Source organism: Halolactibacillus sp. JCM 19043, from assembly GCF_001310395.1.
GTDB classification, from domain to species: Bacteria; Bacillota; Bacilli; order Bacillales; family Amphibacillaceae; genus Halolactibacillus; species Halolactibacillus miurensis.
The window spans coordinates 1-57,671 of record NZ_BAXD01000007.1 but is presented as its reverse complement, the minus strand read 5'-3'; the positions used below and the strand labels follow the sequence as shown (position 1 = coordinate 57,671).

The 57,671-nt window shown below is 39.8% G+C and carries 54 protein-coding genes and 7 pseudogenes (1 of these 61 running past the window's edge); 9 read left to right on the top strand and 52 right to left on the bottom strand.

Features of this window, described 5'->3' with window-relative positions; translation table 11 throughout:
* From JCM19043_RS05770 to JCM19043_RS05715, 12 genes are all read right to left on the bottom strand, one after another.
* Positions 1 to 246, bottom strand: the 5' end (the start) of a protein-coding gene (locus JCM19043_RS05770; RefSeq protein ID WP_062320786.1) for an ROK family protein. 636 nt of this gene lie to the left of the window's left edge; only the first 246 of its 882 coding nucleotides appear in the window; the start codon lies at positions 244 to 246; its stop codon lies beyond the left edge, outside the window.
* 126 nt (positions 247 to 372) lie between these two features.
* Entirely contained in the window at positions 373 to 1,713 is a 1,341-nt protein-coding gene (locus JCM19043_RS05765; RefSeq protein ID WP_062320785.1) for an ABC transporter permease, read from the bottom strand.
* A 44-nt stretch (positions 1,714 to 1,757) separates the two neighbouring features.
* A complete protein-coding gene (locus JCM19043_RS05760) occupies positions 1,758 to 1,979 on the bottom strand; it encodes a hypothetical protein (RefSeq protein WP_062320783.1) in 222 nt (73 codons plus the stop codon).
* A gap of 2 nt (positions 1,980 to 1,981) precedes the next feature.
* Complete coding sequence (locus JCM19043_RS05755; RefSeq protein ID WP_231631419.1) at positions 1,982 to 2,806, bottom strand: ABC transporter ATP-binding protein; 825 nt, start codon at positions 2,804 to 2,806, stop codon at positions 1,982 to 1,984.
* An 85-nt stretch (positions 2,807 to 2,891) separates the two neighbouring features.
* Positions 2,892 to 3,524, bottom strand: a complete 633-nt coding sequence (locus JCM19043_RS05750) for a TetR/AcrR family transcriptional regulator (protein ID WP_062320781.1) — start codon at positions 3,522 to 3,524, stop codon at positions 2,892 to 2,894.
* 234 nt (positions 3,525 to 3,758) lie between these two features.
* On the bottom strand, positions 3,759 to 4,331 hold the full coding sequence (locus JCM19043_RS05745; protein WP_062320780.1) for an ABC transporter permease: 573 nt from the start codon (positions 4,329 to 4,331) through the stop codon (positions 3,759 to 3,761).
* Positions 4,328 to 4,822: a hypothetical protein gene (locus JCM19043_RS05740; protein ID WP_062320777.1), complete on the bottom strand. Its 495-nt coding sequence runs from the start codon at positions 4,820 to 4,822 to the stop codon at positions 4,328 to 4,330. The genes JCM19043_RS05745 and JCM19043_RS05740 overlap by 4 nt, the downstream gene beginning before the upstream one ends.
* Entirely contained in the window at positions 4,822 to 6,066 is a 1,245-nt protein-coding gene (locus JCM19043_RS05735; protein ID WP_062320775.1) for an ABC transporter permease, read from the bottom strand. The genes JCM19043_RS05740 and JCM19043_RS05735 overlap by 1 nt, the downstream gene beginning before the upstream one ends.
* Positions 6,067 to 6,076: 10 nt before the next feature.
* Positions 6,077 to 7,009, bottom strand: coding sequence for an ABC transporter ATP-binding protein (locus JCM19043_RS05730; protein WP_062320773.1), 933 nt, complete (start codon positions 7,007 to 7,009; stop codon positions 6,077 to 6,079).
* A gap of 191 nt (positions 7,010 to 7,200) precedes the next feature.
* A complete protein-coding gene (locus tag JCM19043_RS05725) occupies positions 7,201 to 7,491 on the bottom strand; it encodes a hypothetical protein (RefSeq protein ID WP_156321346.1) in 291 nt (96 codons plus the stop codon).
* Positions 7,492 to 7,642: 151 nt separating this feature from the next.
* Complete coding sequence (locus tag JCM19043_RS05720) at positions 7,643 to 8,209, bottom strand: LytTR family DNA-binding domain-containing protein (protein WP_062320769.1); 567 nt, start codon at positions 8,207 to 8,209, stop codon at positions 7,643 to 7,645.
* 310 nt (positions 8,210 to 8,519) lie between these two features.
* The gene (locus JCM19043_RS05715; RefSeq protein ID WP_062320767.1) at positions 8,520 to 9,506 is read right to left on the bottom strand and encodes a ring-cleaving dioxygenase; all 987 of its coding nucleotides are present in this window, start codon (positions 9,504 to 9,506) and stop codon (positions 8,520 to 8,522) included.
* A 234-nt stretch (positions 9,507 to 9,740) separates the two neighbouring features.
* Here JCM19043_RS05715 and JCM19043_RS05710 point away from each other — a divergent pair.
* From JCM19043_RS05710 to JCM19043_RS05690, 4 genes and pseudogenes are all read left to right on the top strand, one after another.
* Positions 9,741 to 11,097: pseudogene (locus tag JCM19043_RS05710) on the top strand (aldehyde dehydrogenase).
* Positions 11,098 to 11,136: 39 nt separating this feature from the next.
* Positions 11,137 to 11,544, top strand: a complete 408-nt coding sequence (locus tag JCM19043_RS05705) for an ion channel (RefSeq protein WP_062320765.1) — start codon at positions 11,137 to 11,139, stop codon at positions 11,542 to 11,544.
* 363 nt (positions 11,545 to 11,907) lie between these two features.
* Complete coding sequence (locus JCM19043_RS05695) at positions 11,908 to 12,102, top strand: hypothetical protein (protein WP_062320761.1); 195 nt, start codon at positions 11,908 to 11,910, stop codon at positions 12,100 to 12,102.
* A gap of 308 nt (positions 12,103 to 12,410) precedes the next feature.
* Positions 12,411 to 13,079 (top strand): MFS transporter, encoded by a 669-nt coding sequence (locus JCM19043_RS05690; RefSeq protein ID WP_062320759.1) that lies wholly within the window; start codon positions 12,411 to 12,413, stop codon positions 13,077 to 13,079.
* A 74-nt stretch (positions 13,080 to 13,153) separates the two neighbouring features.
* Here the strand turns inward: JCM19043_RS05690 and JCM19043_RS05685 are convergent, their stop codons facing one another.
* From JCM19043_RS05685 to JCM19043_RS05595, 22 genes are all read right to left on the bottom strand, one after another.
* Positions 13,154 to 14,146 carry a hypothetical protein gene (locus JCM19043_RS05685; protein WP_062320757.1) on the bottom strand — a complete coding sequence of 331 codons (993 nt, stop codon included), beginning with the start codon at positions 14,144 to 14,146 and terminating at the stop codon, positions 13,154 to 13,156.
* A 64-nt stretch (positions 14,147 to 14,210) separates the two neighbouring features.
* Entirely contained in the window at positions 14,211 to 17,546 is a 3,336-nt protein-coding gene (locus JCM19043_RS05680; RefSeq protein ID WP_062320755.1) for a hypothetical protein, read from the bottom strand.
* Positions 17,524 to 18,273, bottom strand: a complete 750-nt coding sequence (locus JCM19043_RS05675) for a DUF6063 family protein (RefSeq protein WP_062320753.1) — start codon at positions 18,271 to 18,273, stop codon at positions 17,524 to 17,526. Before JCM19043_RS05675 ends, JCM19043_RS05680 begins: the two co-directional genes overlap by 23 nt.
* A complete protein-coding gene (locus JCM19043_RS05670; protein ID WP_062320751.1) occupies positions 18,263 to 19,768 on the bottom strand; it encodes a hypothetical protein in 1,506 nt (501 codons plus the stop codon). Before JCM19043_RS05670 ends, JCM19043_RS05675 begins: the two co-directional genes overlap by 11 nt.
* Complete coding sequence (locus JCM19043_RS05665; RefSeq protein ID WP_062320750.1) at positions 19,750 to 20,772, bottom strand: Wadjet anti-phage system protein JetD domain-containing protein; 1,023 nt, start codon at positions 20,770 to 20,772, stop codon at positions 19,750 to 19,752. The genes JCM19043_RS05670 and JCM19043_RS05665 overlap by 19 nt, the downstream gene beginning before the upstream one ends.
* A 257-nt stretch (positions 20,773 to 21,029) precedes the next feature.
* Positions 21,030 to 21,395 (bottom strand): hypothetical protein, encoded by a 366-nt coding sequence (locus JCM19043_RS05660; RefSeq protein ID WP_146949228.1) that lies wholly within the window; start codon positions 21,393 to 21,395, stop codon positions 21,030 to 21,032.
* 48 nt (positions 21,396 to 21,443) lie between these two features.
* Positions 21,444 to 22,523, bottom strand: a complete 1,080-nt coding sequence (locus JCM19043_RS05655) for a phosphomevalonate kinase (RefSeq protein WP_062320746.1) — start codon at positions 22,521 to 22,523, stop codon at positions 21,444 to 21,446.
* 16 nt (positions 22,524 to 22,539) lie between these two features.
* On the bottom strand, positions 22,540 to 23,517 hold the full coding sequence (gene mvaD, locus JCM19043_RS05650) for a diphosphomevalonate decarboxylase (RefSeq protein WP_062320744.1): 978 nt from the start codon (positions 23,515 to 23,517) through the stop codon (positions 22,540 to 22,542).
* The gene (gene mvk, locus JCM19043_RS05645) at positions 23,474 to 24,472 is read right to left on the bottom strand and encodes a mevalonate kinase (RefSeq protein ID WP_062320742.1); all 999 of its coding nucleotides are present in this window, start codon (positions 24,470 to 24,472) and stop codon (positions 23,474 to 23,476) included. The genes mvaD and mvk overlap by 44 nt, the downstream gene beginning before the upstream one ends.
* 30 nt (positions 24,473 to 24,502) lie before the next feature.
* Positions 24,503 to 25,609 (bottom strand): tripartite tricarboxylate transporter permease, encoded by a 1,107-nt coding sequence (locus JCM19043_RS05640; protein WP_369813782.1) that lies wholly within the window; start codon positions 25,607 to 25,609, stop codon positions 24,503 to 24,505.
* Complete coding sequence (locus tag JCM19043_RS18685; protein ID WP_369813781.1) at positions 25,573 to 25,848, bottom strand: hypothetical protein; 276 nt, start codon at positions 25,846 to 25,848, stop codon at positions 25,573 to 25,575. The genes JCM19043_RS05640 and JCM19043_RS18685 overlap by 37 nt, the downstream gene beginning before the upstream one ends.
* Positions 25,849 to 26,124 (bottom strand): hypothetical protein, encoded by a 276-nt coding sequence (locus tag JCM19043_RS05635; protein WP_062320740.1) that lies wholly within the window; start codon positions 26,122 to 26,124, stop codon positions 25,849 to 25,851.
* Between the two features lie 340 nt (positions 26,125 to 26,464).
* Positions 26,465 to 28,057 (bottom strand): putative ABC exporter domain-containing protein, encoded by a 1,593-nt coding sequence (locus JCM19043_RS05630; RefSeq protein WP_062320738.1) that lies wholly within the window; start codon positions 28,055 to 28,057, stop codon positions 26,465 to 26,467.
* Entirely contained in the window at positions 28,050 to 28,598 is a 549-nt protein-coding gene (locus JCM19043_RS05625; protein WP_231631422.1) for an ABC transporter ATP-binding protein, read from the bottom strand. The genes JCM19043_RS05630 and JCM19043_RS05625 overlap by 8 nt, the downstream gene beginning before the upstream one ends.
* Complete coding sequence (locus JCM19043_RS16750) at positions 28,595 to 28,747, bottom strand: hypothetical protein (protein ID WP_197274751.1); 153 nt, start codon at positions 28,745 to 28,747, stop codon at positions 28,595 to 28,597. Before JCM19043_RS16750 ends, JCM19043_RS05625 begins: the two co-directional genes overlap by 4 nt.
* A 544-nt stretch (positions 28,748 to 29,291) precedes the next feature.
* Positions 29,292 to 29,744, bottom strand: coding sequence for a diguanylate cyclase (locus JCM19043_RS05620; RefSeq protein WP_082394442.1), 453 nt, complete (start codon positions 29,742 to 29,744; stop codon positions 29,292 to 29,294).
* On the bottom strand, positions 29,738 to 29,974 hold the full coding sequence (locus tag JCM19043_RS05615) for a hypothetical protein (RefSeq protein ID WP_062320733.1): 237 nt from the start codon (positions 29,972 to 29,974) through the stop codon (positions 29,738 to 29,740). The genes JCM19043_RS05620 and JCM19043_RS05615 overlap by 7 nt, the downstream gene beginning before the upstream one ends.
* Before the next feature lie 12 nt (positions 29,975 to 29,986).
* Positions 29,987 to 30,214, bottom strand: coding sequence for a hypothetical protein (locus JCM19043_RS05610; RefSeq protein WP_062320731.1), 228 nt, complete (start codon positions 30,212 to 30,214; stop codon positions 29,987 to 29,989).
* On the bottom strand, positions 30,204 to 31,031 hold the full coding sequence (locus tag JCM19043_RS05605; RefSeq protein ID WP_062320729.1) for an EAL domain-containing protein: 828 nt from the start codon (positions 31,029 to 31,031) through the stop codon (positions 30,204 to 30,206). The genes JCM19043_RS05610 and JCM19043_RS05605 overlap by 11 nt, the downstream gene beginning before the upstream one ends.
* A gap of 113 nt (positions 31,032 to 31,144) precedes the next feature.
* Positions 31,145 to 31,645 carry a VanZ family protein gene (locus JCM19043_RS05600; protein ID WP_231631421.1) on the bottom strand — a complete coding sequence of 167 codons (501 nt, stop codon included), beginning with the start codon at positions 31,643 to 31,645 and terminating at the stop codon, positions 31,145 to 31,147.
* Between the two features lie 362 nt (positions 31,646 to 32,007).
* The gene (locus JCM19043_RS16310) at positions 32,008 to 32,172 is read right to left on the bottom strand and encodes a hypothetical protein (RefSeq protein WP_156321345.1); all 165 of its coding nucleotides are present in this window, start codon (positions 32,170 to 32,172) and stop codon (positions 32,008 to 32,010) included.
* 234 nt (positions 32,173 to 32,406) lie between these two features.
* Positions 32,407 to 32,802 (bottom strand): hypothetical protein, encoded by a 396-nt coding sequence (locus tag JCM19043_RS05595; protein ID WP_062320725.1) that lies wholly within the window; start codon positions 32,800 to 32,802, stop codon positions 32,407 to 32,409.
* A gap of 471 nt (positions 32,803 to 33,273) precedes the next feature.
* On the opposite strand from JCM19043_RS05595, the gene JCM19043_RS05590 reads away from it, so the two are divergent.
* The 3 genes from JCM19043_RS05590 to JCM19043_RS05580 all read left to right on the top strand — a co-directional run bounded on the left by JCM19043_RS05590 (position 33,274) and on the right by JCM19043_RS05580 (position 36,820).
* A complete protein-coding gene (locus JCM19043_RS05590; RefSeq protein WP_062320722.1) occupies positions 33,274 to 34,548 on the top strand; it encodes a helix-turn-helix domain-containing protein in 1,275 nt (424 codons plus the stop codon).
* A gap of 822 nt (positions 34,549 to 35,370) precedes the next feature.
* Positions 35,371 to 36,165, top strand: a complete 795-nt coding sequence (gene thiD / locus JCM19043_RS05585; protein WP_062320720.1) for a bifunctional hydroxymethylpyrimidine kinase/phosphomethylpyrimidine kinase — start codon at positions 35,371 to 35,373, stop codon at positions 36,163 to 36,165.
* A 202-nt stretch (positions 36,166 to 36,367) separates the two neighbouring features.
* Positions 36,368 to 36,820, top strand: a complete 453-nt coding sequence (locus tag JCM19043_RS05580) for a DUF2188 domain-containing protein (RefSeq protein ID WP_062320718.1) — start codon at positions 36,368 to 36,370, stop codon at positions 36,818 to 36,820.
* A 97-nt stretch (positions 36,821 to 36,917) separates the two neighbouring features.
* Here JCM19043_RS05580 and JCM19043_RS05575 read toward each other — a convergent pair whose 3' ends face one another.
* The 15 genes and pseudogenes from JCM19043_RS05575 to JCM19043_RS05510 form a co-directional block, all read right to left on the bottom strand.
* Entirely contained in the window at positions 36,918 to 37,898 is a 981-nt protein-coding gene (locus tag JCM19043_RS05575; protein ID WP_062320717.1) for an endo-1,4-beta-xylanase, read from the bottom strand.
* A gap of 16 nt (positions 37,899 to 37,914) precedes the next feature.
* Positions 37,915 to 39,406: pseudogene (gene xylB, locus JCM19043_RS05570) on the bottom strand (xylulokinase).
* A gap of 119 nt (positions 39,407 to 39,525) precedes the next feature.
* Positions 39,526 to 40,839: a xylose isomerase gene (xylA, locus tag JCM19043_RS05565; protein WP_062320715.1), complete on the bottom strand. Its 1,314-nt coding sequence runs from the start codon at positions 40,837 to 40,839 to the stop codon at positions 39,526 to 39,528.
* 157 nt (positions 40,840 to 40,996) lie between these two features.
* Positions 40,997 to 41,842 carry an SDR family oxidoreductase gene (locus tag JCM19043_RS05560; RefSeq protein ID WP_062320713.1) on the bottom strand — a complete coding sequence of 282 codons (846 nt, stop codon included), beginning with the start codon at positions 41,840 to 41,842 and terminating at the stop codon, positions 40,997 to 40,999.
* Positions 41,836 to 42,908, bottom strand: a pseudogene (gene uxuA, locus JCM19043_RS05555) (mannonate dehydratase). Before uxuA ends, JCM19043_RS05560 begins: the two are co-directional and overlap by 7 nt.
* A gap of 12 nt (positions 42,909 to 42,920) precedes the next feature.
* Positions 42,921 to 44,965 (bottom strand): annotated as a pseudogene (locus JCM19043_RS05550) (alpha-glucuronidase family glycosyl hydrolase).
* 68 nt (positions 44,966 to 45,033) lie between these two features.
* Positions 45,034 to 45,962 (bottom strand): annotated as a pseudogene (locus JCM19043_RS05545) (carbohydrate ABC transporter permease).
* A gap of 12 nt (positions 45,963 to 45,974) precedes the next feature.
* Positions 45,975 to 46,957: pseudogene (locus JCM19043_RS05540) on the bottom strand (ABC transporter permease).
* Positions 46,958 to 47,175: 218 nt separating this feature from the next.
* Positions 47,176 to 47,931 carry a hypothetical protein gene (locus JCM19043_RS17405; protein WP_231631418.1) on the bottom strand — a complete coding sequence of 252 codons (756 nt, stop codon included), beginning with the start codon at positions 47,929 to 47,931 and terminating at the stop codon, positions 47,176 to 47,178.
* Positions 47,907 to 48,875 carry an extracellular solute-binding protein gene (locus JCM19043_RS17400; RefSeq protein ID WP_231631417.1) on the bottom strand — a complete coding sequence of 323 codons (969 nt, stop codon included), beginning with the start codon at positions 48,873 to 48,875 and terminating at the stop codon, positions 47,907 to 47,909. The genes JCM19043_RS17405 and JCM19043_RS17400 overlap by 25 nt, the downstream gene beginning before the upstream one ends.
* Before the next feature lie 302 nt (positions 48,876 to 49,177).
* On the bottom strand, positions 49,178 to 50,347 hold the full coding sequence (locus tag JCM19043_RS05530) for a sensor histidine kinase (RefSeq protein WP_062320711.1): 1,170 nt from the start codon (positions 50,345 to 50,347) through the stop codon (positions 49,178 to 49,180).
* Between the two features lie 8 nt (positions 50,348 to 50,355).
* Complete coding sequence (locus tag JCM19043_RS05525) at positions 50,356 to 50,937, bottom strand: hypothetical protein (RefSeq protein ID WP_062320709.1); 582 nt, start codon at positions 50,935 to 50,937, stop codon at positions 50,356 to 50,358.
* A gap of 21 nt (positions 50,938 to 50,958) precedes the next feature.
* Positions 50,959 to 51,666, bottom strand: a complete 708-nt coding sequence (locus tag JCM19043_RS05520; protein ID WP_062320707.1) for a YesL family protein — start codon at positions 51,664 to 51,666, stop codon at positions 50,959 to 50,961.
* A 42-nt stretch (positions 51,667 to 51,708) separates the two neighbouring features.
* A complete protein-coding gene (locus tag JCM19043_RS05515) occupies positions 51,709 to 52,218 on the bottom strand; it encodes a hypothetical protein (protein ID WP_062320705.1) in 510 nt (169 codons plus the stop codon).
* Between the two features lie 57 nt (positions 52,219 to 52,275).
* Positions 52,276 to 52,536 carry a hypothetical protein gene (locus JCM19043_RS05510; RefSeq protein ID WP_062320703.1) on the bottom strand — a complete coding sequence of 87 codons (261 nt, stop codon included), beginning with the start codon at positions 52,534 to 52,536 and terminating at the stop codon, positions 52,276 to 52,278.
* A gap of 223 nt (positions 52,537 to 52,759) precedes the next feature.
* Here JCM19043_RS05510 and JCM19043_RS05505 point away from each other — a divergent pair.
* Positions 52,760 to 53,892: pseudogene (locus JCM19043_RS05505) on the top strand (glycosyl hydrolase family 8).
* 19 nt (positions 53,893 to 53,911) lie between these two features.
* The gene (locus tag JCM19043_RS05500) at positions 53,912 to 55,510 is read left to right on the top strand and encodes a glycoside hydrolase family 43 protein (protein WP_062320701.1); all 1,599 of its coding nucleotides are present in this window, start codon (positions 53,912 to 53,914) and stop codon (positions 55,508 to 55,510) included.
* A gap of 155 nt (positions 55,511 to 55,665) precedes the next feature.
* On the opposite strand, the gene JCM19043_RS05495 is transcribed toward JCM19043_RS05500, so the two are convergent.
* The 3 genes from JCM19043_RS05495 to JCM19043_RS16295 form a co-directional block, all read right to left on the bottom strand.
* Positions 55,666 to 57,054 carry a nucleoside hydrolase-like domain-containing protein gene (locus JCM19043_RS05495; protein WP_062320699.1) on the bottom strand — a complete coding sequence of 463 codons (1,389 nt, stop codon included), beginning with the start codon at positions 57,052 to 57,054 and terminating at the stop codon, positions 55,666 to 55,668.
* A complete protein-coding gene (locus JCM19043_RS16300; protein ID WP_156321344.1) occupies positions 57,021 to 57,191 on the bottom strand; it encodes a nucleoside hydrolase-like domain-containing protein in 171 nt (56 codons plus the stop codon). The genes JCM19043_RS05495 and JCM19043_RS16300 overlap by 34 nt, the downstream gene beginning before the upstream one ends.
* Before the next feature lie 105 nt (positions 57,192 to 57,296).
* A complete protein-coding gene (locus tag JCM19043_RS16295; RefSeq protein ID WP_156321343.1) occupies positions 57,297 to 57,521 on the bottom strand; it encodes a hypothetical protein in 225 nt (74 codons plus the stop codon).
* Positions 57,522 to 57,671: the final 150 nt, after the last annotated feature.

Genomic DNA, 57,671 nt, shown 5'->3' with positions numbered 1-57,671 from the left:
TTCGTGTAGATATGTGAGGGCACCGCCGTGATAAATAATCCCTGAATCAACATCGATTGTACCTGGACAACTAATCGCCACGCCTTTTAGATCACTAAAATCTTTCGCTACGGTCACCATCTTATCAATCAATGTCAAAGCATCGACGTAAGGTGTTTCAAATTTACCTGATGTTTTAACATCACCCGTCTGACTAACAAATGCATACTTGACAAAAGTTCCTCCAATATCATAGACCATATACATCTTTCTTCACTCCAATCCGAGTTAACGTTAACTTCATATAATTGCACATATAGCTTAATATATCCATTAACCTAAGTATAACGTTAACGAGCGAAAAAACAACCAACAAACCACATCTAAAATCACTTAATTTTGACGAATATCTCGTCTCATAAAACCGATTCCACCTATCACTAACAAACCTAAACCAATACCCGTTAAACTCATCAACGGCCACACAGTAAAGTTGTCCATTGGCAATTCTGGAATCCAGTAGAAAGGTGAAACACGCATGAGCCAATCTGGAAATTCTAATAAATCCCCTAAATAAATCAACACAAAACAAAACAGCAAATAAAGCCACGTAAGACCGTCAAACTTACCTAGAAGGCCATAAATCGCCCCCATCACACCTAAGACAACCCAGATCGCTGGTAAGTAGACGATATTCGCCTCAACAATGGTCATAAAATCAACACCCGTATCAAGGACATATACGCCAGCACCAGCTAAACTTACCACAGCGATGGTCAGTAAAACGATACTTGTTAGAACACTGATCACGCTATACCACGTATAAATTCTTAGACGCGATAGCGGCCGAGCAAAGAGATGGTCTAGTCTTCCTTTAACCTCTTCTGACTTTAACTTGTGAAACACCATTAAGGTCGGGATGGTTGAAATAATCGCCATGACCTTTAAAATGATCGCAATAAATTGTTCAGTAAGTGAATAGTCTTCTGTTGAACCAATAATTTGCTGGATGACCTCATTTTCAGATAAGAAAGCATCTAAATCACCGAGAACCGAACCATAACTAAGGCCGATCAACAGCATCGCCACAAACCATGAAATGAGCGGGACTTTTTGTAAGGTTAATATAAAACCTGGTGTTGTTTTTAAGAAAGAGGAAGCCGATTTTTTCCCGCGTTTATCAGGCAGTAAACCACTTCCTAAATCACGTTTTTCTCGTAGTCGCATACTGAGTCCAATAATAAAGAAACTGATGACCACAATTACTATTTGCGGCCAGAAGTAGTTAGCTACATACGCTTGAGTTTCTTGCAGGAGTCCGAGCGGTGACAAGTATGATAACCATAAGTCACCAGCATCCCCAACCGCACGCACCATATAGCTCACACCAAGCACAAGGTAACTGAGCATCATTGACCCACGTTGATTGTTACTAAGTTGTGCGGTTAAAAGCGTGATCGCCCCGAAGAAGATCCCACTTGCAAAAAGTGCGGAACTATAGCTTAAGCTTCCGATAAAATCGATACTATCAATACCTAAAATCGTTAAGCCAATCGTTGTCACTAAGGCTAATAGACCGTTAGCTAAAAATAGCACAACGATGGCACTAAAACTTGGCGCTAAACGACCGAGTGGTAAAGCAAGAAGTAACTCTAGTTGTTGATTCTCCTCATCTTGCCGGGTCAGACGGTTCACTAACAGAATTGACATAATCGCGACAACAATCATGGTCATCACGAGCATCTCATGACTCAGCATGGCGCCATTCGTATAGTTATCTAACCAAACCCACGGCCAATAAGTGCTTTCATCGCCGGATTTTCCATTGTTTCTGCCATGAGTTGACGTTCTGTGTCTGATTGATAGAGCCCACTAAAGGCAAGTGCGACAGCAACAGTTGTTGCGACAAGACTAACGATCCAGATCGAGAGTTTGATGTATTCGCGTTTAAGGTAAAACAAAAGGAGTTTCGTCGCTTGATAAAACGGTTGTCGACTCATCCTTATGCACCTCCTTTGTCATCACTCTCATAATGACGCATAAACAAATCTTCCAAGGTTGGTTCTTTCGTTTCTAATTTCGCGATGGGGAATTGACCTAAGAAGCTAAGTACCGACGAAATCTGTTCATGATCCACTTGGAAATGCCACTTCTCTTCATTTTTTGTCACATCATACACACCAGGCAAATTTTTAAATCCTGGCATATCTGTCTCTGTTTCAACGATAAACTGGGTACGCGTTAAGTGACGTAAATCTTTCAGTGAGCCGGATTCAATGATCTCACCTTGACGAATAATCACAACGTCATCACATAATTGTTCCACTTCTGATAAGATATGGCTTGATAACAGCACACTTTTACCTTTTGTTTGTTGTTCTTTGACAAGTGCTTGGAACTCACGTTCCATTAATGGATCAAGCCCTGAGGTTGGTTCATCTAAAATGTACAAGTCACTTTCGACACTAAAAGCAGCAATAAGCGCAACCTTTTGACGATTCCCTTTTGAATAGGTCCGGCATTTTTTCGTTGGATCAAAATCAAACCGCTTCATTAACTCTTCCTTACGTGAAGACGCGACTTTTTTTCCTTGCATATCAATAAAGAGATCAATCACCTCTCCGCCCGTAAGGTTTGGCCACAAGTTAACGTCACCAGGTACATAACTGATCCGTTTATGAATTTCAACTGCATCGCGGTAACAATCTAATCCGAAAATTTCTGCTTTTCCTGCATCTTTTCTCAACAGCCCTAACAAAATCCGAATCGTCGTTGATTTCCCTGCCCCGTTCGGACCAATAAACCCAACGATGCGTCCTTTCTCCACCGTTACATGCACATCTTTTAAAGCCTCTACTTTACCAAAATTCTTTTTTTAACCCACTCACATCAATCATCATCTTTAACACCACCTATTCTTTATAATAAGCCTGTTTCAGTACAGCTAAATAACCATAAAAATCATCCCAGTACTGATCGATTAACTCATCCGTTAAGACCTGTTGTTTTAATTGTTCCGTTAACGTTTGTTGATATCCACTAATGGACCACTCAATTAACCGCATCGCCTTTTCTGCATCCATCTGCTCTTTAAAATAGGAGACATCAATGTTTTGATACATCTTTTGCATGCCTTCTTTCACTAACGTGTCATATCGCTTAACGAGCTCTGTTGGTAATGGTTTATCTTCATGCCGATACAATAATACCGTTTGAAGGAATGTCATCAAGTAAGGATGACGCTTAAACACGTACATCTTTTGTTTAGCGATTTTGTACATGCGTTCGATAAAGTCTCCTTCACTTAAATCCACTTGATGAAAAAACTCTTGTTCCATCACATCCAAACCGTACTGCACGAGATAAATATATAAGTCATACTTCGTCTTAAAGTAATAAAACAACATCCCTTTACCAATACCCGCTTCTTTCACCATCTTATTCGTTGAGGCGTCTTTATAGCCGTCTTCTGCAAAATGTTTCATCGCCACTTGAATAATCCGTTGTTGTTTACTTCGTTCAACATTATGAAAGGTTTTCGTCATACGCTCCCTCCTCTCCTTAAAGCTTGAAATGACTTATACCGTTTAACGTCTAGTAACACCCTAGCAAAACATAAATTAGACCATCCTGGTCGACTTCATTATAACGCAGTCGACCAGGGTGGTCAATTATTATTTTACCCGTTGTTTTTTACTAACCTATCCCCATTATCTCGTCTTATATCGGGGCGTTTCATTACGATTTCTTATCATATTTTCGTCTAATATTTTTACCTTTTAATTATGTTTTCGTTCAAGGAAAAAGAGACCGATAGCACCAAATAATACCGTTAAGGCGATTAAAAAACCATACGACAACACAAGCTCACTCATTGACGCACCACGGACAATCACATCGGATAGTGTCTCAATGCCGTAGCGAATAGGAATAACACGACTAAAAATGAGTAACACCGGCTGCGTGACAAATTCCAATGGCCAAAACGCACCACCAAGCATCGCTGAAGCTGTCGCCACAATTGGAATGACGGCTTGAAGTTGTTGCGGTGTTTTCACTAAGCTGACAAGCATTAAACCTAAGGCAACAATACTAATGAGAAAGAGACTAATGGATAGAAGAAGTAACCCGTATTGATCACCAAATGAAAAACCAATCCATTGAGTAAAGATTAGAAAACTGAGTCCGACTTGAATTAAACCAATCAGGAAGTAATAGAGAAACAAGCCACTAAAAATCTTCATCTTCGACACGGGGGACAACATCATCCGGTCCCACGTCCCGTCTGTTTTTTGTTCAGCGATACTCATCATTTGAAACAGGACGGTATACATCACAAAATACAGCGTCATACCAACACAACTTGGGTTTGATATTGTATCGAGTCTCCCGCTGTATCTACCGACGTCGTCTCAAGTGGGATATAGTCGTTTAGGTCACTTGCTGTTAAATCATTCGCTTCTAACCAGCGCTTTTCTTGATACACTTCCGTTAAGTATTCCCTAACGAGCGGTTGTGAAAAAGATGCTTGCCCGACTAAAAAACTAAAAGACGCATCATTTAGCTCGACCGCAAAACTGAGTCGATTATTTTTAATTCGGTCTTCAACAGTGGTTCGATCACTTTGTCTAAAATCAAATTGATCACTGTCATTCAGCTCATCAATGAGTGCTGTATAAGCTTGATCAGATAAGTCGTTTGTATACGTTTGGACACCGACTTTCCCGGTCGTCTGACTTTGACCTAAGAAGGTGACAAATAAGAGCGTAAGCCCAAAGAATGTTAACACAACAAACGGTTGTTTCAACAGGCGCTTCCACTGCATCATAAAGATTGTCCACATTAGCTAAACCTCCTTTTCGGGAATAAACCCCAGGCAACGATAAAAAGAATCGCACTTAGCAACAGGATCCGCATTAATAGCGGCATACTATCAGTCATGCTGTAGCCTTGAATTTGTTGTAAGTACACGGTCATCATTGCCCCATTCGGGGTCCAGTTACCGAGTGTACGAATAAACGGTGAGATTTGTTCGACCGGTGTAAAGCTACCACCTAAGAAGGCAAAGACGGTCACAACCAGCCCGCTAAAGATCCCTGAGACAGAATCGGTTGGCATCATTAAGGTCAATGACGTTAACAGCGCCGTTAGTGCGCCTATCACCGTCGCATAAACAAAAGTTACCGCTATAATCGTGAGCCAAAACTCACTCGAACGGTCACTAAATGTATCGAATAATAGTTGTGATAACCCAAATAATATCCCGAGTTGCATGACCGCTAGTACATAGCCACTCACCACTTTACTGAGTAAATAACGGACCGGTTTTTCACCCGCTAACATCATTCTTAAAAGGACGTCTTGTTTCTTCTCTATAAACGCATTCGAACTAATTGATGAGGCGACATAGAGACTAAACATCATCGCCATTCCAATCGTAAAATATTGAAAAGCAGATACTTCTGTCGTTGTTTCAATTGTTTTTGTCTCACCTAATGGCAAGTCTCCTGGTACAACGAGTGTATCGCCTTTAATTGTTTGAATACTCATCATTAAATTATATTCCGAGGTGAACCGGCGAAAGATCTGACGCAAGACTTGCGACTGAATCGTCGTCTCATCAATCACTTCTAACATAAGTGATTCTGTTGCCTCACCACCGTTCATCACCGTAAGGACTTGCGTTGTTAACGCATCCGGTATCGTTAGCACCCCTTCAACATCTGCATGATTTAATGCTTCGTTTGCGGCTTCTGTTGTCATCTTTTCGGCCACCAATAACTGTTCTTTCTCAAGTGTGTCTATAACCGTCATAATTTGACGATTGACTTTTAGATTTTCTATGATGGCTGTGGCTTGTTCATCTGGTAAACCTTGGTCAGTCAGTATCGTCATACCACCGTCACGTTCTGTTGTGTTATCAACGATGGCTAAATGAATCGGTTCAATCTCCGCACTTCCGGTCATTAAGCCACCTAAACTCAGGCCCAAAATCGCAATTAAGACAAACGGCATGACGAGTAAAATCAATACTTCTGAACGGGCTTTAGAGATGGTTAAAATATCTTTTTTTAATAAGTTCAACATACTCTCACCTCTAATCTCTGAGCTTTCTACCAGTTAAGTGAAGAAAAACATCTTCTAAAGTCGGTGTTTGAATCGCTAACGCGGTTGGTTTCATCTGATGTGCTTTGGCATAGTCAAATAAGTCACCAAGCAAGTCTTCTCGTTTTTCAGCAATCACTTTATATCCTTGGTCTGACTCAATGACTTGAGTAATCGTTTGATCATCCTCAAGGGCGTGTTTAAACGCCTCATTTTTCTCTAACGTTTCAATCCAAACGGTTTCCTCTTCTTGCATCAAGTTCTGTAAGTCTTGTTTTGTTCCGCTCGCAATCACCTCACCGTGGTCCATAATATAGATGCGGTCACAGAGCTTTTCAACTTCTTCCATATAATGCGACGTGTACAGAACTGTCATATGATTCTCCTTGTTGAGTTGTTTAATTAAATCAAGAATATAACTTCTTGATTGCGGATCAATCCCGACGGTCGGTTCATCCATAATTAATACTTTTGGGTTATGGAGTAAACTAGCCGCAATATTAATTCGGCGCTTCATCCCACCTGAATAGTTCTTCACCCGATCTTTCTTACGGTCACTTAAACCGACAAGTACTAATACCTCATCGATTTTTGTTTTTAACGCTTTTCCTTTCAGTCCATATAACCGACCAAAAAACAGTAAATTCTCATATGCAGATAATTCTTCGTATAAGGCAATGTCTTGTGGCACAACCCCTAAGTCACGTCTCAGTTGTTTTGGGTTCTTCAGCGCATCTTCATTGTTGTAAATGACTTCACCTGAGGATGGTATTAAGCCTGTCGACATCATCTGAATCGTCGTCGACTTACCAGCACCGTTCGGTCCAAGTAACCCTACTGATTCACCTTCTTTTAATTCAAGACTCACTTCTTTCACTGCTTTCAAATCTTTAAATGACTTTGATAATCCTTTTACTTCTAACATCTCTTCACCTCATCAATCTTTGTCTTTTTTATATTTATGTTCAATGAATCACATACACAGTACACTCAGTATATTAAAAAATATCTGCTTTAAAAAGGACGATTCTCTACTTTATACCCTGACAAGAGAAAATCATGTCGCCATCACGCAACAATGATACTTTTTTTAAAAAATCAACTGAAAGAGAAGACCTATTCATGCTGACGTCCACTTAATGCGTCCTTCTTTTTGTTTAATTGTCGATTAATGTTGTTGTAATAACGGTTTTCAAAGTAAGCGACCAGAAATCCTGATACTTGGGTAATAAAAAGAATCCAGCCAACGGCACCCCAGCCATACGCTACTTGCGTTTTTAAGATAATGACTAAGAGTATAAACACGGAGATACCATTACCAAGCATCGAGGCTAGGTAGGCAATAACAGTGGGATAACCTTTATACTTCGCCCAGCTATAACAATAACTAGAAATCGTCGCAATCACGGCACTAAAGACAAAGTAAATCGCGCTTGAACGTAGTAAATCTTTCGTAGGATCTAAGAAGAAAAATTCGAATAAAGCTACGATAAAGCCAATCAGCCTACCGAAACAGCGTTAATCAACCACCCTTTTAATTTATCCATTTTAACCCTCCTCACAGACCTAAATAAGTTTTAAAATCGTTGGCGTAGCTTCTTGAGACTTCCACTTCTTCTTTGTTCGTTAACTTCAACAACAACCTGCCGTTAAACCAGGGGATAATCTCATGAATATGTAACATATTTACAATAGTTGACTTGTTGATACGTATAAAGCCTTCCGACTGTAAGGACTTTTCTAGATCGTACAATTTTTCTTTTAAGCGATAGTCTTTACTTTTGTGCGTTCTCAAATAGACATCCCCCATATCTGTCGTTAAGAAAATAATGTCTTGGTAACCAATGAGTTCATAGCGATCATTCTTTTGCCCTAACAAGTGACCTGTCAGCGCCTCTTTTGGCTTCTTTTTTTCAGTGTATTCTAAAGAAATGTTGTCTAGTAACGTCAGCAACTGACTCATGTCCTTCTGGTTAAAGACAATACTGACCCCGTGTTCTGGTATAGGGTGTGAGTGTTCTACGAGAAATAATGTCGCCGCGCGAGACAGCGTAAACCCTCTTGTCTCTAATATATCTTCTAACAGCGGGCGATAGTGATCCGCACAAATTAAACAAATCTTCACCGCTTCATCCCTCCTAGCGTTCTATTTGTTCGAATGTCCTAACCTGTCACAACTTCTACACTGTCTACCTTATCAGTTCGAGCTAAAATAACAATAGACTTTTGATAAGACGTCGAAATTTAATGATAAGTGGTCAATTCAAGGCCGTCACATATAGGCAGTCTTATAATTCTCAACCTTCATTAGCGATAAAGACACAAAAAGACCGCGAAACAAAGCATCATTCTGCTTTATCTCGCGGTAAGTGAACGCGGTCGCTAACAAGTTATTTGTATCCTTACTATCTATTCTTGACCTGTTTTTTTGTTAATTAGAAATATTCCTTTTCAATCGTTTTATCACTTCTCGTTGTGTCAATCGGACGTACGATTTGTTCAATCTCCTCACGTTTTGGCTCTAAGAATGGCGGTAAGGATAATTTCTCACCTAATGTTTCATACGGTTCATCGCCTAAGAATCCAGGGCCATCTGTCGCCCATTCAAACAGAATTTGCGGCGCGACTCTCGCATAGAGTGATTCAAAGAAGAACCGGTCGACATAACCTGAGGTTCTAAAGCCGAATTGTGGTAAGTAATCAATCCAACCATCTAGTGCTTTTCTGTCTTCGACTCTAAAGGCCACGTGGTGAACTGTTCCGTATCCTTGGCGTCCGTCTGGTTTATTCGTTACGTGTCGGACGAGGACTTGCGCGCCGTTACCACCTTCACCTACTTCAAATAAATACTTTTCATCTGCTTGGTCGATTAAGGTAAACCCAAGCACTTCTGTCAGTACTTTTTTAAAGAAATCAAATTTTTCAATCGTAATATGAATCGGTCCGAGACCAATAATTTGATACTCATCCGGTACCGGGCTATTCTTCCACGGTTCTCCGCCTTTCACCCCACTGTTTTGTTCATCTGAGATCAACTGATAGTATTGATCATCAAAATCAACGAAATTAATGACCTTTTTCCCGAATTGCTCGGTAATACCACCATGTTTAATGTCATAGTGATCAAAGCGTTTTTCCCAGTACTCGAGTGCCTCGTCTGATGGTACTCTAAATCCGGTACGTTCAATTTCATTCGTCCCGTGACGACCTTTTGGTATGCCTTGAAAATCAAAGAAGGTCATGTCTGTCCCCGGACTGCCTTTATCGTCAGTAAAGAATAAGTGATACGTATTAATATCATCTTGATTGACCGTTTTTTTCACTAATCGCATGCCTAATACATAGGTAAAGAAACGATAATTTTCTTCCGCACTACTCGTAATTGCTGTTACATGGTGAATCCCTTTTAATGGTTGAACCATTTTCTCACGTCCTTTTCTTCATTTAATTAAAAAACTGGCATCCATGCTTGATTTTTATCTATTTCACAAATTATCTTTAATTCGAGATAAATATAACACGAGTACCTCTCACACGTCAAAGACAATGCTTATTCGTTTAATTCCCGTCATTTTCGGGTATAAACATAAATTAGAACATAAGCTAAAACAGCGAGAGTTAAATTAACAAAACTACGACGAAAGTTGGCGAAACACATGCATATCTATAATCAACAAAAAAGCTATTATAAAAGTGGTCAAACACGACCGTTACAACACCGCTTAGCGGCGTTAAACTATTTGAAAGACTCGATCAAACGGCATGAGCCTGAGGTTATTATGGCGTTACACCAAGACTTAAATAAATCAGAGTTTGAGTCTTATATGACTGAGATTGGTATTCTTTACAGCGAAATTGATTATACAATCAAACATTTAAAGAAATGGATGATACCTAAAAAAGTGAAAACAGCGCTCACCCACGTCGGTACTAAGGGGAAGATTTATCCTGACCTACGGGGTCACATTGATTATCGCTCCGTGGAATTATCCATTCCAACTCGCGATGGCGCCACTCATTGGGGCGATTGCTGGGGGGAATACAGCAATTGTTAAACCGTCTGAGTTAACCCCACATACAGCGGAAGTGATTGAAAAAATCATTACCGACGCGTTCATTCCTGAATTTATTGCGGTAAAACAAGGCGGGGTTGACGTGTCCCAACAGCTTCTGGATACACCATTTGACTATATTTTCTTTACCGGTAGTGTCAATGTAGGAAAAATTGTGATGGAGAAAGCCAGCAAACATTTAACACCGCACACACTTGAACTTGGTGGTAAAAGCCCGGGGATTGTCCATGAGGATGCGTCATTAAAATTAGCGGCTAAACGGATTGCCTGGGGTAAATTTATTAATGCGGGACAAACCTGTGTCGCACCTGATTACGTTTATGTCCATCAAGATGTGAAAGACGACTTTTTAACGTACTTAACAGACGCGATCGAAGAACTCTATTCACATCAACCACTTGAAAACCCTGACTATACACACATTGTCAGTGACAAGCACTTTGACCGCCTGACGCACTTTTTAGATGATGGCACGCTTTTTTATGGTGGTGACACCAATAAAGAGACGCGCACCATCGCCCCAACAGTTTTAACTGATATCACTTGGGATATGCCGGTGATGGCTGAAGAAATCTTTGGACCGATTCTACCGGTACTCACATATGAAAGTCTAGATTTTATTATTGATGACATTACGAAACAACCGAAACCATTAGCCCTCTATCTCTTTACTGAAACAGCTTACACAAGAGAAAAGGTCATTGCTGAAATTCCGTTTGGTGGTGGATGTATTAATGATACGATTTATCACCTAGCTACCCCGCACTTACCCTTTGGTGGTGTCGGTCAAAGCGGGACCGGGAATTATCACGGCAAGTTCTCATTCGATACGTTCACCCATCACAAAAGCATCTTAAAACAGACGACGATGTTCGATGTCCCGTTACGCTACCCCAATCAAAAAGCGGGATTAAAATGGGTGAAAATATTAATGAAGTAAGACGGTTTTATTTCTTACATTTAAGAAAGGAGGGTTTGTGTGGCTAGCTTACTCATTGGCGCCGTTATCGTTTTGTTTGTCGTTAAATTCTATTGGTTTATTAAACATAAACGCTATACGTTAACCGAGTTCAGTCAAGCGATGTTTTTGCGCCTCTTTTTCACGTTATTTATCATCTTCATTGGGTTTAGTCTGATCTATTATGGCCTTTTCTTAAACGGTCATGTCGTCGTTTACGACACTGTCAATAATCACACGATTAGTCACTTCAGTGATTACGTATATTTTAGTGGTGTGACGTTACTATCTGTCGGTTACGGTGATTTAGTCCCTGTCGGTGTGGCCAGAATTTTCAGCTTACTTGAGGCAAGTCTTGGTTTACTCATACCTTCTGCATTTTTCTTAACGGCCTGGAATAATTCGAACCAATCGGATAGCGATTCATGAATAGTTTAAAGGAAACGACTAACATACGAGATGAATATGTCCAAATAACCCTTGTTTATTATCATACGTTAAGATATGATAACAGTAATTAAGAAGAAGGTAGGTGAGGAAATATGGTTTTCACGCATCGTGTTGATCAACATAAACGCTTTATCGCTTTTATGATGACTATTTTTGGTATTTTTCATGTGAACGGGACCCGTCTGCCCTTTTTTAATCACTACCAAAAAATATACACGTTGTCGTAAACCATTTACCTTACAAACACTAGGCATCACTTCTCGCGAGCGTTGTTTAGATTTCCACCGGTAATGTTTACCGGTGGTTTTTTGGTTTCTCCAGACAACAATAAGGAGAAAAAACATGAAAAAACCATTGTATCATCAGAATATACCATCGATGTATCGCTATATTTTTTTAGCCCAACTTTTCTTTGACCGGTCATTATGGGTGATATTTTTAACGCAAAAACAGTTTTCCATGACAGACATCGGGATTGTGGAGGCATTATTACATCTTAGTATTGTTATCTTTGAAATCTACCGGGATATTATGTGATCGCTTCGGTAGAAAGCGGAGTTTATTAATCGGAAACAGTTTAAGCATCGTATACGCCATACTTATGTTGGCAACCAATCAGATATTTTTCATTAGTTTAGCACTAATGTCACTCGGATTAGGTATTACCTTTCAATCCGGAGCTGAGGAAGCGCTCCTATATGATTCCTTAAAAGAAACGGGCAAAGAAAGTCACTACACGAAAGTGTTTGGCATGTTTTCAATGCTCGGTCTCATCTCGCTTAGCGCCGCTCAACTTATCGGTGGTTTTTGGCTGAGTTTAGCTTCACTTATGTCTATATCGCATCATGATCGCTCATTTACTCGCCTTTTTACCGCTCCTCGCGATCGAAGAGCCAAAAAAAATAATTCAAACAACAGAAAAAAGAGAGGCTTGGCACTATCAGCTGACAGAAAGTTTGAAAATCTGGCGTCGTTATCACACGATGCATGTGCCAGTGATTGTTTACATGCTGCTGTCAACAGCGACGGTGATCATTATTTTTTATGCGCAAAGTTATTTTAAAGCACTTGGCTATTCAACACCTATGATTGGCTTTATTTTTGCGGTTGAAGGCTTGCTTGGGGCCTTTGTCGTTAAGTATGTCTATTTGATAGAGGCAAAATATTCGTTCATTAAGATAAACCGACTGATCTACTTCATTTATTTAGTCTTATTTATTGTGTTTATTTACTCAACGCATGGGCTTTTGATCATCAGTTTTCTCTTATTATCCCAAGCTTTCACCGTGCTTCAACCGATGTTTTCAAACTTTATTCAACATAAGCTTAAATCAAGTTTCAGAGCGACCTTCTTTTCAATGGTTGGCGCTGTTGAAAGTCTTATGATTATGATTGCTTTTCCACTATTCGGATGGTTCATTGACCGCTTAGGCTTTCAAATTAGTTTCCTTGGACTATTCATCATCTTAACTGGAACGTTTATTCCGTTACTTTTAGTGAAACAACAGAAATAAGCTCTTTTTTATGCACATCCGTTTATTTTCATACCTATATAGAAAGAGCCCCATCACGATTGATGGGGCTCTTGTCATTCATCAAATAAATCCAATTGTTTCATTTCAAGGACCCGATCCATTGTATCTGGTTCATGGTCTTTAAAGTAAGCAGGATGGAGCCATTTTTCTTTTTGAACCATCTGTTTACCCGGGTGATTGGTCGCGCGGAGTCGACAACTATAAATGATGGGGAAGTAGTCTTCTAAGAACTTTCCTTCCGCATGCGCGGTTAAGGCAATGAGTTGGAAACCAAGTTGTTCAGCGATGAAAAAGACCGGACTTAAAACGTGGTCACTCGATGCTTTACCAAACGGATTGTCTAGAATAACCGAACGGTGCCGTTTGGCGCTTGGTTCAATATGCTTTTTCTTCTCAGCGACGTAATTCAACAGCCCTAAAAAGAGCGTCATGTTTTTACTCCACTTTTCTCCGCCAGACCACACATTCGATTCTTCCCACGTATATGTCCGCGTTGTGACCCGGTTATCGTTGGTCACTTTGGCTAAGCGGACTTTCATCGTTTGATCACCAAACACAACCCGCAACAGTTGTTTTGTCTCCAGCCAATGACGGATTTTTTTCTTTAACTCACTTGAAGCTTCACCTGCTTCATCTGTCATCGTCGCCGCCACTTTATCTAGAATCCACTCAATATGTTCACGCAGATGTGCTTTACCTCTTTGTTCATCCCACTCCGGTAATTTGAACGTAAAGATTTGTTTCCAATGATCATCTACTTTCATTCGTGTCTTTTTCGGAATCTGACTTAATTCTTCCACGACCGTGATAATATGGGTCGCCATCTGGTTAATGAACATTTTTAAGTCTTCATCATATTGGCGCATATGTTCATGTGCATACTTTGAGACGAGTTGGATCTTCGTCAACATATTTTGTTTAAACGTCATCACATCATCATACGTCACTTTCGTATCAATACCGTTGATCGCCATATGTTGAAGTTGCACATTCGATACATGTTTTAAACAAAACGAACGGAACGTATTCTTTTCTTGTGCTTGCACATCACGCGTTTGTTCAAGTCGCTCGCGTTTTTATTTAGTTCATCTGTCAGGCGCTTCGCCCACTCTACCGGCTGATAACCAAAGTCTGTTTGTTCTTTTGGCGTAAGCTATATTCCTCAATATCAGGACCATTAAAGTGATGAGCTTCAATAAACCGCTCGAGTAAACTGATCGCCTCATCAAGGACCGCTTTTTCTTTGTCAAGACGCTGACGCGTTTCTATCAGATACGTCTCTCGTTTTAATAAGGCGTGTTTCTCTTCTTCAAGGATCGCTTCATTTAGCTCTTCATCCGATAGATTAAGCGGTGGTTGTTGATACAATTGCTTAAATGCGTCGATGTCACTTTCAAGGTGACCCATCGCTTTATTTAAGGCCGCTTCTTGTTGTTTTAACTTTTTACCAACATCGACAAGTGCGTCATTGATTGTGTTTATCTCTTCTTTCAGTTGTTGTAAATACCGTTCCCCGTCAACTGGGAATGTGACCGTTTCATCAAGCGCGTCATAGTCTTTTTTCATGTTCTCTATCGCATGTTCATAGCTTGTGCGTTTTTCTTTCGCATGCTTGGCCTTTAGTTCCCACTCATTTCGCGTTGAGTTAAACTGATTGAGCTGCAGTTCAAGATCATAAATGGCGCGTTTAATCACCGCTTCTGAGTCATCGGTATAAATGGCCTCTTCATTTTTTACATTGATAAAGTCCGCACTATTTTCGACCATTTGTTTTGTCGTTTTTAATGCTAATATCCGGTCCCCGAGCTGACGCTTGTCCTCGTCTAATCGCGCGTGACTGTCTGTTAGCCTCTGGAGACGTTTGTCTACCTCGTTTAACTCCTGAACGTACGTCTTTAACTCGGCCTTTTTTTCTTTAATAACCTCTTCATAACTTAACCCTTGGCGGCCTTTAATTAACTTCTGATGGATAAAATCTAATTTTTTCTCCGCTTGATACACATCAGCTTCTCGTTGCGTTACTTTTCTCAACAATTGGTCACGCTTTGCTTCAATTGTTTTGAGTTGCTGTTTCTGTTGGGTCACTTGTTTCGTTGCTTCCTGTAACTGCTCAGTTACGTCTTTAAAAGCGTCAAACGGATAATCTTCAATAAATTGTGTGAACTGACGATAAACGGCCTCGGTACGCTCAATGTCACGTTCCTTTTCTTTTCTTCGTTCCGTGAACGTTTTCGCATGACTGATAAGTTCTGTCTTCCAATCCGTAAAATGCGCCTCATCTAAGTTCTCTTCCCAGTGTGCTGGTTGAATGGCTTCTACTTGTTGATTTTGTTGTAACGCTTCTTCGGTTGAAAGTACCGTGACCGGGAAAATTAAACGGTCCTTCATTTCTACAATTTTGCGCTTCACTTGTTCTTTAAGTGATTGCTGGGTCACAATCACTTCTGGCCAAAGATAGTGAGAAGTGACAGACGCTCTTTCGGCATCTTCTAACCTTGAGATAAATTCTACCCCCGTCTCAATATAGCTGAAACTCACTTTCCATTTCTCCACCGCATCATGTAAGACGGGATCGGCAAAGAAGCGGGTTTGGTGTTGATAAAAGTCAACGTACCGGTAACTGAGTCGTTCTTTTTCAATTAAGCGTTCTTTCTCTTCTCTTTGTTGATAAAGGAGATGCGTAAACGTATCATAAATAGACGCTTCTTTTTCATATAGACTACTCAGCCTTTTCCATTCATGACGCATCGCAGCTAATTGATCGATCACCACCTGCTCTTTTGTTTCAATCGTCTCTTTTTTCTCCTGCCAGATCGTTGCTTGTTTAAGTGCCTCTGCGAGTGTGTCTCTTGTTAGTTTTTCTTCTTTTAAGGCTAAGTCGTCTTTCTTTAATTGACTGAGCGCTGTTTTATTGTCAACGATTGACTCATCAAGCACGACTTCTTCTTGTTGCCAGTTGGCGACTTCTTCTTTTAAGACCGCATCATTGGGCTGACTTAAGATGTCTTGTTTAATATGGTCAAGGTCTTCTTCGCGCTGACGAATCAGGGTCTCGGCTTCTGTTATTTGTTGGTTGAGTGTCTTCTCGTCATCAACCGCACGTAATTGTTTTTGTTTGAGGCGTTCAAGTTCACGTTCAAGCGGTTGTTGTTCGTGAGTTAATCCGGTTAACTCCTTCTCATAGTCCTCGAGTAACGTCAGATAATACCCTCTTAGGGCACCCTTTCGTTCCGTTAGCTTCTCTTCTAAATCGACTTGTTCATCCGACCGGTCTTGCTGACGGAGTTGGTCATCAATATACGCGAGCTCTTCATCGATTGTCTTCTTTAACTGTTTTGTTTTCGCATAGTCAAGATTGACAGACGTCTTCTTTGTCTCTATACGTTTTGTTTCAAGCGAGGCTTGTTGTTCAAGCAAGGTATCCACCGCTTCTTTTAGTTGTTTCTGGTCATATTCTTTACGCTGAATCTCCAGACTCTTTTCTTTCATACTAAGGGTCCGCTGGTCTTGTTTTAAGGCATCCATGTGCTGATCATTGTCACTTAAAGCGTTCTCTAACTCTGTGGCATTACTTTTAGCATGTAAGTAGACGCCTTTTGTTTGTTGTTTGGATTCAGTATAGGCTGTTTCTGATTGATGGAGTTGTTCATACACTTTTGTATACACAGTGAGTGCTTGTTCAATATCTTTTGTTTCTTCGATTGTTTCTTTTAACCGTTTATATTCTTTTAAACCGTCTTGTTGTTTAAAGAACAGATCACTAAACGCTGCTTTATTGTGCCCTTCAATCGCATCTTCGACGGTTGGAATCAGTAACCGGTCGAACAGTTGATTGGTCGTTTTACACTCATCAAAAAATGCCTCAACCCCACCTTCGGTACTATTAATCTTGACAATACTTTCCCATTCACTTTGAATGATGTGGTACTGATCTTCAATGTATTCCCGGAAAGCTTTGATCGTTTGAAACGTTTTTGCGGTCAGTGATTTTTCTTTCATTTGACTATAATAATCGACGATTTCCCCGCGTTCGGTCACACGTGTGCCGTCTTTTGTTTCTTTTGTAAAAGGGATGTCTTCTATCCGGTTCGGATCATGTTCATCATACTCATACACGTAGCGTACCGACTCCAGTCCGTGCTTGGTCATAAATAACGTCACGGCGGTCACGACGTAGCGTCTCGGTTGGTCATGATCAATCCACTCAATCGCAATATGTGCAGGGGCTTGGTCTAAAACAAGCGTTTGTTTAATTTTACGATCAGCTAAATCGACGTGCGGGAAAATTGCTTGTAGAGCGGTATGAATAAGCACCGTTTTCCCACCACCATTTTCGAGCACAATCGCCCCGTTATGTCCATCAAACATAAACGTTTCATCATGATAACGCTTGTTTCCTTCTTCGTAGACAACGTTCGTTAATCTAATCTTCGAGATCGCTGGCATCGTGATCCTCCTCACTAAATTGATACAGGAAGGCAAAAATCCCTTTGTTGTATTCCACTTCCATAAAGTAACTTTCTACAATTGTTTTGGTTTTCTCGGTAATAGTAAACTCATCTGGACCAACTTCTTTTAATAGACCTTGATCGATTAAGAAACGGGTCGTTGTATCGATAAAACTTAACCGACTAATCGTATTGCCGGTTTGTTTTTTCGCACTTTCTTTAATGTCGTCCATGTCTTGCCACTTTTCAATAATTAAGCGCCAATTATAAGAAAACTCTTTTTCTAATTCAATCAAACGTTCCTCACTATGGCTCGTCAAAAGGTCGATTCGTTCTTGAATCAGTTTAATCCACTCATCTGACGGCAAGAAATCACGGGTGACGGTCGTTGATTGATAACTGTCATAAAAAGCACCCATAAAGATCAGTGAGGCGAAGTAAAGTAAATAAAGGTCAGCATTCGTTGCATTCGTTTTTAAATAATTGCGCTTTAACCAGTCATTACTCACATGAAACGGTGAGAGCCTGGATTCTGGTATGAGATAAAGCGCATCCCCTGCCGTTATAATGACACAATCAACTTCACGACTATAAAGATCTAATAAGGACCGAATCGTCTCATCGGCCCGGTAAACTTTCGTTGCCTCATCATAGACGACACCGTCTCGTTGCAAGGTCATATACATATGAAAAGCCTGGATCACTTGTTGTTCACTATAATGCATCAGTTGTTCCCTCCGTTAACTTAAACGTAAAATCTTGAATCGAATAGCGTGTCGTTTTTCTAATAATCGCTGGTCGCTCTATCAATGATAACGTCTGATGCCCAAGCAGATGCAAGGCATCCGTGAGCACCGTTTGCCTTTCATCTTCTAGGTCACTATTAGAAACAGGTGAGCGCTGGTGTAAGATTAAAAAGAAATGATAAAACGCTTTTGATTGATACAGATTAACATTGCGGGTATTTTGATCATCAATATAATCTGACAACGTCGTCACCTGCCGGGTCGTCATTGCTTCAAGTAAATCTTGCATGAGCGCTTCATAGTAAGCAGTTGTTTTTTGTAAGTAAGGATCATCCTTAAAGTCGACTATTTTATACGTGTCACTATCTGACGGTGTGTCTTTTTGTTCAATGATCGCTTGTTCAGCCATAAAGGTTAGCGGTGAAAAGCGCGGATTCGTTTCGACCTGTAAAAACGGTGCCAATACCCCGGTCATCGCTTCAAGTGGTAACGGTTCTGAGAAGATTTTAGCGTTAATATCGGTATCGAAGTTAAAGACATCGACTCCGGTATAATAAATCGATTCTTGCGCCTTCACTAACGTTGTGTTTTTAAGTTCCCACGTTTGATTTAACAGACCTGTATGCGTGTAGTGCACCGATTCTAGTTCACTCGCAATCTTAATAATCAACCCGTAAGACTCGCGTTCTTTAATATGTAAATCTTTTGCGTAGAGGCGGTCTTTTGTTTCTAGGACAAATTGGCGTAACGTTTGAAACTCCTCTTCTTCGCGCTCAAGCCGAAGATAAATATCATCCAGCAGTTGTTTATAACGTTCAAACGTTTCTTCTGAAATAATGCTTCGACTAATTTCATGTTTTAATTGATCGAGCCGGGTATCAAGTGACTCGACATCAATCCGCATTTCATTGATTTGTCGAAGCGCACCTTTATATTCGCCTTTTTCAAGTTGTTTTCTTAACATCAACTGATTAATCGATAATTGAAATTCACTATAAAACTCTTTTGTCGCAAAGATCAGTTCTAGACCATCTTCATCTAATGTGTAATATTGGCGTTGTTGTTCCCGGTCAAAATGATCACTCTTTAAAATCGAATAAGTGAGTGCCGTATCGGTCTTTGTCTCCCAGTCAAAGGCAGTATATTGACGTTTCACCCCGGTTTGAGGCCGGAAGGTCTCAATGATGACTTGAACAAGGCGACTAAGTTGACGGTCATCGATGCGGTACGTTGTGTTTGTCATCTCTTTTAAGAAGTCAGCGACATCTTCACGTGACGTTTTATAATGGCGTAGTAATTTTTGTTCAAAGAAAAACAGTAACGTCAATAACCCGAGTCCCTTCATATCAATCGGCTGATTATCTTGATCGCGTTCGCGTTTACGGTCTAAGTCATATAACGGATCAAATAACGCTAACCGGCGCAGGCGTTCTTTGTATCCGGATGTGACATCGGTTAAGTTAACGAATCCCATCGTGATTCCCTCCAAATCGTTTGTAGTTCCTCTGTCGTTAAAATCTCTTGCGGGTAGTAGTACCTGCTGTTTAGGGCAGCGGCAATCTGGTGCTGACTTGTTTCATCAAAGACTTGTAGAAAGTCAGTCAGTGCTTGTTCACGCACTTGGTGATGTGTTTTTCCTTTGGCTTGTGCTTTTTCTAAGCACGCCTGATAGAAAGGCACGGCAAGTGTCATGTCTCTTTTTTGATTCAGTAAGTGCCAAATGTAAATACCTTCTCGGTCAATATCACCAAAGTAATAAAACTGATGCTTACCACTGACAGGAAACTGATCATCAAAGAGGCTAACGCTTGATAGAATCGCTTTTCCTTGGCCATAGATAAGTGTTGAAAAGTTTGTCTCGACTAAGGCCGGTAGTAAGCTATGAAACGTCGCTTTATTTTCAACGATTAAATGTCGGTGAACAGACGTAGTTAATTGATGCGGATTGATGGCCATACTAAGCGGATCCGCCACTGAACGAATATTAAACTGATCATATAACCGAACCCTTTTTAGTAATTCTCGTCCACCTTGTTCATCGAGCCACTTTTCATCACGCATGAGTAAAAAGCTCACTTCAGGAGACGATTGGTCACTATCAGGGAAACCATGTGTTTGAAGATACTGATCAATTTTTATTAACGCTTCTAAATCCTGTTCAAATACCTGTTTTGATTTAGTGTAGTAATCATCTAAGTTGATTGCTGGATGAAACATGCGGCGATAGTGCTGCAATGTATCAATCACCGTGTCATTCAACCGTTGTCGGTTAAGGCGGTAACCGAGGGCGAGTGATAATTGCCGGCTCGTACGTCCTTTTGATTTAATCGGAAGCAGTACTTCACGTGACTCTAATTCAAGGACCATTTTACTGAACGATTCATAAGAATCGACAAAAGGTGTCAGCAACGTTTCTAATGTCCCTAACGACAGTGTCTGTTTTTTATATGATTTGAGCACGTCATAAACTTGTTTCATTTTGTTCACCTATCTTTGTCTTGTTTCTTCTATTGTACAAGATATATTTAAAGAGAACATCATTTACTGCGTCATTCATTCACATTTTAACAAAAAGTTACTTCTATCCTTCACGCTTAGTTAGTTTTAAGTTTAAAACAAAAAAACAAACATTCAGGGCAGAATTAACATCTACTTGAATGTTTGTTTAAGATATAATATGAACATGTTTGTAAGAAAACGTGCCTATAACACCCTCATAAAACCGTGATTACCCGTTACTCTTCTTCCAAGATGCGCTCAAATTCATTTGCGTCAACACTTTTTATATCTTGAATATATAGTTGATTATTGATCAAACCAGGATTCGTTTGAATAAGCAAAAAGTTATCTTCATACTCAAGCAGCGTATATTGACTGATTTTAAGCGGACCTCCCCCTGAAAAATAGTTTTGAAAAGACTCAAAGTCACTTTCTGATATAGAAGCATTTGGAGCGATTAAGCCAGATAAGTCTTGACTAATCAACATCTGTTCCGTTAGATCTACACTTGTTTTCGGCTTGTTGTCAACATACAAAAACCAGCCCCACGAACCTAGTAATAACAAAGTATAGATCATCGTCATAGTCGTTATCTTTTTCATAAACATCTCCCTTCCTCTAGAAAGGATAGTCATATACTCCAGTTATAATTAATTGACAGTAACTCCAAACGGGGACACATTAAGGTCCAGATACTCAATCCCATGCTCTAGCCAGGCTGCTTTTATTTGTTTAACGGTCGCTTTATCACTGACAAAACCGATGCCACAATCGCCACCACCAGCACCAGATGTTTTAAAGGCACCTGTTTTTGCGCTATCGATTAATGTTGTAAGTGTCTCTGTTTCAATCGGCACATCGGTTTTTTCTTGGAGCGCTCTAAGCAGTTGACGATTGGCGCGAATGCCTTCTAGTACGCCTGTTTGATTGTTGTCCTTAAAGCTTTCGCGTAAAGCTTCCACAATCGTGTCCGTCTCGGCTAAAAAGGCTTGATAAAACGTGAGATTTGTTTCTTTTAATTGTTGGAAGCGTTCGATGAACGGTTTCGTTTGTGCTTCTTCCTTTGTCCAACCGACCATAAAATAAAGACTCGTTGGGACCGTCAGTCGCTCAATTTGAAGGTGTGGCCAGTCCATTTGGACAAGTTCTTTTACCGGAACGTTGTTTGATAAGGCATCTGATAAAAAGTCAAAATCAAAACTGCGGTAATAGACGAGACCACCATAGACACTTGCCGCAATATCGGCACATGAACCATTGCCTTGCGCTTTAAAGTGAGCAATACTTGCGAGCTTAAAAATCGTTAACTTATCGACGGCTTGTTTATCGCCGCACTGGAGTAGTGCTTCTGTTAGTGCGACCACAAAAGCGGCACTTGAGCCGAGTCCATATTTCTTGCCATCGTCATGGTCAAGATCACTTGTCACAAAAATATGGGCCGGCGTATCTGCCCCCTTATATTGATAGATTGTTTTCATCACCGATGCAAAAAAATGCAGACGGTCATCATGGACCGATAACTTAAACTTATCATCATCAAATCGCCAATGAATATCGGTGAGTCCAAGTTGCGGTAAATCAATCCGCTTTAAATGACTCGACTGAATATCAACTGATAAATAGCGGTCAATCGCGGCCACAATACTCGGTTGATTTGGTGCGGTAATCGCATATTCACCTGCGATAAACAATTTCCCTGGTGCTTGAATAGTATAACGATGTGCGTTCATAAACGCTGCCCCCTTATTAATCGATATAACGGATACCTGGTCCAACACGACATGGATAAATCTCTTTCACCACATCGAGTGATTTGAGTTGTTTCTCTATCTCTTTTTCTTTTTTAGGTGTGGTGATGACTTTAACATTTGGTCCAGCGTCAATCGTGAAGTAACACTCAAGACCTGATTCACGCATCGCTTGGACTTCTTCCATCACTTTTAACGTGGCACTTTGCCAGTAAAGAAACGGTGGGTTGGCCCCGAGTGTTGTCGCATGCATTTTGAGTGCATTGTATTCTAAAATCTCCCCCATGCGGGTAAAGTCTTGATTGATAATGGCATCTTTTATATTGGCAAGATCTTCCCCAACGGTATCAAGCCAGCCCTGGTAAAATGGTGAGGTTTCAACGGTGCGCTTCATGCCTTCACGACTAAGGATTTTCTTTTGTTCGGTCGAGACTTCCACTGATAAGACCGAGACGTCAAACGTGCCTTCTGGTAAGATTTGTTTGGCATAAGAATCAAGTCCATCCTCTCGCTCACCCATCTGCCACTCAACAAAACCGCCGTAAACGGACCGACTAGCGGAACCTGACCCTTGTCGGGCAAGAATCGATAACTCTTCTAATGTTGCCTCAGTTCCGGCCGCTTTTACGGCCGCTGCCGCTAGTGCGCTAAACCCACTCGCTGATGAGGCAAAGCCGGCGGCTGTTGGAACATGATTGATCGACTCTACCCGGCAAAACCGCTTTTCACCCGTAAAGGTTCTGACTTTATCTAAAAATTTACTAATCTTGATGCGTTCTGTTTCACTGACTGGTTGATCGTTCAAGGTAAACGTATCTTGGTCTAACACTTCATCAAATTCTACTGACGTATCAGTATAGAACTGATCAAGGGTGATTGATAGACTGCTATTCGTTGGTAAAAACAGTGTCTCATCACGCTTTCCCCAATATTTAATAAGAGCGATATTCGTGTGTGCACGTGCTGTTTTTTTCATCTGTTTTCACCCCGTTCGTTAGTTGAATATACCATGTTTCTTTTGCGCCTGCCTCTAGTAAAGCTTGTTCCACAGCTAAGGCTTGTTCTGTGGATGCGGTTAAAGCAAACATGCACCCTCCCCGGCCACCACCGGTTAATTTCGCACCTACAGCCCCGTTACTGAGACTAATATCAACGTAACGGTCTAATCCTTCATCACTCACCCCGAGTGCTTTTAGCTTGTCATGCGAGGCAGTAAGGACGTGACCGAGAGCTTTTAAGTCCCCCGTTTTAAGCATTGTGCGGGCATCTTCTGTTAGTTTTTCGAGGTCTTCTAACAGTTGATTCGTTGTGTCCGGTTCACTTTGCCTGCGCGCGTTAACGGCGCTCACTGCCGCATGAGTATCCCCGATCCTTCCGGTATCGGCGACGATGATATTTAAAGGTTCTTTTACCTCAATCGGCTCAACCGCCTGATCTTTAATAAACCAAATCGGCTCATCACTGATAACCGCTTCCCGGTCAATCCCACTTGGCGTACCGTGCGCATACGTTTCTGATAAATCGACAAGTTCACGGAGAACTGGTAATGAAAGATCCGCTTTAAAATAATCGAAAATCCCGCGGGCTAAACTTGCCGCAATTGACGCGCTAGACCCGAGACCACGGCCAATTGGAATCGTTGACGTTAACGTCAATGTAAAATCTTTCACTGGTTGGTTATTGATCTGACACGCTCTCTCAATCACGTGTCTCAGTCCTTGTAATTTATCGGGTAACTGTGCTAATTTCCCGTTATAAAAATGGCTTGCTAACGTTACGGCGCCAGTTGATGGTGCCACCTTGACCTCACTAAAGACCGCTTCAAACGGTAGCGCAATCGCGGGCTTCTGGTAGACGACGCTATGTTCACCGATAAGAATCAATTTACTATGTGCTAAGCCTACACCGAGGCGTTGTTTGTTTGTGACCATATTTGTCTCCTTTTTTCTTTGATGTCTCTATTAAAATAAACTAATCAGCCATGGGGCCGCATACAGTACCATAAATTGGACGCCGTAATTCATACCAAGTCGATGAAAATACCCCGCCACAATGGCGACAAGACCGACACCAAAGACATTGAGTAAGCCACCATCCATAAAGCTAAGTAAGACGACGAGTCCGATAAAAAGTGCAAGTAGGGCTTCATGTGGGACATATTTAAACACGACATAACAAATCGCTTCAGCATATTTGACGATAATAAAGTAGGTAATGACAATCGCCACCGTTGCCCCAATGAGCGTGGCGATAATAAACTCAGGCATCGACAGGGCATGGTGCATATTATACGCTTCGTTAAAGACAGGTGGGGCATTAAATAGGGCTCCACCTGGTCCAATCGCTACCGGTGAGAGCGGGACGCCTAAGGCAATCAAGGGAATTAAGGTCCCGGCGATATAGGCGGCATTTGTTAGAGCGTCCATACTACTGATCGCAAGGCTCGCTTTTCTGACCGGGTCTTTCACCCGACTCGAAATAACTTCACCTAAGAGAATTGTAATCCCGACTGGACTTAATATAAATAATAATGAACCAAACACACTAGATAACGTACTCCATGTTAATTCTTCTTTCGACAGAATTTTAAATGGGTCGAGTGTTTCTACATGTTGTTGGTAACGTAGTTTCACTTCTTTTGTTTGGTGTTTTTTTATGGTTGTGCGTTTATCTGTATTAAACAATTCAAATAAGGTCAGTAAGACTGGCCCAATCGTAATCCCTAAGAAAAACGACGTAAAAACCGTTTGGCCTTCTGGTACAACCCCTGTTGCCCAGTACAGTTCCCTTAATCCTTGGATGAGGAGGGCAAACGGTAAAATCGCCAGTAAGCTGACGAACCGTTCTTTTGACATGAGTGCTAAAAAAATCGCGCCAAAGAAAAAAAGTGGGTTCGCATATGTCTTGACGATATCGGCAAATGGCAACAGTTGTTGCGCTAACAATAGACTCAGCGGCACACTAATGAGCGTCCCGATAACTGAGCCTGAGGCCATTTTGCGAATCGCCAAATCGGCGCGGTTATGTTTTTTTAACACGAGCGCGTGTTCGACCATCGGCGCCGCCATAACACCACCCGGAATGCCGCGACCGCGACCGGTATTGAGTCGGTAAGTTTTTTAGCGACAATCGCGCTAATAAAAAATGTTAAAATAATGATCGGTGATAAGCCGGTTAAGACTAAAACAAGTGTTACCGGCGCCAGTACCGCTGTTTCATCAGTCCCAGGGGCAATACCAATCACTGTATAGATCAGTGTCCCAGCAACGGCCGCAATAAGTAGTTGCATAATCAGTAACGGGTCCATTTACTTTTCCCCCTTACTTTTGATTAGCATGACGGTTCGTTTTGGTTTGATTAAAAAGATACTTAAACTAAAACCTAACAGTGCACCAACTAAGCCGAAGATCAGCGGAAAAGGTGCTTGGTTAGGCGCTAAAACACATAAAGTCATGGTGAGGGTGACAGTTATGATGATGGCTAACACTAAATCGTGAACATCAATCACATCTTCCCACACTTCAATGAGCTCTTTTGATGATTCCGTTAATAGTGATGGATCATTCTGTTTATTTGTGGTCATATTAAATTCCTTCCTAAAAAAGACTCACACTGTTGTAAATTATAAGTGAATGTGACAACCGATTCAATATATCCTGCGATATTTCCTTTATTTAATACTCTCATCATACGTAATTTATCATTAAAATGATAGACTTTTGTTTCCATTTACTATCAACATCACCTGAATTCACACGACAAAAAAGAAGCATCAACTGTTTTACCTCAAAGAGGTAGAAACTGGTGACACTTCTTGATTATTTAACTCCACAATTCAAGGAACAGTCTATAATAGTAATCCTGTTATTTTCATTAAGACATATAGCGGAAAGCTTGAGTAAGCGTCTGTTTTTATAAAAATGCTACTCCTCTAAACTTTCAATATTCGTTAAATTAATGGCGGCTAAAGCTAAAAACAAAATAATCACACCGATTGTATACAAAACGATTATGCTAAAACTGATAAACAACATACCGTTCATTATAATAAGTATAGCAACGATAGGGATAATCACTAACACTATTGAAACAATAAAATTAATGAATGACGCAATAACCTTGCCAATCTTAGCACCAATAATCTCCTCAATATAAATACTTACATACGTCATCATTACTTTTATTAACGTTTGAGCGATAATCGCACCTACAATTTGCCAAAGAGGCGCGCGCATAAGTATTCCCGCTGGTACTGCTAATAAAATAGCACGAATAAAGGATAAGATATTTTCTAGTAGAGTCGCACGAAATAACTTATTAATAGAGGAATCAGGCATAATAAATATATAGTAATTTTCAAATTCATTTTTCCAACTTGATCTCGTTTTAATAAAGACCGTTAAATACATACCAATAGCCACAATAATTTCAAAGAAATATTCAGACGTGATAAAATCATTAAAAAAGACCGAAGCTACTCCCAATCCGATTCCAACAACAAGGTATACAAAATCCTTAAGAGATAAGATAATCTTTTTGGATCTTCTAAGCTCAGTCATTTGTTTATGAAAGATAACCTTTGCGTATAACCCTTCCAACCTTCCTTTGTAGTCATATCTCTTTTTCTTTCTTCCGAATATTTCTGATATTGTAATATTACCCTTTTTACTTGCGATGTGACTAACATGTTTAGAAAAAGATAACGCATCTTCATAATACTCTCCTTTACATACCATTTTATAAGCAACGTACGCGAGATAAATGGACGAGATAAAGTAAAGCCCTGTTGATATTAACGTATAAGTTGTTGGTCCTAATATCATTAAATTAATCCACCCTAATTGCCATCCGAAAACCGGAAACATTAAAACAACTGGTGAAGTGATGACTGAAGTAAGATAAGAAAAATCAAATCCAGCTTTTATCGTTTGACTGATGACAATCGTAAGTAAAAAAACAGTAAACAGAGCTAAGAGCGAATAGACGATCTTTTTAATCAGTTGTTTTTGTTTGATTGTTATGTCCTCACTCGCGTACATGATCATTGCTAAACTGTTTCTTAGCAAATTTGAAAACACCATATTGACAGCTATTAAAACAACCGTCGTTAGTAAAGAGATGTTAAACACGAAAAAGGCAGCAATAAAAATCATAATTTGCATGACCATATTAATAAATATTTCTTTAGATAAACCATAGATAATTGCTTGTTTCGGTGAAGTTGGACTGGCTAAGATGAAGTTAATATCTTGGTTCTTAAAGTTGATTCCTTTTCTTTTAAAATAAGATAAGGTCATTGGTAAAACAATGTATAACGTTCCGATACTCGCAATTAAGACAAAGCCTTCCTTATTTTTTAAACCGATATCCGTCATCAATTGCTCCACTATGAAAGGTATCATAAGATAGTAAATAACGAGAAGTAAAATGCCAAAAGCTTTTAATGGTCTTTTAAGTGTTTTTTTAAAACTATTTATAACCGACCTTTTCATCAAATACCGTAAAGACTCATTCATCGGTATCACCTGTTATTTCAAAGAAAAACTCTTCTAAAGCGCGATGATTTGTTTCTAATCGCGTAACATTATCAATAACTTTCCCCTCTTTCATAATAATCACCCTATCCCAAAGATCTTCAATCATTTCAATCATGTGCGTGCTTAATAATACAACTTTATTGGCTTCTTTTAATTCAATGATTAATTTTTTTATCTCTTTAATCGCTTTTGGATCAAGGCCCATCATTGGTTCATCAAACACAATCACTTCCGGGTTGACAATAACTGCCGAACAGATACTGACCTTCTGCATCATACCTTTAGAAAGTTCATCTCCTAATTTATCTTGTTTATCAACTAGATCAAATCTTTTTAATAACGTTTCAATTTTTTCTTTATTAACGCTTTTACCATATGCTAAAGACATATATTCAACATGCTCACGTACAGTAAGTAGCGGAAATAATGCTGGAATCTCTGGTACGTAAGATAAAAGCTTCTTGGCTTCTATACTTTTATTATCATACGAACCAATCGTTACTTCCCCATTAAACCTCAGCAGACCGACAATACTTTTAATTGTTGTGGACTTACCTGCACCATTGGTCCGACCAAAACAGCAATTTCTCCTTTGGAAACGTCAAAATTCACGTCATCCACTGCTGTTGTTCTTTTGTATACTTTGCTTAGACTAGACACTTTTAACATTAAAAAATCTCCTTTTTTACGAAAAGAATGAACTTTCTTACGTTTTAAATAATAGCGTAAATTTCCAAAAGATACAAATAGCTTCCTAATACGTATTCTTCCTAAAAACAACTTTTTCAATCAGTCATAGATCAGCAAGTTAATTAATTTTACACAACCTGTTTAAATTGTTGTTGCACAAACACAGACCCGATTATCCTAATGAAATATTTTGTCATTTATTCACATTAACTTTTTGTAGTATGTCTTTACGCGACACTCTAACTATATAATGACTTCCTTTCGTCGCTACAAAAAAATTACCCTCTTAATATTGAGATGGTGACATCACGCCATCAAAAACTATATTGATTGACTTTAAGAAGATTCTACTCCACATACTAATCAATTTATTCTAGTAAGGTCTGTCACTGTAAAAAACACTTGAATGATGACTATCTTTTAATGTCATCACTGTTATCAGACAACGTTGATAACAGAAAAACAAAAAAAAGCGGCAAACTAATCCCTTTTAAAAAGGTATAAATAGCTTGGCGCTTCTTAACTATGTCACCGATCTAAACTTCTCTGTTTTCGCTTGATGTTTTAACTCAGCGAGATATTCGGTCAAATCATAGATGTTAGTGAAAGTGTGATTACGATTATTCACAACGACACAGGTGATTGTCATTAGCGGGAATGTTTGTCTGTCTCCGCATCGGTCCTGACCAATGAGACAACCATTTGCTTGATCTACGTCAGAATAAAACAACGCGGCGTGGTCTTTAAACTGTTGCGTGAGTGTGTGAAAATATGATTCTGTCACCGCTTCGTCTAGGGCAACGACAAAATCGTCCCCACCTACACGACCAATAAATTGATGTGGAAAAGTCGTTTTAAGTAGGGTTGCTAGAAACCGAATAACCCGGTCACCGTTTTCAAAACCGTAGCAATCATTAAAGGCCTTAAAGTGATCAATATCGATATAAGCCACACTTGCCGGTTGAGGGTTTAATATAACTGTTCTAACTGTTGTTCCACAATTAAATTCCCTGGTAGCCCAGAGAGCGGGTTTTGGTGTTTAGCTGAGGTGATTTCAATTTCCATCGACTTTTGTAGTAAGTCTTTAATTGTGACTGTACCGATAAAGTCATCAGCTTTTGTGACGACGATACAATCATACAGCTGATGATTCGGTCTTGCCATCGCGACCGCTGACACTTCGCTGATGGATAAGTTACTATCCACTCTAAGAAAACTTCAGTCCATGACCTCACTGATTGGCTTGTTTTGGTAGAGCGTATAGCCATACATACTGCTTAATTTCACCCCAAGCTTCTCAGGTGTCACAATCCCGACAGGTACATTCCCTTCAATGACAGATAACCCAACATGATTAGGATGCGCCGCAAAGAACGCTTGAATCACGGCTACTTTTTCATATGGAGAGACAGTATCTGTCAGTGAAGAGATATGTTCAATCTGCATGTGCGGAAGCTGATGGGTTAAGGACATGTTTTTTCTGATTCAATGTGATAATTCTATTAATCAATGTATCTGCGACATCAAGAATCGCTTCGGCTGGCCTTTGAATAAGATAACCTTGCCCGTAATGGACACCTAAATCGATTAAAGCTTCTAGTTCAACATTTGTTTCAATGCCTTCAGCGATTAAGGCGATATTCGTGATCTTTGTGACTTCAACCATGCCTTTCACGATGGCATACTTAATATTGTCTTGATCAATCCCTCTGATGAGTTGTTTATCTAACTTAATATAATGGGGATTAATTTCACTGATTAGATTTAGACCCGAATAACCCGCCCCGGCATCATCAATCGCTATTTTAAAGTTTTGGTTTTTGTAGTGGGTCATCGTTGACTGAAAGCTATCAAAATCCGTAATCATATCGCGTTCGGTAATTTCAAAGATGACATTGTTTGACGTTAAGTTAAATTGTTTCAAGAAGCTTTTCGTAAACCCTTTACTAAAAGCATCGTCATGCATAATGTTTGGGTTCACGTTTAAAAACAGCTTTTTACTATACGGCGGAATCATAAAGCGATAAGCCGCATCGAAAGCCGTTTTCCGGCACAACATTTCAACTTCCCATAATCGATTGTAGTGAGTAGCGACCTCAAACAACAGACTGGGGTTATCAATCTCACCTTCACACGTGATCCGACTAAGGGCTTCATGACCTAATACACGTCCATCTCTTAACGATATAATCGGTTGAAACACTGTTTTTACTTGTTCATTATCAATGATGTTAGTTAAATTATCGATTATTTTCTGTGACATAATTTTAATAATTCCCTTTAGTTTTTATACCATCATAACAAGTCTTTGTATCAATCCTATTGGTTTTGTGTTAAAGGTCTGTAAAGTTTCACTATGCCATATAAAATCTACTATTACCTCTGCTTTATAAAGTGAAAAAAGCTACTTTTCGTCCACTCTTTTTCAATAGAAAAGTTGTTAAGCAAAGACACGATTCCTTTGAATATTGAAAAACCAAAAATAACCCCGATAAAATTAAAAATGACATCATTAATATCAATAATTCTTTCTGTGTATCCTGTAAGCATGCCAATCGTCAATTGTAATCCTTCTAATAATAATGGTAAAACTATCGCCCAGATCACAATAGTCTTTTTACTATTGATTCTTTTAACGAAAGGAAGTAAGAAACCAAAAGGCATGGTCATTACCACATTTAAAAAGGCATTCATTGGTGCGTGCGTCATTTTATTAAATGGAATGAAGTTAATTCGAGAAATGACTGAATGACTTTCTACAAATTCAGGTATGTATACAATCGGAAATTGCGTATATTTTATCAATAGGCATATATAGATATAAAACAATGCGAAAAAAACAGTAAAGTAACTATTCGTTTTTAATTTGTATATCATGAACACTAGCGTCAAAATTAGAATAACACCTGCCAATATAATGTATGGACCATCAAAATATATCCTCATAACCCTTCCACCTTCTTTAGAAATTCTGCCTGTAACCAATATTAACAATAGCTAAACATTAACGGTAATATATACCTTCGTCAGTTAGGTACCAAGCCTATGTATCAATCCCACTGCCTTTGTGTTAAAGGTACGTAAAGTTTCGCTCGGTGTTTGTCTTTAATATTAAACCTTAGTCATAATCAATTCCGTGTGACTCCTAAGTTTTATTTTTCCGGTAAATCCAGTGAGTCGTGCTACAAATAGATGACTTAAATCGCTATTGAATCCTTGGTAAATTCTATTTCAATAGCTTAATTTGGATAACGCCCATCATTGTATTGTGGTTCGACAAGGTCTTCACTAAAACCCTCAATGTTTTGTTTTTCAGGTTGAGTCTCTACTTGTGCATGAACATTTAAAATTAACAATGAAAAACTAACGGTTACCAAAAAAGTTCTTATTTTTCTCATTGCCATCCAACTCCCTTTTTAAATAGTTTACCTTTATAACTTTGTCGGTTTGCTTGGCGTTTGTATGTCCGACCATAGGATACTAACCTCTAAGTAGTTAGTAACCTAACCGAAGGTTACAACATAGTTGCTCTGGAATAACTATTGCGAGGATACATGAATTTTTAGCCATATACAAAATGACATTTCTTAATCTAATTCTAATAGTTTTCGTTGTATTCTCGTAATAACATCTTTGTTTCATTCGATAAGCTTTAATTCATATTCCTCTACATTCTCATAATTATATTCCGTTGAAAAAGTTAATACCTCTATTAATATATTTTCATCGGTAAAGCTACCCATATATATTTCAGGTAAATAATTTTCTTGATTTTCTGAATCGATGAATGTCTCACTAAATGTATCGATTCTATTTACAGACAAAAATTCTTTTTTGTTTAATTGATTACTATAAGTGAGTGAAACTTTTGTCACAGCAGAGAGTTCATGCGTAAGTATATATAAGTCAACTTTTTTGGGTGAGTCAACATTGTCTCCGATAGCATCCGTATTATCGGAGATCCATTCGTCTCTAGACGGATAGGCTGTTATAACCGGTTCACCAAGGTTCACATCATTATAGGTGTCACTCAAATGATTATATAGCCTTCGATGTCACATTAAATTGTTTATAAGTGGTATTATTTAAAATAGCTTGATCGCTCTCATTATAAGAGCATCCGATAATTGGTATAATCAATAACAGCCATATGAAATATAAATATTTTCGCATTTACTTCAACGCCCCGTTTATCATTAATATATTTTTTCCTCGCCTAAGGTCAATTACAGATTAACATTAAGGGAAACAAATGTGTATTGGGAAATAACCGTGTTTAAAAGTTTGAAAATGTAAGATTTTCTTAACATTGTTTCCTGTTGTAACTGTTAAATTTATCTCAATCATGTTCATGTATGGTGACGTATCTATTTAAGATAATGTTTCACATTATCAAGCACCGAACATTTTCTTCCTTTATACTATGACTCGTTCTTTGTTAAAATAGTCATACAGGCACAAATCAATTCATCATTAAAATATCTTAACCCAAGGAGGTGCTTCTATTGTCCAGTGGTCGTCAAATTAAATTCCATCGCCAAGCTAAACATATGACCCAACAACAGTTAGCTACCGGCATCTGTTCCATTCCGTATTTGAGTAAAATTGAGAATGATATTGTCACACCAAGTAAAGAAATCTACCGATTACTGGCTGAACGTCTAGACATTCAGTCATCATCACTTAGCGATCACGCCCATAAGGATCGTTACCGGTTGTTAAACAAGATGAACCAATGGCACGCCAGCATGGTTATGCAACACGTTGAAAAATCAAAAGAACTTTATCAAGAAATCTCAACCGACGTGGCGGCTGTTACAGACCATGATCTATTAATCCCTTATAAGATTTTTTCACTTCGCTATTATTTGTTGATTAGGCAATTAGATGAAGCGGACTTGTTGCTTGTCGATTTAAACAAACATCAAGTGTTCTTTACTGAGGTACAAAACCTGCATTATTATAAATTCTTAGGTATTTACTATAATAGTAAGGGCCAATTAACCGATGCCCTGAATTCCTTAAGGCATGCTGAGGATATTAACAGTCAGTTACATATCGCGGACCCAGAACTCGAGTTTTACTTAGCCATGGTGTATAGCCGAGTAGATAAAATACCTGATTCTATTACGCATGCGCATAACGCCCTTGACTTATTCCAGAAGCATTTTAATTACACGCGCGCATCTGACTGCTGCCTCATATTAGGTATTAGTTTTAACTTGGTCGGTAGTTACGATAAAGCTGAGTATTATATTAAAAAAGTCCTGTCCTTTAATGAATCAACCGATCATCAACAATGGGCTTATATTTATCATAATTTAGCTTTTATTCACTACAACACAGCTGACTACCAAAAAGCACTAAAAGAAATTGATCAAGCGATTGCTTATGAAAATAACGATAAGGAAAACATCCCTGCCTTTCATTTGAAGGCGATGATTCTTATTGAAAAAGGAGATCTTCAAGCGGCTGATATGCTTGTAGAAAAAGGGCTAGCGCTTGCTGCACGGTATAATAATCAAAAATTCGAATACAAGTTCTTTATGTTGATGTTGCGACTACATCCTAACCGAGACGAAAAAATCACCCTCGCAAAAGTCGAACACGACATTATTCCTTACTTTAAAGAGCACGGTGATTTTCATGAGTACCGAAAAGCACTGAACTTAGTCGGTGATTACTATTATAAATATCGGGCTTATAAATCCGCCGCTGAATTCTACAAAGAAGCGTCACTCACACTGATCAATAATCATAATATGTTTAAAGAAGTCTAGACCATGCCATTGGTTTAGACTTTTGTTGTTTTAAGTAGCTAATCATCAAAACCTTTTTCAACCATGCTTATATCAAACATAAGTGATTTCAACAAGCCTTTTTAACGGATAAGTTAATTAGGCAAGTTGTTAAACTATTTTCACACTCAACGCGAGAAAATCATCGTAAGTTTCCCAATACCATGAATGTAACGGTCGTGCTATCCTTAAATCAATAGCGCTAAAGCTGTATTCGCCAGATAGTTACGGTGCAAAAAAGACAGAAAAGGTGAGAGAAACATGTCCGTTATGAAGACTTATCAATCAAACACGCCTATACCTATGATTCATATAAACGTTCGTTCATGTAGATCAAAATCTCTTATCTCTAAAGTTAAAGTTGTTGATTATTATGAATAAAGAGCCACTGGTAAAAAACAGGTCAATGATTGTTATGACTGCCATTTTAATTATTTACGCTTGTTCATTTATCGTTATTTTCATTAAGGCCTTTATCACCGGCCACTTTCTTATGATCGTACCCATTCTGTTGTTAAGTGTTGCGGTTTGTGCCACACGGTTAACAATAAAGACGTCTAGACATCTTTCTACAAAACGCCATATATCTTACGGATATACATTACGTAAGCGTCGACATAAATGGCATCAGTCATTAGATTCATGACCGGCGTTATTTAAGGCTTGTTTAAATAGGACTTATCATGTGAAAGCATCTTTTTAATTTTTCAAAAAAACATGTTATGATAGGAAGGCAGGTATATGTATACCTAGCGATACACTCCGTGTATTAATACGAGGTATCATCCTAAGGAGGAAGCTCACATGAAAAAAACTTTAACACTTGCAGGATCAGATTCTAGCGGTGGCGCTGGCATCCAAGCGGACTTAAAAACGTTTCAAGAACATAATGTTTATGGTATGACTGCCATTACGTCTATTGTGGCAATGAAGCCCGGGACTTGGGCGCATGACGTTACCGCCATTGATGTCAATATCGTTGAAAAACAATTAGATACAATTTTATCTGTCGGCATTGATGCGATGAAGACAGGGATGTTAGGTTCTGTTGATATAATTGAACTTGGGGCGAAAAAAATCAAGGAACACGGTATTGATCGTGTCGTTATTGACCCGGTAATGGTATGTAAGGGTGAAAATGAAGTATTACAGCCTGAAAACACTGACGCGATGCGCGAGTTATTATTACCTCTTGCAACAGTGACAACACCAAACTTATTTGAAGCAAGCCAACTGGCACAAATGGATTCCATCCAAACATTAGATGAGATGAAAGAAGCCGCACAAAAAATTGTCGACCTAGGGGCGAAAAGTGTCGTTATTAAAGGTGGAAAAGCCTTTATGAATAAAGAAGCGATTGACCTATTCTATGATGGTCAAGAATTTGTTGTATTAGAAAAAGAAAAACTCCAAACAAGCTATAACCACGGGGCAGGTTGTACGTTTGCGGCAGCCATCACCTCAAACTTAGCCAATGGTGACTCAGTAAAAGAAGCCGTCACAAAAGCAAAAGATTTCGTTCATGCGGCGATCAAGCATGGTTTTAAATTAAATGACTTTGTCGGTCCTGTCATGCACGGGGCTTACAACCAAAAATAAGCACAAATCAAATTGATTTAGCTAAAAGTCACTGCCTGGCAGTGGCTTTTTTTCTTGTCTCACCTGATAAATGCTTGTATATACTATATTAAAGTCCCGTCTTGGTAAGTGACATATCTGTGTTTCATTCACGCATCAAGGGGTATGAGTATAAGAAAGACAAAGGTTTTTCATCATAAACACAAAGAAAGGAATGGTTTGATTGCCTTATACAAAAAATGATTATCCCTCTGCTTTTAAGAACTTTGACGAACCAAAAAAGCTAAAAGCCATCGAGATCACGAACCAATTACTTGCGGACGGTTATGACAAAGACGAAGCGATACCGATTGCCATCAGTCAAGCAAAAGATTGGGCCAATCAGGCATCAGCTGAAGAAAAGAAAGACATGACAGATGTCAGTAAAAAAGCACTCAACAAATCGCCATCAAGTAATTCACGTCCTGAACTAACAGATCATGCCGTTGATATTCTACCAGACGGCAATCAGTGGCAAGTGAAAACACGTGGTGCGAAACAAGCAAGTGATGTGTTTGATCTAAAAAAAGACGCCATTGCTCGTGGAAAAACCATCGCAAAAAACAAACAGACAAAGCTCATCATCCACCGGAACGATGGTACGATTGAAAAGACTTACGCTTATAAGGAAGCTTAACCCTAACCCATTTAACATAATAAAATACCCTACAGAAAAAAACCAAGTCACATTCGACTTGGTTTTTCATCTATCATGACAGAGATACTCAGTATCCTTATTTCAATAAATCTTTCACAAATGCTTTTGGCTGGTTGTTCTCATCAAAGAGAAATGGCCAGTTTTTTCGCCCTCTGACAGGGAAATCATTTAACCACGTATAACGGTCAGATACACCCCAAAACGTCACCGCATGAATGACAGAGGCATGTTTTTTAAAAAGCTCAAAGAAGGCCTGGTAGCGTTTACCTTGTTTTTCTAACATCGCTTCTGTTGGTGCCGTTAAATCCGTGCGCTTGTCATCAAACTTAAACATGGATACATCCATTTCAGTGACATGAATTAAGACATCACATTCGCTGTAACGAAGGATCGCTTGTTCAATATCATCTAGATTAGGATCATAGAGATTCCAGTGAGCCTGCATGCCCATGCCGTGGATCGGTACCCCGCGCGCTTTCATGCCTGAAATAAGCGCATAAATTTTCTCGCGTTTTTCTGGGTTTGATTCATTGTAGTCATTGTAAAATAGTAACGCATCAGGGTCTGCCGCATGAGCATATTGAAACGCATAATCAATAAAATCTTCTCCAATGATTGATAACCATTTAGACGGTCTTAAGAAGACACCCGCTTCATCAGAAATTGCTTCATTAACAACATCCCAAGCATAAATCTCTCCCTTATATCTACCGACAACGGTATCAATATGGTCTTTCATGCGCTCAAGTAACACCTCACGTGTCACATCGTTCCCTTCATCATCTTGAAAGAACCAATCTGGTGTTTGATTATGCCAAACTAACGTATGTCCTCTTAAACCCATATCATGCGCTTTCGCAAAGCTTAAAAAGGCATCACTCACATCAAAGTTATACTGACCAGGTTCTGGGTGAATTTCTTCAAACTTCATTTCATTTTCAGCCGTAATCGAATTGAATTCCTGTTTTAATAAAGCTTGATCAGCTTTAATTGTCTCTTCGTTAATCGCCGCACCAATCAAAAAGTCCGAGCGAAAATAATCTTTTAATGTCGTCATCTCTATCGCTCCTTTATTAGCGGAAAGCCGCTAAATCATGACTGATTGATTTTGTTTGATTATAGATGTGTTGATACAGCTAAACAATTGTTGATACGCTTGTTTATTCGCCTCAATCGGTTGATAGCTCTTACCGTACTGAACAAAGGCTTTTGCACAACTCTTAAGGTCCGTAAACCAACCTGTACCAACAGCCGCTAGAATGGCTGCGCCCATACCAGGTCCTTGTTCGTTTTGAAGTGTTACGACTTCTGCATCAAAGACATCGGCTTGGATCTGAAGCCATAAGTCACTCTTAGCTCCGCCACCACTGGCGACCACTTTATTAATTGTTTTACCTTTCGCACGGAAAATATGCACCGACTCATTTAAACTAAAGGTAATCCCTTCAATCACCGCCCGGGCAAAGTCACCGCGTGTATGACTGGCATGCGCTCCTATAAAGCTTGCGCGAATTTGACTATCTGGATAAGGCGTTCTTTCCCCGACAATGTACGGTGTATACAGTAAGCCTTTCGCGCCAACTGTTGAGGCATTTGCCTCTGCGACAAGTTCTTCAAAGCTAATCTCTTTGGCGAACGTGTCTTTAAACCAGCTTAAGCTATAGCCAGCCGCCAGGGTGACACCCATCGTGTAATAAGCTTCTGGGTCCCCGTGGTTGAAGTAGTGGACTTGACCAGCAAAGTCTTTATCACCTGTTTCTTCATAAGATAAGACAACACCAGACGTTCCGGTACTGGCAAGCGTTAGACCATCTTGCAGAATCCCTGCGCCAATCGCACCACACGCATTATCAGCACCACCGGCAAAAACTTGGCAATCGGTTGATAAGCCTGTTTCTGACGCTATCGCTTCTAGTACCGTACCGGTTAAATCATGCGAGCCAACAAGTGCCGGGCAAAGGCTAATATCGACGCCTGTTTTTTCACACATGACTGTACTCCACACTTTTTTCTCAACATTTAACAGTAACGTGCCTGCTGCATCTGAATAATCCATTGATACGTCACCACTGATGCGGTAACGGACATAGTCTTTTGGTAATAAGAAAACATCGGCTTGAGCAAAAGTGTCTGGTTCATGTTTTTTCACCCATAAAATCTTCGGTAACGTGAACCCTTCAAGGCAGGGTTTTTTGTTTCACTATGAAGGGTATCAATCCCGGCCATCGTTTCAATCTCACGACACTCTTCGGTTGTTCTTGTATCATTCCATAAAATCGCGCGTCTCAGTGGCTTTCGGTCTTTATCTAATAAGACAAGCCCATGCATTTGACCAGAAAAACTCATCCCTTTAATCGCTGATTTATCATCTAACTTATCCGTAAGGGTTTTAATTGCTTCTTTTGTTGCCTTGACCCAATCTTCTGGGTCTTGTTCACTGTAGCCGGGTTGGTCATGATACAGTGGATAACTCTTTGATGCTTCGTCCACCACGTCACCGGTTTTTGACACTAACAACACTTTAACGGCACTTGTGCCTAAGTCAACACCTAATACATATTCCATTGTTTTTCGCCTCCATATAAATCATGCGAATGGCGCAGGGGGATGCACGATTCGCATGATTGGTTTGTGTTCACTATTCAACTATTTAGAGTAGGGTGTTAAAAAATAATTATCAACGATTAGATATTTAATAGATATTGGTTCATTTTCGCTTTGATCTTTTCAACTTGACCAGACTTAAGGTCAATATCTTTAATATCTAACGCATGTGCTTCTAAAGCAGCTAAGCTTGTTTTACCATCAACGATGTCTTTACCAATACCTGTTTCAAATGTTTGGTAACGATCTTTTACGATATTTTCAAAGAAGTTATCGTCAATCATTTTCTGTGCCACACGTAAGCCGACCGCAAAAGCATCCATACCCGCAATATGTGCGTGGAAGAGGTCTTCTGTATCAAATGAACCACGACGTACTTTCGCATCAAAGTTCAAGCCACCGCGACCAAGGCCACCGTTTTTAAGGATTTCATACATCGCAAGCGTAGTCGCATAAAGATCTGTTGGGAATTCATCTGTATCCCAGCCAAGTAATAAATCACCTTGGTTCGCATCGACAGATCCTAACATACCCGCTTCACGCGCCACGCGTAATTCATGTTCAAATGTATGACCAGCGAGTGTCGCGTGGTTGGCTTCAATATTGAACTTAAAGTGATCTTGTAAATCGTACTCGCGTAAGAACGCCATCGCTGTTGCCACGTCAAAGTCATATTGGTGTGTCGTTGGTTCTTTTGGTTTTGGTTCAATTAAGAATTGTGCATCAAAACCAATCTCATTCGCATAGTCTTTCGCCATATGGTAAAGGTTGGCTAAGTTTTGTTGTTCCAGCTTCATGTTTGTATTCAGTAATGATTCGTAACCTTCACGACCACCCCAGAAGACGTAGTTTTCAGAGCCGAGTTCTTTACCAACTTCTAAGCCTTTTTTAATTTTACCCGCGGCATACGCATACACATCAGCATTTGTTGCTGTACCAGCACCGTGCGTCCAGCGTGGGTTGGTAAAGTTGTTGGCTGTATTCCATAACAATTTTGTCTTGCTGTCTTTCATGTAGTCTTTTACCATCGCAACAATGTTATCTAAGTTTTTATTTGTTTCACGTAATGTGTCACCTTCTGGTGAAATATCAACATCGTGGAAACAGAAGAATGGGACATCCATTTTTTCGAAGAATTCAAATGCTGCTTCCACTCGTGCTTTCGCTAAATCCATCCCTTTTAAATGATCCCAAGGGCGTTTCGCTGTACCAGCACCGAATGGATCCCCACCGTCACCTGTGAATGTGTGCCAGTAAGCGACACCATAACGTAAGGTTTCTTCCATCGTCTTGCCACCGATTTTTTCTTCAGGGTTGTAGAATTTAAATGCATACGGATTGTCTGATTGACGTCCTTCATACTTTACTTTACTAATTTGATCAAAATAAGCCATGTGTAATAGCCTCCTTGTGTTTTTCGTTTTCGATACTTGTATTCTATCACGTTTAACTTAGTTAGTCTATCGAATATACAAAGTTTTTTTAAACTTTTTTTAGCGCTTACATTTCAGCAGTATCAACTATCGTGATTTACCACTCTAAAAAGTGTTGTCACACACCAGCATACGCCATAAAGCCACCATCAACAGGTACACTAATGCCCGTCACAAAACCGCTATAGTTTTTATCAATCAACCAAAGTAATGTCCCGAGTAAATCATCCGCCTCACCGAGTCGCTTCATCGGTGTTTGTGAGAGTATCTTTTCGGTTCTTTCTGTATAAGAGCCGTCTTCATTTGTTAACAGCGACCGGTTTTGTTCGGTTAAGAAAAAGCCTGGGGCAATGGCGTTGACGCGAATACCGGTCTCACCAAAGTGAACCGCCATCCACTGGGTAAAGTTATCAATGCCTGCTTTTGCGGCTGAATAGGCAGGTACTTTTGTCATCGGTGACGGGGCACTCATCGATGACATATTAATAATTGACCCTGCTGTTTTAATCAATTCATCGGTAAAGACCTGTGACGGAATCAAGGTGCCCATTAAATTTAACCGAAAGACAAAATCAAACCCTTCCGTCGTTAAGTCAAAGAAACTTCTAATTGCCTCATCAGTCACATCTTCCTTATGATAGGTTTCATTTGTCGTTGAACCTTCTGGATGATTACCACCGGCACCATTAATTAATAAATCGACTTGTCCAAATGCTTCCAACACTTCTTTTTTCGCCGCTTCAACAACCTCGCGGTTGGTCACATCACAAAAAACAGAAATGGCCTCACCACCGGCATCGTTAATCTCACTCGCGACGATATCACCCGGTTCTTTCGGATAATTTAGTACCGCGATCTTCATTCCTTGACGTCCCAGCGCGCGCGCCATATTTCCACATAGCACCCCGCCACCGCCTGTCACAACCGCGACTTTTCCTTTTAATGCGTGATGTTTTTCTAACATGTTGTTCCCTCCTCTAAACTGTCCCAAATCCCGGTCATATACATTGCCCCAAGTGCCCGGTCATACAACCCGTAACCCGGTCGTGCTTCTTCGCCCCAAATCATCCGGCCGTGATCAGGTCGTACGTAACCATCATATTGATACTTGTGCAGTAACTTGATTAACCCCACCACGTCTACTGACCCGGACTTATCATAATGACTCACTTCATGGAAGTCACCCTCCCCTGTATGCGTAATATTACGAATATGCACAAACGGTATCCGGTCTTGTTTTAGACAATACTCCGCTATGTCTAATAAATCTTTATCTCGCCTCGCGCCAAGTGAACCGGTACAAAATGTCACACCATTTTCCTTTTCTGGTAGCGCTTCAAGTAAACGATTGATGTCTTGTTTGTTTTTTAAAATCCGCGGTAACCCGAACACCGGCCAAGGCGGATCATCCGGATGAATCGCCATTTTTATCCCGGTCTCTTTTAACGTTGGCATGATCGCTTCTAAAAAGTAAACTAAGTGATGAAATAAATCTGTTTCAGTGACTGTCTTATATGCTTTAAATAACTGTTCAATATCAGCTAAGCGCTCCGCTTCCCAGCCCGGCATCTGATAGCTACCTGAAGCGTCTTTCATCCTCTTGATCATGTCATCTGGTGTGACCCCATCAATGACGGTACGTTCATAGCTTAAGACCGTTGAACCATCTTCAAGTGGATATGCGAGTGACGAGCGTGTCCAATCAAAAATCGGCATAAAGTTGTAACAAATCACTTTTACGCCGAAATCGGCCAAATTTTTAATTGTTTGTTTGTAGTTGTCAATGTACCATCACGCGTCGGTAAGCCGAGCTTAATATCTTCGTGAATATTAACACTTTCAATCACTTCAATTGGTAAGCCGGCACGTTTCGCTTTCTCCATCATCGGTTCAATCTTTTCTTTTTCCCATACGTCACCGACAGGGACGTCATATAACGCACCGACAACACCCGAAATGCCTGGGACTTGTTTCATATACTCAAGCGGAATCGTATCGGCGGTATAAAACCACCGTAACGTCATTTTCATTTAAGTCACCTCTTATGCATAAATTTTTCTTCCGTGTGCATCATCAATCCCTGATTTACGGTAAAAGTACGTATTGACAATGTCCCGCCATTCTTTCGCCATATACAGTTGATGATCGAGGCGTTCCATGACTGAGTCAAAGCGTGCCTCATCTATCGCACCATGAAGCGAGGTAAAATGCTCAATCATCTGTTCCACTTCTTCTACCCCTTTAAAGTGGGTATCGTAAATGTGTTGAATCACCGTTTTTCCACTATGAAGTTGATGCGTATATGGGACGTGGTGGAAGAATAGTAACAATTCATCGGGACACGTGGTGACATCGTTATACTTTTCAAAGTTTTTCTTGTGATACTGCGTGCTATAGCCGCTACCGGTTTCTTTTGTGCGGTCGACACCAACACCGTCCCGGTCTGCGAAGTGATACGTTCCCCACTTATCGTACTCATAGCCATCAATATTCGGTCCGTAGTGGTGTGAGATATTCACCATCCAACCAATCCCAAGTGGAGAGGTATAATTTTCATACGTCTCCCATGATGGCATGACAATGTTCAGTAATGTTTGAACCAATGCTTCATCATGACCGAAGGTTTGTTTGATCCACTCTAAGGCAATCACTTCAGACGAAAGGTCAGGATTCCAAATCATGCGGCCATAACCGTAAAGATTCAGCTGAGCCATTAAATGCCCCGTCCAGTTAACATCAATCCCCACATTTGATACAGCGACAATCCCACTATGTTTTTGGTTTAGTACGTTACCAGAAACAAGGTCCTTCACCCGTGTGTCTTCACCTTTTTGATACGTGTCAAAGTCAAGCACTTCCTTCCACTGCGGCACAAGATAAACGAGATGTTTTTGTTGGCAAGGTATTCCTGGGCAATCTGAAACTCGAGTAAATAGTTGGTTTTTTCTAAACCACCAATCAGTGGTGAGATCGGTTCGCGGACTTGAAAGTCCATCGGACCGTTTTTAATTTGTAAAATAACATTATCTAAAAACTCGCCATCAAGCGGTAAGAAGTGATCATACGCGGCCCGAGCTCGGTCTGTTTGACGATCACGCCAGTCTTGTTTACAGTTATAGACAAAACAACGCCAAATGACTTTTCCACCATACGGTGCGAGGGCTTCAGCCAACATATTCGCACCCTCAGCGTGATTCCTTCCATACGTAAATGGCCCCGGACGGTTTTCTGAATCGGCTTTCACTAAAAAACCACCAAAGTGTGGAATGTTATCATAAATGACTTTAGCGCGGTCTTTCCAAAACGCTTTCACACCATCATCAAGCGGATCTGCCGTTGATAAACCTTTTTCCATTGGTGCTGCATAGTTAATGCTTAAATATAAATCAATCCCATACATACTAAATATATCAGCCGTTTGTTTGACATCAGCTAAATAACGGTCAAAAATTAAGTCAGTCTCATTCTCGTGCACATTCACATTGTTGATACTGATCGCATTAATGCCGGTAGAACTGAGTAGTCTCGCATAATCTTTTACACGTGTACGGTCTTTAATAAATTGATACTGATCATAAAAGAACGACTTCCCCGCATACCCACGTTCAACTTCACCGTTCATGTCATCCCATTGATTGATCATTCTGATTGGGTTTTTAGGCGCTTCTTTCACCCCAAACTGCTCAAGTGGTGTTTTAAGTTGGATCTGCCTTAATAGATGGTACACTCCGTAGAGCACACCTCGGTCATCTCCCGCTGATAAATAGAGTTGTGACTGATCATATGTAATATGAAACGTCTCTTTTCCTTGAGTATCCTCTATCGTAATATGTAAACCATTTTGGTTCGATTGTGTTGTAATTGCTGGTTGAAAGGCACACATTTCTTTTAAACCTAACGATAATTCTGATAGTGCGGCATCTATGATGATCGATGTTTCTTTCACTGTCACAACTGACAGCACAGCTTCTATTTGTTGCTTGTATTCCTCATCTTTCACCGGATTATATTGTAACCAGGCCCGGTAACTTAAGACGTCAGCTTCTGTTAATTGATCAATTAATCTTTCGTTATTCCTTAACAACATTTCTGTCATCCTTTCTATAAAAGAAGCGTACCAACTATTCATCGGTACGCTTTTCGTTTTTTTATAAATTAACCTTTCACGCCACCTATCGTTAACCCTTTAACAAAGTATTTCTGTAAGATGGGTAGACCATAATAATCGGAACGGATACAACGACCGTCATCGCTGCCCGAACAGATTGTGGTGTGACGACATCGACAGTTCCTCCTTGGGAGTTAGCAAACTGACTGGCAGCACCGCCTCCAGAGTTAAAGGCAGCATTTGAGTTACTAAGTACTTTCATGAGTTCATACTGTAAGGTACTGAGCTCTGGTATCGATGAGTTGTAGATAAACACATCAAACCACTGGTTCCACTGACCGACTGCTACAAAGAGTGACACCGTCGCAATAACCGGTAACGATAATGGTAAAGCAATGCGGAAAAATTGAGTGAACTCACCCGCACCATCCATCCGAGCAGACTCGAATAACGTTTCTGGTAAGCCTTCAATAAAGGAACGAATGACAATGATGTTAAAGACACCAATGAGTGTTGGTAAAATATACACCCAGAAAGAGCCGATTAAGTTTAAATCACGGTGTAGTAAATACGTCGGGATTAGTCCGGCGTTCATATACATCGTTAACACAAAGGCAATCGTAATAAATTTCTTTAAGAAAAAGTGTGGACGTGAAATCGTGTAAGCAACCATCGCCGAAGCTAGTACCCCAAGCCCTGTCCCTATCACGGTCCGAAGGACCGACGTTAAAGCCGATCTCATAATGGTGGCTTCAGTAAAAACATGTTCATAGTTATACCAAGTAAAGACACGTGGCAAGAGACGTATGCCTCCTCTGATCGTATCAGTTGATGCATTAAGTGAAATAGCAACGGTGTTAAGTAGTGGATATAGCATCACAATCACAAGAAGGATCATGACTATCACGTTGATCGTATCAAAGATTAAATCATCGATACTACGGCGTTTTCCTTTTAAACGGTTAATCAGTTGCATAAGATCCCTCCTTTAGAATAAGCGTGCCTCGCCAAGTTTATGGGCCACTTTATTGGCAGCAAATAAGAAAATAAATGAAATAACTGTTTTAAACATCCCCGCAGCTGTCGCAAGCGAGAAGTTTGCTTGTCTAAGACCATATCGTAAAACAAAGATATCTAAGTTCTCCGCATAGTCCATGTTCATCGGGTTCATCAGTAAGTACTGTGCTTCAAAACCAGACTCTAAAATGTAACCAATGTTCATAATCATTAAAATAACGACAACCGGCTTAATACCAGGTAACGTAATATATAAAATCCGTTGGAGACGTGTTGCCCCATCAATCTCAGCCGCTTCATATTGTTCTTGGTCAATCATAGTGATGGCCGCAAGATAGATAATGGAGTTCCAACCGACACTCTTCCATACTTCAGATGCTCCAAGTAATCCCCAGAAATATTGTCCGACACCTAAAAACATAATCGGCTCATCAATAATCCCTAAGTTCATCAGTAAAATATTAATAATCCCGTCATCAACAGAAAGGCTGACGATACAAGACCTGCCACGACGACCCAACTTAAAAAGTGTGGCATATAACTAATTGTTTGTACAATACGTTTAAAACCAACGTTGCGTAATTCATTTAAAAGAATCGCTAACGTAATCGCTGTCACAAAGCCTAGCACGAGGTTAATTAAACTCATAGCTAAGGTATTACGCATAACTTCTAAGAAACGATCATCTTGGAATAAAAACTTAAATTGATCAAATCCGACAAATTCTGATTCTTGAAAACCTCGAGCTGGCTTATAATCTTGAAACGCCATTAACCACCCGGAAAGCGGTAAATATTTAAAAATAAATAGCCAAATGAGGAAAGGCACACTCATCAGTAATAATTCTTTTTGTTCCATACTTTTTTTAATAAAATAACGGAAGCCTCTCGCTGACTTTGTTTTTGTTTTTTTCTTAGCAAGGGTACCCGCTACATTGGCTGCATCTGCCATCATGTTTTCCTCCTTTTTTTACCTTAATTTAGAACAGTAAACCAATGGATCATTAGGAAGGGTTTTCTTTACTTCTTTATCTTAACCCTTCAAGGTGTCAATCCCGTTTACTCTTCTAAACTAAGTATGCGTTCGGGATAAACAAGGTGTTATCTATTATTCAATCATGCTTATGAAGAGAGTCAAAGAGTAAGTCAGACTTACTCTTTGACTATTATTTATTAACGATATTGCCAGTTACCTTCAATACGAGCTTTGACTGTTTCAGTAAAGAAGTTTTCATATGTTTCTAAACCATCAAGCGCGCGGTATTCATTAACAAAACTTTCCCATTCAGACTCAAAGTTTGCTGGGTCTGATAAAACAATTTGTGGGTAGTATCGTTTTTGTAATTCTTCTGCACGTGAAGCAAATAATGCCATATCAGAACCTTGCTCAATGTTCGCGCTCCATGCTGGGTACCATGGACGATCTTCCGGTTGACTAAAGAGTTCTGAGAACGTCTTAATGCCATAAGCATCTAAATATTCACGGTCATGTTCATCATAAGTTTCAAGTGCCACTTCTGGTTGACGACGCGGTTCAATAGCGTTCCCGTCAGAGAATGAACCACTTAAACGCGGCCAGTTCCATGAGTATAACGTCATCCCGTATTCATCGCGCATATCTTGATCTTTGTTAAGCTCGACTTGTTCAGCTGTATGGTAGAATCGACCTTCTTCGTTTACAGAGTAATGTGTGCCTTCTTCGCCCCACATGATAAGTCTTTGCGTTTCTTCTTGGATTAACTTGTCCCAGTACTGGATAATCCGCTCTGGATGTTCAGCATTCACTGTAATACCTACCCCGCGGTTTTGAGTGAAAGCCGCTGGTTCTAGGTATTGATCTTTAATGCCTTCTTCTAAGACAATAGGTAAAGCCATAAATTCATGATCTGGATTGCCTGCTTCATCTAACGTTGTAGCGCAGTATTCCATTGCCAGCCATAACCGAAGAAACCGAGCACACGACCAGAAGAAATTTTTGCTAAGAAATCATCGTTGTTCATAACGAACATTTCTTGGTCTAAATAACCTTCTGCATTTAATTCATTTAATGCTTTAAGATACGCTTTTGCTTCATCTTTATCCGCGTATACTGATGCTTCATGTGTATCCATATCAATTTGGACAGAACCATCATTAGGGAAACCTGCTAAGTGGTTCGGTGTATTTGAGAATGTGAAGAAACTTGTATCATACGTTAAACCTGTAAATGGCACCGTTTTCATGCCATCAACCTCAGGATTTTTATCAGTATAATCTTTGATTAAGGCTAAGTACTCATCAAGCGTCGTGATTTCTGGGAATCCCGCATCTTTAAGCACACCACGTTGAATCCAGAAGGCTCCTTGGTCAATGTTTGGATTCGGTACGTGCTCATTAATTGATGGTGAAATCGGAAGATAATAAATATTTCCGTCTGGCATAGTGAAACGATCAATATACTCACTATACATCTCAAGAATATTTGGACCATGTTCTTCTAACAAATCATTTAACGGAATGAAAGCTTCCGCTTCTAACATCATTTCAATCGCATGGTCTGGAATAACTACATCAGGATACTCGCCACCAGCAATCATAACCCCTATTTTTTCCATTAAGTCCCCAACTAAGTATTCAGTTTGGAAGTTAACACCTGTTTCATCTTCTAACATTTTACCAATCGTTGTTTCATTTGAATTAATATCATCGCCAGCTGTACCAATAAAGTAATGATACGTGATAGGTTCATTTGACGTTTCACTTGAACCTCCATCATCTGAAGACGATCCGTTATCGTCACCTGCCGACGAATCTGAATCATCGCCACCACAAGCAACTAAAAACATAAATAAGGCTGATAAGAGTAATACGAGTAGTGCTTTCTTTTTAAACACTTGACTAACCCCTTTCAATTGTTACTTTTTATTTGCTTTTTTGTAAGCACCTTCATTATAGCTTCCCATTTAGCGAAACTCACCTAGGTAAACTATAGCCGAAAGCCAGAAAAACTTTAGGTGAAGGCGCTTACATTTTAAATAACTTTAGATAGAAAACGAAAAGACTATAGGTGGTGTTGCTCATTATAAGATAGAACAAAAAAACTTAACGAGTGACCATAAGAACTATAGAGACATTAAATGATGACACTATGACAGACTTTATTAATATAATGAGTAAGTCACACCAATGGTGTGACTTAGTCTGATACTTTTAAATAAGCTTGTAATTTAGAGTCTTGCATCGGTAAATCAATCGTCACAGTCGTTCCGATGCCTTCTTCACTTTCAATCTTCATTCGGAACTGATCTTTATAGTATAATTTAAGGCGATAATAAATGTTCTCAATACCGACATTCTCACCCATCGTTGCACCATCTTGCAATTCCTTCTGCAGTCGAATGAGTCGCGACTCCGGTATACCTACCCCATCATCTTCAATAACAAAACGTAAACCAAGGGCTGTTTTAGTAATGGAAATATCTATATTACCCGTTCCTTTTTTCGGTTCAATACCATGAAGGGACGCATTTTCAACAAACGGTAAAAAGGATAAATTCGGAATTTCAAAGTCCGCTAACTGTTCATCAACATAGACATGATAGGTTAGACGTTCACCAAAACGATAGCCTTGAATTTCTAAAAAGGCCTGGATAAGACGGACTTCATCTAGTACCGTTACCCAGTTACTCCCCCACTTTAAAGAATTCCTAAAAATACCTGCCATATTTTCAATCATCAGCGCTGTTTCTGTTTCATCTTTCATAATACTACGCATTCGAATAGTCTCTAAAGCATTAAATAAAAAGTGCGGATTGATTTGACTTTGAAGGGCACTTAGTTGGGCTTCTTTTTCTCTTAACGCAAGTTCCTTCTTTTCAAGGTTTGCTTTGAATACTTCATTAAATAGTTCATTCATTTTTCGTGTCATTCGATTAATCTGATTGGCAAGTTGACCGATTTCATCTTTTGATCTAACGTGTGGATACTCCGCAAAATTTTTCTTTTCAATATGACGAGTGTGATCCAAAATATTATTCAACCGACTATGAAACGAACGCGATAAATATATGATTAAAAAGGCTGGTAAAATAAAGTTCATGAGACCAAGCAATAATATATACTTTGTTGAATCAGATAACTCTGCTCTATAAATCGATTCATCGACGACTGTTACGACAGACCAATCTGCTATGTATTGATCGGTAAACATTTGGCGAGTAATATACGGTTCTTTCACGTCGGTATTCTCAGTAAATATTGTTCCTTCTCTGTGGTTTTGATCCGTCGTAAAGAGGACACGGTCTTCTGCATCAAGCAAATACAATTCGCCTTGAATCGAGACATTATGAATCGCATCATTTAACATCCGTTCATCTAACTGAAAATGAATAACGTGTAAATAGTTTTATATAAGGAGAAATAATTGAGTTTCCTATATACATCTAACGATACACCCGCTTCATCCATGGCCGCTAGAATTTGTGGTGTACCGTCATGAGCTAAGCTATTATACCAAACGTCATCGCTATCTTCATTATTTAACATATTCACCCCCCCAGCATACAACATGGTTGGATTAGTCGTATAAAATTGGATGTCTTGAATGGCATTATAGAGCGGAACTGTTTTGCGGTATTGATGAACCACTTGCGTATACCCTTGAATATAATCAACAGGATTTGTGTATGTTGTATCAAAAAACTCATATAACCGCATATCCATATAAAGTGTCGTTGATAGACCAAGTGCTTGATCTATCAACTGTTTGACGTTTTCTTTTGTTTCTTCTGTCATTAAATCAGCGTCTCGCCTTTTTTGTTGAATGAAATTATCACTTGTCGTTTGATAAAAAACAATATTTGAGATAATGATAGGCAAAAGAACAGTAATCATATATACGATTAATAGCTTATTACGAATTTTCAAGTCATTAAATGATTGCCCTATCTTTTTCATCTATCATCCCTCTTTACTTTACTAAGAAGTCTTTTCTTTTAAATATGAAGGTAACACGTTTGAGTTGTTTGCTTTTTCTTCGCCTGACTTTTCTTCTGCCCAAGCGGCCTGTTTTCTTATCATACGATCGACTACCACATGTAACTGTCCCATCAATAAAAAACTAAACGGAGTAATGGATAAAAACGGAATAAAACCCGGAATCATATACAACACAAAGCCTAACACACCCATTGAGGCAACAAGGAGAATGAATGAAACCGGAGCCCCTAAAGCTAAAATAATACTATTCTTAATTAATGCTTTACCTTTCGCCTCGGTTAAAATACGAGTAGGGAATAGATAGAGACTTACCACAATAAATAAAGCTACCCCTATGACCCAACCAACCGATAAAAAGGTATGTTCCAATCCCGTGGCGACTTTTAGATAATTAAAATTAAAGGTTAGGAGATAGACGCCTAACATAAACAGAAATCCGTACCCATTAGCAACAAAAAAATGCTGCTTATAACTTTGCACAAATACCTTAAAGATTGAAAACTGTTTATCACCTTTCACAAACCGCTCCATGACACTATGCGTACTATATAGCGCAGGAAAAAAACCAAACAATCCTAAACCTATTAGGGTTGAAAATAAAAATAACAGTTGGATATAGACAAAGTGCCATAGCCACTCTAATCCTCGATAAAATGATGTAGATACAAATCCATAATTACTTCCCATAATCCGCTAGACGAATCGTCTAGCCTCACCTCCTCAACCTATTTATAACCAATCCTCAATTAATCGCTTGCTGAGTACTTGATGTGGACTGGACTCCACTATTCCAAGCACTAAATCACCTGGTAACTCATAACCAATTGCTTGCCTAAATGCGGTATTTGGCCTAAGTGGTAATAAGTAAAGGTGTTCTTCATTTGTGCGTTCATCTAATGTTGTATAGGGCGATAATGTTTCATCCAATCGGTCACTAAACTCATCAACTGGGGTTAAATAGTAAGCATCTAACATGAGTTGTTCTAATCCTTCATCCACAATAATGACATCCGCTTGTCGGTCAATCATCTCAATCGTTAGACGATCATGGGAGGGTAAAAACATGTTAACATTTACTGAGACACCCTCTGGTAATTCCTCAGCTAATACATCGGTGATATAGCTTTCCATCTCATCGGTAATGGTTGTGGGTACGCTAGAAATAAAACTGACATGAAAGACTTCTGGGTCATGATGGCTGTTGCTATTACCACAAGCCGTTAACAAAACCAGTATCATTATAATTATTAAATATATCATATTTTTCCTTGAAAAAGCGCTGGTCATTTTTTTCACCTACACAATCAAACGAACGACAAATGGTTGGATATACCAAACAAATAAGGTATAGACAACAAAACAAAACACGATAAATGGAAACTGTGCTTTTTGTTTCTTTTTCTGACGTTTTAAATTTTGATAAGCTTTGAAAGTAAACACACTTAGCGCAACCCCAAGCAGCATATGGAGCACGTGTCGATCTGATTGATAGAAATAAAACTGTAAAACGAGAACATACATGATTACAACCATAATCTGTGCCGTTTTTGGTTTCATCTTGTCACTTCCTTTATTAATGTCAGTTTTATCCTACCATATTTAAAAGCGCTTTCATCCAATTGTACTAAAGCGTTTACTGTAAAAACTATAGATTATGTGAATTTCTATAGTTTTTTCACCAAAACCTATAGAACCTCCCCTTAAATTAAAGCGCTTTCTTTTGTAAGATGAACGTAATCCAATGTTATGTTACACACAAGACTAAAGAAGGAGGGTTTATATGACCCGAGGTGCTTTTCATACAAAAGATTATACGAATCGTTTTTTAGCGTTAGGCATTGATCAACAAGCGATTGATGACAAGATTACTGATACGTGGGAACGACTATTCACCGACAAAGACCCTGCGTTAAAAATTTATTTTGAGACAGAGAATGATATGGGGTATGTTGTTGATACTGGCAACAATGATGTGAGAACAGAAGGCCAATCTTACGGGATGATGATGGCTGTTCAAATGAATAATCAAAAAGTGTTTGACCGCATTTGGAAATGGACAAAAACGCATATGTATATGGAAGAAGGTATACACCAAGGCTACTTTGCTTGGTCATGCCAGCTTGACGGCACAAAAAATGCCTATGGACCTGCCCCAGACGGGGAAGAATACTTTGCGATGAGTCTCTTTTTTGCTTCCCACCGCTTTGGTGACAAAGAAGCACCGTTTAACTACGGGGAACAAGCACGCGAGATTTTACGTCGTTGTTTACGAAAAGGACCGAATAATAATGGTCACACGATGTGGGACTTAGAGAACCATTTAATTAAATTTGTGCCTGAGGTTGATTTCAGCGACCCGTCGTATCACTTGCCACACTTTTATGAGTTATTTGGTGAGTGGGCAAACGAAGAAGACCGCGCCTTTTGGAAAGAAGCCGCACGAAAGAGTCGTGATTATATTGCTTTAGCTGCTCATCCAGAGACAGGTTTGTCTCCTGAATATGCCTTTTATGACGGCACGCCGAATCATATTCGTGGCTTTGGTGATTTCTTTAGTGATTCTTACCGCGTCTGTACAAATATCGCCCTTGATTATGAGTGGTTCGGTGATGAAGATACACCTTTAGCTGTCATTGACCGATTGCATCAGTTCTTTAAAGATAAACCGATGGCGACTATCGTCGTTATAAAATTGATGGCACACCATTTGAAGAACCCGCCCTTCACCCGGTTGGTCTCTTTGCGACACTTGCAGCTGGTGGACTAGTGCGTGATACAGCAATCGCTAACGACTATGTCCAAACATTTTTTGAGATGCCGCTTCGACAAGGTGATCGTCGCTACTATGATAACTGCTTATATTTCTTTAGTCTCCTTGCCTTAGCAGGACAATTTAATATGTATTCTAACTAAACTAACTGGAGGTAACAACATGAAAATTTCAAATCCTATTTTAACTGGTTTTAATCCCGACCCGAGTATTTGTCGTGCCGGTGAAGATTACTATATTGCCACGTCAACATTCGAATGGTTCCCAGGTGTCAGCATACACCACTCAAAAGACTTAAAAAATTGGGAACTCGTCTCACGTCCATTAAACCGTCAATCTTTACTTGATATGAAGGGCAATCCAAACTCTGGTGGTGTATGGGCGCCACAACTCTCTTATCATGATGGTCTGTTCTGGTTAATCTACTCAGATATTAAAGTGACGGATGGACAGTGGAAAGATGCGCATAACTACTTAACGACCTGTGATACGATTGATGGGGAGTGGTCTGAGCCCATTTATATGAATTCATCTGGTTTTGACCCATCACTCTTCCATAATCCAAACGACGGTAAAAAATACTTTGTGAACATGGTCTGGGACCCACGTGAGGGGCATCATAATTTTTACGGGATTGTTTTACAAGAATATGATCATGACCAACAACAGCTTGTCGGGGAAAAGAAAATCATCTTTAAGGGCACAGACGTGAAATTAACGGAAGCCCCGCACCTTTATTATATTGATGGATATTATTACTTACTGACCGCCGAAGGTGGGACGAAGTTTGATCACCAAGCGACGATAGCTCGTTCTAAAACCATTGATGGACCTTATGAAGTCCACCCGGAGAATCCACTCATTTCATCCTTTGCGCATCCGCGGATTCGTCTGCAAAAGGCTGGGCACGGCTCACTCGTTAAAACCCATACAGATGAATGGTTCTTTGTGCACTTAACGGGACGTATCTTACCGAAAGAAGAGGAACCATTACTTGACCCACGTGGGTTCTGTCCACTTGGTCGCGAGACAGCGATTCAACGGGTAGAGTGGCGCGATCAGTGGCCTTATATTGTCGGAGGTAACTATCCCAAAGATGAGATTGACGGACCGACTATCCAAGAACAACCGAAACCAAAAGTGGCGGAAGTCGTTCATTTTGATGAGCCGACGTTACCGCTTGACTTCCAGTCATTACGTATTCCTTTAGGTGAAGATATTTTATCACTAACAGAACGTCCTGGATATCTAAGACTTAAAGGGCGTGAATCATTAACATCACTCTTTACCCAAGCCCTCGTTGCGAGACGTTGGCAAGACTTTACTTTTGAAGCAGAAACAAAAGTTGAATTTAATCCAACCACGTTCCAGCAGCAAGCTGGTCTTGTGAATTACTATAACACTGATAACTGGACCTATCTCTATATCACGCACCATGAAGACAAAGGACGTGTGCTCAATATGATGGTACTCGATAATTTAGCGTATGCTCAACCGATTAAGGGTGAGGAGATTGTGTTAGGTGATACCGAAGCTGTGTATCTACGGGTAAATGTTGAGGTCAATGATTATTACTATAGCTATAGTCTGGACGGTGAAACATTCCACCGCATTGGACCAACATTTAAGTCATATAAACTATCGGATGATTACATCCGAGGTGGCGGCTTCTTTACAGGCGCCTTCGTCGGTATGTGCGCCCAAGATTACTCTGGTGAGCGCTTGCCTGCTGATTTTGATTATTTTAGATATTCTAACTAAGGATTATACGTAAAGTAACACCGACTTTGCGTTCAATCATATCCCCCAAATAGAAAGAGCCAGAAGAGAAATCTTCTGGCTCTTTCTTAATAATCGCTTGTTAAAACGGTCCTTTGTTTATTAAAAAAGATCACTTACACTCTGCATGAAATGATTCATTCATCATCAACAGTCAGAACTATTCGCTTATATGATGTTAAAGGTATCTTGCAATGATCTATTGCCTCAACAATACAATGGATCGTTTGTCCTTTTACAGTGTCTGTAGGTATGTTAAATGTACACGCTGTTATTACTTCATCCTGTATTAAATGAGATAGATTCAGTGAATTTGGTGCTGGCACATCAAAAGGATACGTCTGCGTTGCTTCCTTTTCGATGACTTCGTCCAAAGAGATTAGTTCTACCTGGCCTGGGTATGCACCCGCTTCTTCATATTGCCACCAGTTGACCGATAGATGGTGACCATCAGGATCTCTAGCGATTGCTTTTAGAGTAATTGTCTGTCCAGGTGCGACAATGGCGCTTTCCGTATTAATTAATTCAATTATTGGATGGTGATTCGCTTGTTTATATTCAGGCGTTACCGTCCACTGAAGCCTTGCCGCAAAGTCACGTTGACAAGCCCCGAACCAACGAGCAGATGCATAATCTTTAGATGCTACACCATCAGGAGCTATGTCTTTACCGTTTCTCCCTCCCCATCCACCATAGCTAGCGTCTACATGCCCCTCTAGACCGTTGTCTATTAAATTCATGAACATAGAGGTATCTCCTTCTGATATCCATGAACCAGGCTCTTCTATGTCTTTATACCAGAGAGAATACCCCAATGCCTTCAGTTGATTTGCGGTTAAATACTTAAATCCAAAGTAGTCGGTGATATCATTTTTATGCATGTATTTCCCATCTCCCCAGACCCTATAAAACTCACCAAACGGTCCGACACTTGAAATGTTTTCCTTTATCCATGCGGCAGAAAGATAATGGCGATCCTCAGGTTGAACGACGCTTCGCGCAAAATATCCCCAAATCGTTGTCGCCATTTGACGGAATCTAATGTTAGGCCAATTAGGATGAATATACGTTTCATATATACCGTCTTGATCACCAAAAGATTGTATAATCACTTTAGCAGACACCTTATTATAAATGTTCTCCCACTTTTCTGTATGAAGATATCTTTCCTCTATTGATTTAAGCGCTCTCCCTATCGTTGATTGACCTGTTCCAGTTAATACATATAACGGACCAGGCTCATCATCAAGAATAAGACGCATTAAATGCTCTGAGCCTTGAGTACAATGAGATAGATCACCAGGAAAGGCGATATTCCCATTAAATATTCGTTCGCGTAACTCGCTAGGGTGAGGGTAACCTTCAGCGTGAATAGATAGATTTTGATATACCTTAGCGTATATATCAACGGCCTCCTCTATAAAACGGCTATCTTCATCCCATCTCCAACAAGTTATCGGTCCGATTCCAAGATCAGAATGTTCAGACTCCCCTAAAAATCGTGTACCTTGTCCATCTCCCTCCAATGGTAACGACTACTCGAATAGATGATACCTTCTGTGTGAAAATGATTACTATACAGTAGATATCTGACGATCGTATTTAAATCATCAAGTTCTGGATCAAGCATTATGACTGTCCGATGTTTTATATTCGTCGACATATGATCACCTCTTTAAAATTGAACTACCCCCACCTAACATTCTCACGAATGTTTGAGGAAGGGGATTCCATAAGGACACCCTAAAGGGGACCCATGCTCGTTCAACTAAGCATAGGTTTTTCTACTCTCCAACCGTCGCAAACCTATTTTCTCAACATCTGTTAAAGCATGTTGGGGAAATAGTGTGTTCCAGGAACACAACTTGCTTTGGTCAAATCGTTCTGTCTGGTAGAACGCATGGGTTCTAACAAAAGACAGGGTATGCGTCTCTGGATGATAATGAAAGACAAAATTACCTGATTTGGCGTCTTTCCGTCCTGAAATGGTCATCTTACCGTAACGCGCCGCTGCCCAATCTTTCTGCCAACGCTCAGGATGAGCGTGATACGTCTTTTGTGTTAACCGGCCGCGGGCGAGTTCTTACTCCCGAAACACACACCCGTCACTTTGTTTGTCAATTTAATCAATTGTTTTTCATAG

Coding starts and splice junctions, on each gene's coding strand:
- JCM19043_RS05745 (WP_062320780.1), bottom strand. CDS start 4,331: ATGACGCTGTATTTTGTGATGTATACCGTCCTGTTTCAAATGATGAGT.
- JCM19043_RS05640 (WP_369813782.1), bottom strand. CDS start 25,609: ATGGCGGCGCCGATGGTCGAACACGCGCTCGTGTTAAAAAAACATAAC.
- JCM19043_RS05740 (WP_062320777.1), bottom strand. CDS start 4,822: ATGTGGACAATCTTTATGATGCAGTGGAAGCGCCTGTTGAAACAACCG.
- JCM19043_RS05695 (WP_062320761.1), top strand. CDS start 11,908: ATGAAAAAACCATTGTATCATCAGAATATACCATCGATGTATCGCTAT.
- JCM19043_RS05750 (WP_062320781.1), bottom strand. CDS start 3,524: ATGACGAAAACCTTTCATAATGTTGAACGAAGTAAACAACAACGGATT.
- JCM19043_RS17405 (WP_231631418.1), bottom strand. CDS start 47,931: ATGGAATACTGCGCTACAACGTTAGATGAAGCAGGCAATCCAGATCAT.
- JCM19043_RS05520 (WP_062320707.1), bottom strand. CDS start 51,666: ATGGGAAGTAATTATGGATTTGTATCTACATCATTTTATCGAGGATTA.
- JCM19043_RS05660 (WP_146949228.1), bottom strand. CDS start 21,395: ATGAAAAAGATAACGACTATGACGATGATCTATACTTTGTTATTACTA.
- JCM19043_RS16295 (WP_156321343.1), bottom strand. CDS start 57,521: ATGACCATTTCAGGACGGAAAGACGCCAAATCAGGTAATTTTGTCTTT.
- JCM19043_RS05680 (WP_062320755.1), bottom strand. CDS start 17,546: ATGCCAGCGATCTCGAAGATTAGATTAACGAACGTTGTCTACGAAGAA.
- JCM19043_RS05525 (WP_062320709.1), bottom strand. CDS start 50,937: ATGAAAAAGATAGGGCAATCATTTAATGACTTGAAAATTCGTAATAAG.
- JCM19043_RS05510 (WP_062320703.1), bottom strand. CDS start 52,536: ATGAAACCAAAAACGGCACAGATTATGGTTGTAATCATGTATGTTCTC.
- JCM19043_RS05635 (WP_062320740.1), bottom strand. CDS start 26,124: ATGACCACAAATAAACAGAATGATCCATCACTATTAACGGAATCATCA.
- JCM19043_RS05675 (WP_062320753.1), bottom strand. CDS start 18,273: ATGCATTATAGTGAACAACAAGTGATCCAGGCTTTTCATATGTATATG.
- JCM19043_RS05765 (WP_062320785.1), bottom strand. CDS start 1,713: ATGACCATGATTGTTGTCGCGATTATGTCAATTCTGTTAGTGAACCGT.
- JCM19043_RS05735 (WP_062320775.1), bottom strand. CDS start 6,066: ATGTTGAACTTATTAAAAAAAGATATTTTAACCATCTCTAAAGCCCGT.
- JCM19043_RS05665 (WP_062320750.1), bottom strand. CDS start 20,772: ATGAAACAAGTTTATGACGTGCTCAAATCATATAAAAAACAGACACTG.
- JCM19043_RS18685 (WP_369813781.1), bottom strand. CDS start 25,848: ATGGACCCGTTACTGATTATGCAACTACTTATTGCGGCCGTTGCTGGG.
- mvk (WP_062320742.1), bottom strand. CDS start 24,472: ATGGTCACAAACAAACAACGCCTCGGTGTAGGCTTAGCACATAGTAAA.
- JCM19043_RS05575 (WP_062320717.1), bottom strand. CDS start 37,898: ATGACGACATTAAAAGATTATTTTCGCTCGGACTTTTTGATTGGTGCG.
- JCM19043_RS05560 (WP_062320713.1), bottom strand. CDS start 41,842: ATGTTAGAAAAACATCACGCATTAAAAGGAAAAGTCGCGGTTGTGACA.
- thiD (WP_062320720.1), top strand. CDS start 35,371: ATGAAAAAAACTTTAACACTTGCAGGATCAGATTCTAGCGGTGGCGCT.
- JCM19043_RS05500 (WP_062320701.1), top strand. CDS start 53,912: ATGAAAATTTCAAATCCTATTTTAACTGGTTTTAATCCCGACCCGAGT.
- mvaD (WP_062320744.1), bottom strand. CDS start 23,517: ATGAAAAAAACAGCACGTGCACACACGAATATCGCTCTTATTAAATAT.
- JCM19043_RS05530 (WP_062320711.1), bottom strand. CDS start 50,347: ATGTTAAATGATGCGATTCATAATGTCTCGATTCAAGGCGAATTGTAT.
- JCM19043_RS05600 (WP_231631421.1), bottom strand. CDS start 31,645: ATGATATACAAATTAAAAACGAATAGTTACTTTACTGTTTTTTTCGCA.
- JCM19043_RS05670 (WP_062320751.1), bottom strand. CDS start 19,768: ATGGGATTCGTTAACTTAACCGATGTCACATCCGGATACAAAGAACGC.
- JCM19043_RS05610 (WP_062320731.1), bottom strand. CDS start 30,214: ATGCAGATTGAACATATCTCTTCACTGACAGATACTGTCTCTCCATAT.
- JCM19043_RS05655 (WP_062320746.1), bottom strand. CDS start 22,523: ATGAACGCACATCGTTATACTATTCAAGCACCAGGGAAATTGTTTATC.
- JCM19043_RS05690 (WP_062320759.1), top strand. CDS start 12,411: ATGATCGCTCATTTACTCGCCTTTTTACCGCTCCTCGCGATCGAAGAG.
- JCM19043_RS05630 (WP_062320738.1), bottom strand. CDS start 28,057: ATGAATGAGTCTTTACGGTATTTGATGAAAAGGTCGGTTATAAATAGT.
- JCM19043_RS16750 (WP_197274751.1), bottom strand. CDS start 28,747: ATGTTAAAAGTGTCTAGTCTAAGCAAAGTATACAAAAGAACAACAGCA.
- JCM19043_RS05730 (WP_062320773.1), bottom strand. CDS start 7,009: ATGTTAGAAGTAAAAGGATTATCAAAGTCATTTAAAGATTTGAAAGCA.
- JCM19043_RS05715 (WP_062320767.1), bottom strand. CDS start 9,506: ATGGTTCAACCATTAAAAGGGATTCACCATGTAACAGCAATTACGAGT.
- JCM19043_RS16300 (WP_156321344.1), bottom strand. CDS start 57,191: ATGTCGACGAATATAAAACATCGGACAGTCATAATGCTTGATCCAGAA.
- JCM19043_RS16310 (WP_156321345.1), bottom strand. CDS start 32,172: ATGGCAATGAGAAAAATAAGAACTTTTTTGGTAACCGTTAGTTTTTCA.
- JCM19043_RS05605 (WP_062320729.1), bottom strand. CDS start 31,031: ATGTCACAGAAAATAATCGATAATTTAACTAACATCATTGATAATGAA.
- JCM19043_RS05760 (WP_062320783.1), bottom strand. CDS start 1,979: ATGAGTCGACAACCGTTTTATCAAGCGACGAAACTCCTTTTGTTTTAC.
- xylA (WP_062320715.1), bottom strand. CDS start 40,839: ATGGCTTATTTTGATCAAATTAGTAAAGTAAAGTATGAAGGACGTCAA.
- JCM19043_RS05515 (WP_062320705.1), bottom strand. CDS start 52,218: ATGATACTGGTTTTGTTAACGGCTTGTGGTAATAGCAACAGCCATCAT.